This is a genomic window from Caenimonas sp. SL110, from assembly GCF_001044395.1.
Classification (GTDB): Bacteria; Pseudomonadota; Gammaproteobacteria; order Burkholderiales; family Burkholderiaceae_C; genus Ramlibacter.
This window is the reverse complement of record NZ_JANU01000003.1, coordinates 57,672-115,342: the sequence shown is the minus strand read 5'-3', so window position 1 is coordinate 115,342 and position 57,671 is coordinate 57,672. Positions and strand designations below refer to the sequence as shown.

General features: G+C 64.2%; 43 protein-coding genes (2 of these 43 cut by a window edge). 26 read left to right on the top strand and 17 right to left on the bottom strand.

Annotation, left to right across the window (positions count from 1 at the left end; translation table 11 throughout):
- Positions 1-674: the 3' portion of a type III pantothenate kinase gene (locus tag AQ12_RS02225; protein WP_048438215.1), read on the top strand. Its footprint begins 100 nt before the window's first position; the window shows 674 of its 774 coding nt (coding positions 101-774); the start codon falls outside the window, past its left edge; the stop codon is at positions 672-674.
- 28 nt (positions 675-702) lie between these two features.
- Here AQ12_RS02225 and AQ12_RS02220 read toward each other — a convergent pair whose 3' ends face one another.
- Both AQ12_RS02220 and AQ12_RS02215 read right to left on the bottom strand, forming a co-directional pair.
- Positions 703-1,809 (bottom strand): M14 family metallopeptidase, encoded by a 1,107-nt coding sequence (locus AQ12_RS02220; RefSeq protein WP_193387948.1) that lies wholly within the window; start codon positions 1,807-1,809, stop codon positions 703-705.
- Positions 1,806-3,002: a M20 aminoacylase family protein gene (locus tag AQ12_RS02215; protein WP_048438214.1), complete on the bottom strand. Its 1,197-nt coding sequence runs from the start codon at positions 3,000-3,002 to the stop codon at positions 1,806-1,808. Before AQ12_RS02215 ends, AQ12_RS02220 begins: the two co-directional genes overlap by 4 nt.
- A 110-nt stretch (positions 3,003-3,112) precedes the next feature.
- Between AQ12_RS02215 and argE the strand changes: the two genes are divergently transcribed.
- Entirely contained in the window at positions 3,113-4,288 is a 1,176-nt protein-coding gene (argE, locus tag AQ12_RS02210; protein ID WP_048438213.1) for an acetylornithine deacetylase, read from the top strand.
- A 4-nt stretch (positions 4,289-4,292) separates the two neighbouring features.
- Here the strand turns inward: argE and AQ12_RS02205 are convergent, their stop codons facing one another.
- Complete coding sequence (locus AQ12_RS02205) at positions 4,293-5,423, bottom strand: ABC transporter substrate-binding protein (protein WP_048438212.1); 1,131 nt, start codon at positions 5,421-5,423, stop codon at positions 4,293-4,295.
- 63 nt (positions 5,424-5,486) lie between these two features.
- Here AQ12_RS02205 and AQ12_RS02200 point away from each other — a divergent pair, with 63 nt between their 5' ends.
- Genes AQ12_RS02200 through AQ12_RS02185 form a run of 4 tightly spaced genes read left to right on the top strand, consistent with a single transcriptional unit; the run spans position 5,487 to position 10,346 of the window.
- Entirely contained in the window at positions 5,487-7,562 is a 2,076-nt protein-coding gene (locus AQ12_RS02200; RefSeq protein WP_048438211.1) for a molybdopterin-dependent oxidoreductase, read from the top strand.
- Positions 7,563-7,576: 14 nt separating this feature from the next.
- Entirely contained in the window at positions 7,577-8,644 is a 1,068-nt protein-coding gene (locus tag AQ12_RS02195; protein WP_048438267.1) for an aminopeptidase, read from the top strand.
- A 33-nt stretch (positions 8,645-8,677) separates the two neighbouring features.
- Positions 8,678-9,088, top strand: a complete 411-nt coding sequence (locus AQ12_RS02190) for a polyhydroxyalkanoic acid system family protein (RefSeq protein WP_048438210.1) — start codon at positions 8,678-8,680, stop codon at positions 9,086-9,088.
- Positions 9,089-9,092: 4 nt separating this feature from the next.
- Positions 9,093-10,346 (top strand): CaiB/BaiF CoA-transferase family protein, encoded by a 1,254-nt coding sequence (locus AQ12_RS02185; protein WP_048438209.1) that lies wholly within the window; start codon positions 9,093-9,095, stop codon positions 10,344-10,346.
- Between the two features lie 60 nt (positions 10,347-10,406).
- On the opposite strand, the gene AQ12_RS02180 is transcribed toward AQ12_RS02185, so the two are convergent.
- Complete coding sequence (locus AQ12_RS02180) at positions 10,407-10,661, bottom strand: acyl-CoA-binding protein (RefSeq protein ID WP_048438208.1); 255 nt, start codon at positions 10,659-10,661, stop codon at positions 10,407-10,409.
- Positions 10,662-10,767: 106 nt separating this feature from the next.
- Here AQ12_RS02180 and AQ12_RS02175 point away from each other — a divergent pair, with 106 nt between their 5' ends.
- Both AQ12_RS02175 and AQ12_RS21895 read left to right on the top strand, forming a co-directional pair.
- The gene (locus tag AQ12_RS02175; protein WP_048438207.1) at positions 10,768-12,309 is read left to right on the top strand and encodes a wax ester/triacylglycerol synthase family O-acyltransferase; all 1,542 of its coding nucleotides are present in this window, start codon (positions 10,768-10,770) and stop codon (positions 12,307-12,309) included.
- Between the two features lie 74 nt (positions 12,310-12,383).
- Positions 12,384-13,151: a cyclopropane-fatty-acyl-phospholipid synthase family protein gene (locus AQ12_RS21895; protein ID WP_053076522.1), complete on the top strand. Its 768-nt coding sequence runs from the start codon at positions 12,384-12,386 to the stop codon at positions 13,149-13,151.
- Here the strand turns inward: AQ12_RS21895 and AQ12_RS02165 are convergent, their stop codons facing one another.
- Positions 13,152-13,619 (bottom strand): hemerythrin domain-containing protein, encoded by a 468-nt coding sequence (locus tag AQ12_RS02165; RefSeq protein WP_048438206.1) that lies wholly within the window; start codon positions 13,617-13,619, stop codon positions 13,152-13,154. It abuts the gene before it with no gap.
- Positions 13,620-13,717: 98 nt separating this feature from the next.
- On the opposite strand from AQ12_RS02165, the gene AQ12_RS02160 reads away from it, so the two are divergent.
- On the top strand, positions 13,718-15,862 hold the full coding sequence (locus AQ12_RS02160; protein WP_082151366.1) for a PQQ-dependent dehydrogenase, methanol/ethanol family: 2,145 nt from the start codon (positions 13,718-13,720) through the stop codon (positions 15,860-15,862).
- Here AQ12_RS02160 and AQ12_RS02155 read toward each other — a convergent pair.
- The 4 genes from AQ12_RS02155 to AQ12_RS02140 all read right to left on the bottom strand — a co-directional run bounded on the left by AQ12_RS02155 (position 15,859) and on the right by AQ12_RS02140 (position 19,228).
- On the bottom strand, positions 15,859-16,632 hold the full coding sequence (locus tag AQ12_RS02155; protein WP_048438205.1) for a hypothetical protein: 774 nt from the start codon (positions 16,630-16,632) through the stop codon (positions 15,859-15,861). The two genes, AQ12_RS02160 and AQ12_RS02155, sit on opposite strands and share 4 nt — an antisense overlap.
- A 36-nt stretch (positions 16,633-16,668) precedes the next feature.
- On the bottom strand, positions 16,669-17,331 hold the full coding sequence (locus AQ12_RS02150; RefSeq protein WP_048438204.1) for a TetR/AcrR family transcriptional regulator: 663 nt from the start codon (positions 17,329-17,331) through the stop codon (positions 16,669-16,671).
- A 5-nt stretch (positions 17,332-17,336) separates the two neighbouring features.
- Positions 17,337-18,590 (bottom strand): patatin-like phospholipase family protein, encoded by a 1,254-nt coding sequence (locus AQ12_RS02145; RefSeq protein WP_048438203.1) that lies wholly within the window; start codon positions 18,588-18,590, stop codon positions 17,337-17,339.
- Positions 18,591-18,694: 104 nt separating this feature from the next.
- Positions 18,695-19,228 carry a phasin family protein gene (locus AQ12_RS02140; RefSeq protein ID WP_048438202.1) on the bottom strand — a complete coding sequence of 178 codons (534 nt, stop codon included), beginning with the start codon at positions 19,226-19,228 and terminating at the stop codon, positions 18,695-18,697.
- Positions 19,229-19,442: 214 nt separating this feature from the next.
- Here AQ12_RS02140 and AQ12_RS02135 point away from each other — a divergent pair, with 214 nt between their 5' ends.
- Positions 19,443-21,428, top strand: coding sequence for an SDR family oxidoreductase (locus tag AQ12_RS02135; protein ID WP_048438201.1), 1,986 nt, complete (start codon positions 19,443-19,445; stop codon positions 21,426-21,428).
- A gap of 151 nt (positions 21,429-21,579) precedes the next feature.
- Entirely contained in the window at positions 21,580-22,950 is a 1,371-nt protein-coding gene (locus AQ12_RS02130) for an ABC transporter ATP-binding protein (protein WP_053076521.1), read from the top strand.
- Positions 22,951-22,965: 15 nt separating this feature from the next.
- Here the strand turns inward: AQ12_RS02130 and AQ12_RS21890 are convergent, their stop codons facing one another.
- The 8 genes from AQ12_RS21890 to AQ12_RS02090 form a co-directional block, all read right to left on the bottom strand.
- Positions 22,966-23,682 carry a PIG-L deacetylase family protein gene (locus AQ12_RS21890; protein ID WP_053076520.1) on the bottom strand — a complete coding sequence of 239 codons (717 nt, stop codon included), beginning with the start codon at positions 23,680-23,682 and terminating at the stop codon, positions 22,966-22,968.
- Positions 23,651-24,898, bottom strand: coding sequence for a glycosyltransferase family 4 protein (locus AQ12_RS21885; RefSeq protein ID WP_082151365.1), 1,248 nt, complete (start codon positions 24,896-24,898; stop codon positions 23,651-23,653). Before AQ12_RS21885 ends, AQ12_RS21890 begins: the two co-directional genes overlap by 32 nt.
- Positions 24,846-25,997, bottom strand: coding sequence for a GNAT family N-acetyltransferase (locus AQ12_RS02115; protein WP_152682640.1), 1,152 nt, complete (start codon positions 25,995-25,997; stop codon positions 24,846-24,848). The genes AQ12_RS21885 and AQ12_RS02115 overlap by 53 nt, the downstream gene beginning before the upstream one ends.
- 49 nt (positions 25,998-26,046) lie before the next feature.
- A complete protein-coding gene (locus tag AQ12_RS02110; RefSeq protein WP_053076518.1) occupies positions 26,047-26,892 on the bottom strand; it encodes an ABC transporter permease in 846 nt (281 codons plus the stop codon).
- Positions 26,889-27,998: a hypothetical protein gene (locus AQ12_RS02105; RefSeq protein WP_048438199.1), complete on the bottom strand. Its 1,110-nt coding sequence runs from the start codon at positions 27,996-27,998 to the stop codon at positions 26,889-26,891. Before AQ12_RS02105 ends, AQ12_RS02110 begins: the two co-directional genes overlap by 4 nt.
- The gene (gene wecB / locus AQ12_RS02100) at positions 27,989-29,095 is read right to left on the bottom strand and encodes a non-hydrolyzing UDP-N-acetylglucosamine 2-epimerase (protein ID WP_048438198.1); all 1,107 of its coding nucleotides are present in this window, start codon (positions 29,093-29,095) and stop codon (positions 27,989-27,991) included. The genes AQ12_RS02105 and wecB overlap by 10 nt, the downstream gene beginning before the upstream one ends.
- Positions 29,092-32,394, bottom strand: a complete 3,303-nt coding sequence (locus AQ12_RS22365; protein ID WP_082151364.1) for a glycosyltransferase — start codon at positions 32,392-32,394, stop codon at positions 29,092-29,094. Before AQ12_RS22365 ends, wecB begins: the two co-directional genes overlap by 4 nt.
- Before the next feature lie 106 nt (positions 32,395-32,500).
- Positions 32,501-33,193, bottom strand: coding sequence for a Crp/Fnr family transcriptional regulator (locus tag AQ12_RS02090; protein ID WP_053076517.1), 693 nt, complete (start codon positions 33,191-33,193; stop codon positions 32,501-32,503).
- A gap of 185 nt (positions 33,194-33,378) precedes the next feature.
- Between AQ12_RS02090 and AQ12_RS21880 the strand changes: the two genes are divergently transcribed.
- The 15 genes from AQ12_RS21880 to AQ12_RS02015 form a co-directional block, all read left to right on the top strand.
- A complete protein-coding gene (locus AQ12_RS21880; RefSeq protein WP_161798974.1) occupies positions 33,379-34,911 on the top strand; it encodes a FecR domain-containing protein in 1,533 nt (510 codons plus the stop codon).
- A 17-nt stretch (positions 34,912-34,928) separates the two neighbouring features.
- On the top strand, positions 34,929-36,947 hold the full coding sequence (locus tag AQ12_RS02080; protein WP_161798973.1) for a CHASE2 domain-containing protein: 2,019 nt from the start codon (positions 34,929-34,931) through the stop codon (positions 36,945-36,947).
- A 68-nt stretch (positions 36,948-37,015) separates the two neighbouring features.
- Positions 37,016-38,524, top strand: coding sequence for a tetratricopeptide repeat protein (locus AQ12_RS02075; RefSeq protein ID WP_152682639.1), 1,509 nt, complete (start codon positions 37,016-37,018; stop codon positions 38,522-38,524).
- A 135-nt stretch (positions 38,525-38,659) separates the two neighbouring features.
- Positions 38,660-43,774: a Calx-beta domain-containing protein gene (locus AQ12_RS02070; protein WP_048438195.1), complete on the top strand. Its 5,115-nt coding sequence runs from the start codon at positions 38,660-38,662 to the stop codon at positions 43,772-43,774.
- 88 nt (positions 43,775-43,862) lie between these two features.
- Positions 43,863-45,797 (top strand): acetate--CoA ligase family protein, encoded by a 1,935-nt coding sequence (locus tag AQ12_RS21875; RefSeq protein ID WP_053076515.1) that lies wholly within the window; start codon positions 43,863-43,865, stop codon positions 45,795-45,797.
- Between the two features lie 42 nt (positions 45,798-45,839).
- On the top strand, positions 45,840-48,587 hold the full coding sequence (locus AQ12_RS21870) for a hypothetical protein (RefSeq protein WP_053076514.1): 2,748 nt from the start codon (positions 45,840-45,842) through the stop codon (positions 48,585-48,587).
- 46 nt (positions 48,588-48,633) lie between these two features.
- Complete coding sequence (locus AQ12_RS22915) at positions 48,634-49,362, top strand: hypothetical protein (RefSeq protein WP_048438194.1); 729 nt, start codon at positions 48,634-48,636, stop codon at positions 49,360-49,362.
- A complete protein-coding gene (locus AQ12_RS02050) occupies positions 49,362-50,192 on the top strand; it encodes a Stf0 family sulfotransferase (protein ID WP_161798972.1) in 831 nt (276 codons plus the stop codon). The genes AQ12_RS22915 and AQ12_RS02050 overlap by 1 nt, the downstream gene beginning before the upstream one ends.
- Positions 50,189-50,677: a hypothetical protein gene (locus AQ12_RS02045; protein ID WP_048438192.1), complete on the top strand. Its 489-nt coding sequence runs from the start codon at positions 50,189-50,191 to the stop codon at positions 50,675-50,677. Before AQ12_RS02050 ends, AQ12_RS02045 begins: the two co-directional genes overlap by 4 nt.
- 6 nt (positions 50,678-50,683) lie before the next feature.
- The gene (cysQ, locus tag AQ12_RS02040) at positions 50,684-51,475 is read left to right on the top strand and encodes a 3'(2'),5'-bisphosphate nucleotidase CysQ (RefSeq protein ID WP_048438191.1); all 792 of its coding nucleotides are present in this window, start codon (positions 50,684-50,686) and stop codon (positions 51,473-51,475) included.
- A 39-nt stretch (positions 51,476-51,514) separates the two neighbouring features.
- Complete coding sequence (locus AQ12_RS02035; protein WP_152682638.1) at positions 51,515-53,101, top strand: M10 family metallopeptidase; 1,587 nt, start codon at positions 51,515-51,517, stop codon at positions 53,099-53,101.
- A gap of 66 nt (positions 53,102-53,167) precedes the next feature.
- Complete coding sequence (locus AQ12_RS02030; protein WP_048438190.1) at positions 53,168-53,806, top strand: hypothetical protein; 639 nt, start codon at positions 53,168-53,170, stop codon at positions 53,804-53,806.
- Positions 53,803-55,608, top strand: a complete 1,806-nt coding sequence (locus AQ12_RS02025) for a type I secretion system permease/ATPase (protein WP_202967485.1) — start codon at positions 53,803-53,805, stop codon at positions 55,606-55,608. Before AQ12_RS02030 ends, AQ12_RS02025 begins: the two co-directional genes overlap by 4 nt.
- Positions 55,609-55,626: 18 nt before the next feature.
- Positions 55,627-57,375 carry a type I secretion system permease/ATPase gene (locus tag AQ12_RS02020; RefSeq protein WP_048438189.1) on the top strand — a complete coding sequence of 583 codons (1,749 nt, stop codon included), beginning with the start codon at positions 55,627-55,629 and terminating at the stop codon, positions 57,373-57,375.
- Positions 57,376-57,429: 54 nt separating this feature from the next.
- On the top strand, positions 57,430-57,671 hold the start of the coding sequence (locus AQ12_RS02015; protein WP_048438188.1) for an HlyD family type I secretion periplasmic adaptor subunit. Its footprint extends 1,147 nt past the window's final position; the window shows 242 of its 1,389 coding nt (coding positions 1-242); the start codon lies at positions 57,430-57,432; its stop codon lies beyond the right edge, outside the window.

Genomic DNA, 57,671 nt, shown 5'->3' with positions numbered 1-57,671 from the left:
TCCTGGAAAACATCGACCAGCTGTCCGAGGGTGCGTGGGCCTCGTTGCCAGTGCCAACCCGCATGATCGGCTGCTGCGTTGCGGCCGATGCGATCCGGCGCCGGGTCGAGGAGCAGATGGAGGAGCTTTGGGACGTGCCGACCCAATGGGTGGTTGCCAGCCCGTTCGAGGCGGGCCTGTCCAACGGCTATGACCATCCCACGCGTCTGGGCGCCGACCGCTGGGTGGCGATGATCGGCGCACGTCACCGCATGTTGGCGCACGGGCCCGCGCGACCCATGGTGGTCGTGATGGTCGGCACCGCAGTCACGGTGGAAGCTGTCGATACCCAGGGCAGGTTTCTGGGCGGATTGATCCTGCCGGGCCACGGGATCATGCTGCGCGCGCTGGAGTCGGGCACGGCGGGGCTGCACGTGCCGACGGGCGAGGTCCGCGAGTTTCCCACCAACACCAGCGACGCCCTCACCAGCGGCGGCACGTTTGCGATTGCAGGTGCGATCGAGCGCATGGTGCAGCACTTGCGGGCGCACTGCGGCGAGGAGCCGGCGCGTTACATGACGGGCGGCGCCGGCTGGAAGATGTCACCGCATATCTCCATGAACTTCGAGCTGGTCGAGGGATTGATATTCGACGGGCTGCTGGAGATTGCGCACCGCCGCGCTGCCGGGGGGTAGCCGGCATGACAGCCGGGAGTGTCCGGAATCAGGCCGAAGCCAATCCATCGACCGCCTGCACCATCGCTTCGCGCGCCTGCGTGAGCACCTGTTCTTTCCAGGTATCGGTGTCCGTGTAGAACGCATCGAGCACATCCTGCTTGATCTTCTTGCGCAGTGCGTCGGGTGCTTGCGGATGCAGCCGCAGCCAGTGGTCCGCGCGCAGCCGCTGCAAGGTTTCCAGCACCGGCACGGTTCCATATTCCATCGCGATGCTCGTGAACTCGGCCCGTGGGCATTCTTCGCGGGCGGCGTTCCACATCAGGCCTGTGAGAAAGGCAGAAGTCGACGAGCCGTCATAGATCGAGGTGACAGGCGTCTGGCCGCCGCCGCCCCACCAACGCCTGGCACGCGCGACTGCGGCCTCGTCATCGGGACCGGCAAAGATGCGCTCGCCGTGCCCGCTGGGACCCAGCCCTGTGTGGATGTCGATCCAGCCGATACGTGAGGCGCGCTTGCCGTTGGCGCGCAGCACATCGCGCAGCGCTGTGTTGCTCCATGACGGCGCGGTGCCACCAAAGAACATGCCGTCCGGAAATTCATGCTGTCCCTGCGAGACCGCAGCCTGGTAGGCAGGCACGCCGACCTTGTCGATATAGGCCTGCAGCGCCGATTCGTTTTGGGCGCTCGGCGGCCATTCGGGGGGCAGCAGCAGTGGATGGATCTCCCGGTACGCCTTGTTGACCGGCAGCGGCTGGCTGAAGTCCTGGAAGTTGCGGTTCAGGTCGATGTTCTCGTGCGTCACACGGCTGACGTGCGAGAACCCATACGGATTGAGCGCGTGCACGTAAAGCACCGCGACACCTTTGCTCCTGGCGTGCTCGCGCCACTGCGCATCGGCCAGCGCGGCCACCTGCACACCGCTGCCGCAATAGCCCTCGGCGCCATGACAGGCGCTGGACAGCACCAGCAGGTTTGATGTATCGGCCTCACCATCTCGCGCAATGTCCATCGCGAGTTCTTCGCCATCGCGGCCCTTTTCAGGATGGATCCTGCTCTCGACACGCAGGCCCGCGGCGGCGGCTGCTTCGAGAAACCGCGTGCGAGCTTGCGCGTAGGAAGATGAGAATGCGTCGCGTGCCTTCGCGCCCATCATGTGCGCTCTCGCGCGAGCCACTCTTGCGCCAGGCGAACCCAGTAGGTCGCGCCCAGCGGGATCAGTTCGTCATTGAAGTCGTAGCTGGGGTTGTGCAGCATGCAGGGGCCCGCACCATGACCCATCTCGCGATGCGCGCCGTCGCCATTGGCGATGAAGCAGTAGGCACCCGGCTTGGCTTGCAGCATGTACGCGAAGTCTTCGGCGCCCATCGTGGGCTCCTGCTCCACCACGTTGTGCGCACCGACGATGGATGCCAGCACTTCGCGCGAGAACTGCGCTTCGGCCGCCGAGTTGATGGTCGGCGGGTAGTTGCGATGGAACTCGAACTCGCACTGCGCATCGTGCGCGGCGCACAGGTGTTCGGCGATCTGCTTCATGCGCCGCTCGATCAGGTCCAGCACCTCGATGGTGAATGTGCGCACGGTGCCTTGCAGCTCGCAGCTGTCGGGAACGACATTGGTCGCTTCGCCGGCGTGGATCATCGTGACCGACACGACACCCGCGTCGATCGGCTTCTTGTTGCGGCTGATGATGGTCTGGAACGCCTGCACCATCTCGCAGGCAATTGGCACCGGGTCGATGCCGTTGTGCGGCAATGCGGCGTGGCTGCCCTTGCCGCGAATCGTGATCTTGAATTCATTGCTCGATGCCATGACCGGGCCTGCGCTCACTGCAAACTTGCCGACCTCATAGCCCGGCCAGTTGTGCATGCCGAACACGGCTTCCATCGGAAACTTCTCGAAGAGGCCGTCCTTGATCATCTCGCGAGCGCCACCGCCGCCTTCTTCAGCCGGCTGGAAGATCAGGTACACGGTACCGTCGAAGTCGCGGTTCTTGGCGAAGTGCTGCGCAGCCGCCAGCAGCATGGCAACGTGCCCATCGTGGCCGCACGCATGCATCTTGCCGGCGTGCTTGCTGGCGTGGGTGAAGGTGTTGAATTCCTGCATCGGCAGGGCGTCCATGTCGGCGCGAAGGCCCACGGCGCGCGAACTGGTGCCGTTCTTCACGATGCCGACAACGCCGGTCGTGCCCATGCCGCGATGCACGGGAATGCCCCACTCTGTGAGTTTGGCGGCCACCACGTCGGCGGTGCGATTTTCCTGGAAGCAGAGTTCGGGATGCGCGTGGATGTCACGTCGGATGGCGGTGATGGCCGCAGCCTGCGTGACGACAGAGTCGAGGATGTTCATGGCAGGTGAAACTTGGGAAGCATCGGGTCCGCCAGTCTAGTCGCGCGCGCGTCCTCGCGCCACTGCATGGCAGCGCATTCAGGCGGCAATGAATCCGCGAGAATGGCGTGATGGACCTCACACAGAACACCGTGTCCCCGCGCGCCCTCGAACTCGCGCAAACCTTCGTGCGCATGAACACGGTCAGCGCCAATTCCAACCTTGAACTGATCCATTTCATCCGCGATGAGCTGGCGCGGGTGGGCGTCAAGAGCCGGCTGACATACGACGCCGGGCGCACAAAAGCGAACCTGTTCGCTACCCTGGGCGAGGGCAAGCCTGCCGGAGTGATACTTTCTGGTCACACGGACACGGTGCCATGGGACGGGCAGGAGTGGTCCACAGGGCCGACCGATGCAGTCGTTCGTGACGGCAAGCTCTTTGGTCGCGGCTCGGCGGACATGAAGAGCTTCATTGCCGTTGCGCTGGCCAATGCCGAGAGATTCCTGAACAGCCCCTCGCCCTTCGCGGTCCACTTCGCATTCAGCTACGACGAAGAAGTCGGCTGCTTTGGCGTGCGCGACCTGATCGCCGACATGCGCGATGCCGGCGTGTCGCCGCTGGCCTGCATCATCGGCGAGCCGACCAGCATGGTGCCTGCAATTGCGCACAAGGGCGTCTATCGCTACCACTGCTGCGTGCGCGGCAAGGAGGCGCACTCATCGCTCACACCGCAGTCGGTCAATGCGATCGAGATGGCCGCGCGGCTGGTTGGCAAACTGCGCGACATGGCCGAAGGCTTCGAGCGCAGCGAGCCGCGCTACGAAGGCTTCGACGTGCCGTTTTCCACCGCGAGCGTCGGCCAGTTCCATGGCGGCATCGCCGACAACGTCGTGCCGCGCGATGCGTTCTTTCGCTACGAATTTCGCAACCTGCCGACCGCCGATGCCCACGCGATGCAGCAGGAGATGCTGGCCCATGCGCGCGCGCTGGAACCTGCGATGAAGCGTGTGGCGCCCGACGCCGGATTCAGCTTCGAGCCGATCTGCGAAATCCCCAGCTTCATGGGTTCCGCTGATGACGACGTAACCCGGCTGGCGCTGCGGCTGTCGGGCGCAGCGGGCACGACCGAAGTCGCCTTCGGCACCGAGGCGGGCCTGTTCAAGGCGTCTGGCATCAAGACGGTTGTTTGCGGCCCCGGCAGCATCAACCAGGCGCACCAGCCCGATGAGTTTGTCAGCCTCGATCAGCTCGCGAAGTGCGAGCAGTTCATGGCAGGGCTGGCTGCGAGTCGCGAAATCGGTTGAAACCTCACTCGCGCACCTTGCCCTGCGAGTCGATCAGGCTCAGTTCCACCAGCCTGGAGCCCGCGCGGTCTTCTGCGAAGTGCACGCGAAAGCCGCCGATGCTGACGTTGTCCAGGCCTTCGATCGCCTTGCGCAGGCGAGCGCGCGTCGGGTCGCGCGGGATGCGGCGCAGCGCCTCGGTGAAGATGCGCGCGGCGATGTAGCCCTCGACCATGTAGACATTGATTTTCGGGACTTTGGCCGCCGCGGCGTCTGCGAGCAACTCGCGCACGACTGCCGTCTTGGGGTTGTCGCTCTTGGGCACCACACGCACCACCACCACGCCCGCCCCGGCTGCGCCAAGTTCTTCTGCTAGCAAGCTCTCTCCGGTGTTGGAGTACGCATAGATCGGACCGCGAAATCCCTTGGCGCGCGCGTCGCGGATGACGTTCGCCGCGCCATTCGGATCGGCAATCACCAGCAGCGATTCAGGCTTCGCGGCCATGGCCTTGTCCACGCTGTTGGCAAAACTGCCGCTGCCCAATGCAGCCTTGGCCACCAGGTTGGCGCCCAGGCTGGACATGGTCCGCTCGGCAGAGTCCAGCGCAGCCATTGACTCGCCGTCGCCCGCATGAATGATGGCGAGCTTGCGCGCGCCCAGCGTCTCCGCATGGCGCGTGATGGCAGCGGATTCCTCGGCATAGCCTGGGCGGATCGAGAACACATTGGCATACATGGCACCGCGAAACTCATCGGCAGCCGACATCGGCGCGAACATCAGGACCTCGGTGTCCTTGATGAGCGGATAGGCCCTGGTGACTTGCGGAGAGCCGTAATAGCCGAACAGGGCCAGCACCCCTTGTTCCAGCAATTTCTTCGTGTTGGCTTCGGTCAGGGCAGGGTTGCCACGGTCGTCCATCACGACCAGTTCGATCTTGCGGCCGCCGACGCCGCCGGCCGCGTTGACGCGGTCAAAGTAGAGCTTGGCGCCCTGGTGAAAGGGCGCGGCCAATGCCGAGCCGGGACCGATGAGCGCGGTGGACTGGCCGATCACGATGCTGGTTTTGGTGACGCCCTCCTGGGCCACCCCGTGCCCACCAACCAGCGCGAGGGCCGCTACCATCGCAACTTGTGCCAACGAACGAATCAACTGCATGTCTTGTCTCCCGCAGCCGTTTTCAAATGCGATGGCTGTTCGCTTGAACTATAGGGTTACCACATGAGCGGCGCCATCAGCATCTCCCCTAGCGCCGGTACGCCGACCGGCCTGGTGCAGGTACGCGGCGCCTGCCCCCACGATTGCCCCGACACCTGCGCATTGATCACGACGGTGCAGGACGGCGTCGCGCTGAAGGTGCAGGGCAACCCCGACCACGCCCACACGCAAGGCGTGCTGTGCAACAAGGTTTCGCGCTACACCGAGCGCACCTATGACCCGCAGCGCCTGCTGCATCCGCTCAGGCGCGTCGGGCCCAAGGGGTCGGGCCGGTTCGAGCCGGTGAGTTGGGAATCTGCACTCGACGACATCGCATCGCGCCTGAAGGCCATTGCCGCGCGCAACCCGCAAGCGATCGTTCCCTACAGCTATGCCGGGACCATGGGACTCGTTCAGGGCGAGAGCATTTCGGCGCGCTTTTTTCACAAGCTCGGTGCGTCATTGCTGGACCGCACCATCTGCGCCACCGCGGGCGGCGAAGCGCTGCTGTACACGCTGGGCATCAAGGGTGGAACCCGCGTCGAGTTTTTCGCCGAGTCGAAGCTGATCGTGATCTGGGGCAGCAACTCGATCACCAGCAACCTGCATTTCTGGCGGCAGGCACAGATCGCCAAGCGCGCGGGTGCCACGCTGATCTGCATCGATCCGCGCCGCACCGAAACCGCGCAGAAGTGCCACGAGCACATCCAGCTGAAACCGGGAACTGATGCGGCGCTTGCGCTCGCAGTGATGCATGAGCTGATCGCAAACGACTGGCTCGACCACGACTTCATTGCGCAGCACACGCTGGGGTGGGAAGCGCTGCGCGAGCGCGCTCTCACATGGACGCCCGAGCGGGCCGCGCAGACCTGCGGCGTGCCGGTCGAGCAGGTGCGGATGCTCGCGCGCGCGTGGGGCACGACACAGCCTGCCGCGATTCGCTTGAACTACGGCATGCAGCGTGTGCGCGGCGGCGGGAACGCGGTTCGCGCGATCGCGTGCCTGCCCGCGCTCACCGGTGCATGGCGCCATCGCGCGGGCGGCCTGCTGCTATCGAGCTCGGGACAATTCCCGACTGAAAAAGCGGCCTTGCAGCGCCCCGACCTGCTGGCCGGGCGAACCCCCCGCACGATCAACATGATCACCATCGGCGACGACCTGCTGCGTGAGTCGTCCGCGCAGTTCGGGCCGAAGATCGAGGCGCTCGTTGTGTACAACAGCAACCCGGTTGCGGTCGCGCCCGAGTCATCGAAGGTGGTGGCGGGTTTTTCGCGTGAAGACCTGTTCACCGTGGTACTCGAACACTTCCAGACCGACACGGCTGACTACGCCGACTACGTCTTGCCCGCAACGACACAGCTGGAGCATTGGGACATTCACTCGGCCTACGGCCACACCGACGTGCTGCTGAACCGGCCTGCGATAGCGCCGGTGGGTGAATCAAAGACCAACACGCAGATATTTCGCGAACTGGCGCAGCGCATGGGCTACGAGGAGCCGTGCTTTGCAGACGACGACCTCACGATCTGTCGCGCGGCCTTTGGCGATGTGGTGAGCTTCGATGCACTGCTGGAGACCGGCTACGCCAGCTTGCCGGGCCCGGACGCGCCGTTCGCCGAAGGCCGCTTTCCAACGCCATCGGGCAAGTGCGAGTTTTTCAGCGAGCGGCTCGTGAAACTGGGACTGGATGGCTTGCCCGACCATTTGCCGAACTACGAGACAGCGGGAAGCTCGGCCCTGTACCCCCTGGCCATGATCTCGCCGCCGGCGCGCAACTTTCTCAATTCAACCTTCGTCAACGTGAAGAGCCTGCAGGCGGCAGAAGTCGAGCCGCTGCTGGAGATCCATGCGGTTGACGCAGCGGCCCGAGGCATCGACAACGGCGCAGTGGTTCGCGTCTTCAACGACCGCGGCGAATACCGGTGCAGGGCGCAGGTGTCCGATCGCGCCCGGCCCGGCGTCGTCAACGGCCTGGGTGTGTGGTGGCGCAAGCTCGGCCTGAACGGCACCAACGTCAATGAACTCACGAGCCAGAAGCTCACCGACATCGGGCGTGGCCCGGTGTTCTACGACTGCCTCGTTCAAGTGCAGGCGGCGTGAGGAAGAAGATCGTCATGGCCATCGCGGGTTCTGGATTGGTGGCGGCGCTGGCGGCAACGGTTTGCATGACGGGCTGCGCCAACCTGGGCTATTACTGGCAATCGGCCAGCGGCCATCTCAAGGTGATGAGCGCGGCCCGGCCGGTTGATGACTGGATCGCCGACAAGGAAGCGCCCGAGCGCCTGAAAGCGCGCCTCGCACTCAGCCAGCGCATCCGCACGTTCGCGGTGCAGGAACTGAAACTGCCCGACAACCCCAGCTATCGCCGCTACGCGGACCTGCAGCGCAACGCGGTGGTGTGGAACGTGGTGGCCGCGCCGGCCTATTCCATGACACTGCGCCAGTGGTGCTTTCCGGTGACGGGATGTGTGGGCTACAAGGGCTACTTCGACGAGGCGCAGGCGCGTGCCGAAGCAGACAAGGCCAGGGCCGAAGGCCTCGAGGCCGCGGTGTATCCGGTGCCCGCCTATTCGACGCTCGGGTGGATGAACTGGGCGGGCGGCGATCCGCTGCTCAACACCTTCATCAACTACCCCGAGGGTGAACTCGCCCGCATCATCTTTCATGAACTGGCCCACCAGGTGGTGTACGCAAAGAACGACACGATGTTCAACGAGTCGTTCGCCACTGCGGTCGAGCGGCTGGGCGGTGCACGCTGGCTGGAGACGCAGGCGCAAGCGCCTGCGCGGCAGGACTACCTGCAGTACGACGGCCGCCGCACTGAGTTTCGCAAGCTCACGCTCGCAACCCGCAAGCGCCTCGAATCCATCTACGAATCCACGCAGGGCGACGAGCGTGAGCGGCAGAAAAAGGCTGCGATGGACGAGTTCCGCCAGCAGTACGCGAAGCTGCGTGACAGCTGGGGAGGAGACCCCGCGCGCTTTCGCGGCTACGACCACTGGGTGGAGCGCGCGAACAACGCGGCGTTCGGCACACAGGCCGCCTACGATGAACTCGTCCCGGGACTGGAGGCGCTGTTCGCGCGCGAAGGCCGCGACTGGACGCGGTTCTATGATGCGGCGAAGTCGCTGGCGGCCCTGGGCAAGGACCAGCGGCACGCACGATTGAAGACGCCCCAATAGCGATCCACAACAACACACACCAGGAGACTCGAGTTGCCAGATATCCACATCACTCGAAAACACGCGCTGGGCTTGCCGGAAGCTCGCAAGCTCGCCTTCCGCTGGGCGGAACTCGCCGAAGAGCGGTTCGACATGGAATGCACCTATGAAGAGGGCAAGACGTCCGATCTCGTGAGCTTCACGCGCTCGGGTGTGAATGGCGAACTGAAGGTGACCAAGGACCACTTCGCGCTCGATGCGCGCCTGGGCTTTCTGCTGGGCGCGTTTCGCGAGCGGATCGAAAGCGAGATCGTGAAGAACCTCGACCTGCTTCTTGCACAGGAAGAACCGCTGAAAGCGTTCGACGAGGAAGTCGCGCGCCGCACGGCAGGCAAGAAGGAGGCGAAGACTGCGGCGGCCAAGGCGGTGCCCGAGAAAAAATCCGCCCCAAAGAAGAAAGCCTGACCCGGTGAGTTCGCCAACCCCTGCCAGTCCCGGTCCCGGCCCCGGCCCGCTCGACGGCCTGAAGGTCGTCGAACTTGGCCAGCTGATCGCCGGCCCCTTTGCCGCCAAGACGCTGGGTGACTTCGGCGCGGACGTCATCAAGATTGAATCCACCGGCGGCGGCGACCCTTTGCGAAAGTGGCGCTTGCTCAAGGACGGCACGTCGGTGTGGTGGCAGGTGCAGTCGCGCAACAAGCGATCGGTGGTCCTCGATTTGAAGGACAGCCAGGCGCAGGAGATCGTGCGGCAGCTGGTCGTCGAGGCCGATGTGCTGATCGAAAACTTCAGGCCCGGTGCGATGGAAGGCTGGGGCCTGGGGCCGGATGCATTGCTGGCGCTGAACCCGCGCCTCATCATGCTGCGCATCAGTGGCTACGGGCAGACGGGGCCTTATCGGGACCGGCCCGGATTCGGTGTCGTGGCCGAGGCGATGGGCGGCCTGCGCCATCTCACTGCCGAGCCGGGCCGCGTGCCGGTGCGAGTCGGCGTGAGCATCGGCGACACGCTGGCCGCGCTGCATGGCGTGATCGGCATCCTGCTGGCCCTGCACCATCGCCATGCAAGCGGCAAGGGCCAGGTGATCGACATGGCCTTGTACGAGGCAGTGTTCAACTGCATGGAAAGCCTGCTGCCCGAGTACAGCGAGTTTGGAGCGGTGCGCCAGCCCAGCGGCAGTGCGCTGCCTGGCATTGCCCCGACAAACGCTTATCGCTGCGTGGATGGTTACGCGCTGGTGGCAGGCAACGGTGACAGCATTTTCAAGCGCCTGATGGCGGCGATCGGGCGTGCCGATCTTGGAGCCGACCCGGCCCTTGCCGACAACGCGGGCCGCGTGCTGCGGGTCGATGAAATTGATGCTGCGATCGGCCAGTGGACCGCCACGCGCACGGTCGATGACGTGCTCTCGGTGCTGGCCGCAGCATCGGTGCCCAGCGGCAAGATCTACACGATTGCCGATATCGCGGCGGACCCGCATTACCTGGCGCGCGGGATGATCTCGCAGGTGACGATGGACGACGGCAGCACGCTATCGGTGCCGGGCATCGTGCCCAAGCTCTCGCTCACGCCCGGCGGCCACAGGCGCAACGCACCGACGCTGGGTCAGGACACTGACGATGTGCTGCGCGAGATCGGGTTGACAGCGCAGCAGATCGAGGCGTTGAAGGCGCGGGGGATTGTGGCCCAAGACCCGGCTGAGGCTCGACCCGGCAATCCATGAATTTCGACGGCCGTAGCCGCTGCGCGGTGGATGCCGGGTCAAGCCCGGCATGACAGCCAACTAGCTCAGCGACTCGATCAGATCCACGTACTGCTGCATTGCGTCGTCGCTGGACGTGCCCTTCAAGCCGTTCCATGCATCCCACTTGGCGCGACCGACCATGTCGCCAAAGCCCGGCTTCTTCTCGGAGTTGTCGCCGGCCGTTGCCTGCTTGTACAACCCGTAGATTTTCAGCAGCGTCGCGTTGTCTGGACGCTCGCTGAGGTTCTTCGAGTTGGCAACGGCTGCCTGGAATGCGGCATTGAGATCGGCCATGTGATTGTTCCTCCAATGAGTCAGTGCGGGTAACTTCGCGGTATCTTACGGCCAGCCGCGCGCCCAGAATAGGGGGCTAGCACCCAACCCCCCGGAGACTCCCCGAATGGTCACCCGCATCGTCGCCCAGCAAGTGGCCCAGCAAGTGGCGAAGAAAGCCGGCAAGTCCGCGCGCAAGGCCGTGCGCAACGTGCAGCGCAATGCGTCGCGCGCTGCGACCGGCATGCTGGGCATGTCCGGCGAGCGCATGACCAAGGTCGATACCGCGTGGCTGCGCATGGACACACCCAGCAACCTGATGATGATCGTGGGCGTCTGGACCATACAGCCGGGCATCCGCTACCAGGACCTGTGCCAGCGCGTCCAGGAGCGGCTGCTCAAGTACGCACGCTTTCGCCAGCGCGTCGAACAAGACACCGCGGGCGCGACCTGGATCGAAGACGAGGATTTCGACATCGAGCGCCACGTCGTGCGCGAAAAGCTCCCCCGGCACGCCAAAGGCCACGAACAACAGGCGCTGCAGGATCGTGTGGGCGAACTGGCAATGCAGCCGCTCGATCACCAGCATCCGCTCTGGCAGATTCACCTGATCGAGGACTACCAGGGCGGCAGTGCGATGCTGGTTCGCATCCATCACTGCATTGCCGATGGCATCGCGCTGATCTCGGTCACCATGTCGCTGGTCGATGGCGGCGCGCCGCCGCCCGAGCGCAAACGCAAGCATGTGGCCGAGAACGCGGAAGACTGGATCGCCGACACGCTGATCAAGCCATTCACCGACATGACAGTGAAGGCCTTGGGTGCGGCAGGCGAGGGCGCCGTCAAATCGCTGGGCATGCTGCGCGATCCGCAAAAGGGCATGGCCGGATCGCTCGATATCGCCAAGCTCGCGTATCAGGTCCTGTCGGATGCAGCGGCGCTCGCCTTGATGCCCGACGATTCGAAAACGCGCCTGAAGGGCAAGCCGGGCCTGGCTAAACGCGTGGCCTGGTGCGAGCCGCTGCCGCTGGAAGAAGTCAAGGCAGTGGGCAAGGCGCTCAACTGCTCCATCAACGACGTGCTGCTGTCATGCGTGGCCGGCGCCATCGGTGAGTACCTGCGCCATCTGGGCGATGACGTCACCGGCCAGGAAATCCGCGCCATGATTCCGGTGAACCTGCGGCCGCTGGACCAGGCCTACAAGCTGGGCAACCGCTTCGGCCTCGTGCCGCTGGTGCTGCCGATCGGCATGGAAAACCCGATCGAGCGCGTTTACGAAGTGCGAAGGCGCATGAATGCGCTCAAGGGCAGCACGCAGCCGCTGCTGGCGTTCGGGTTGCTGGCAGTAGCTGGCCTGTTGATCAAGCCCGCGCAGGACGCGATGCTCAATCTGTTCGGCAAGAAGACCACCGCCGTCATGACCAACGTGCCCGGTCCGCGCGAGAAGCTCAAGCTGCTGGGCTCCACGCTGGAGCAATCGATGTTCTGGGTGCCGCAGTCCGGCGATATCGGGCTGGGCGTTTCAATTCTGAGTTACGGCGGCGGCGTGCAGTTCGGTGTGATCACCGACACCACGCTGTGTCCGCAGCCGCAAAAGATCATCGATGAGTTCACGCCGGAGTTTGCGAAGCTGTCGATCGTCACGCTGATGCTGCCCTGGGGCGAGTGACGCCACAGTGATGCGGGCGTGACCTCCCAGCGTGGCATCATTGCCCGCTCATTTGAATCCGCACCGCCACGACAATGATCGAACGCTACCGGCACTTTCCGTTTCCACTGAACGTTTACGCACACCTGCTGGTTCGCAGCGGCTGCAACCTGGACTGGTTGCACTACGGCCTGTTCGCCAACGCGAGTGACAGCTTCGCGCAGGCGCAGGCGCATTCCACTGAACTGTTGCTGGAGCGGCTGGTCCCGGCGCCTGCGAGCGTGCTGGAAGTGGGCACCGGCATGGGCGCGACGATGTCCATGCTGCTGGCGCGCGGCTACGACGTGACAGGCGTGAACCCGGACGCGGGACAGATTGCGTATGCCAATGAGCGATTTGGCACTGGCGAAAAAATCATCTGCTCGCGCTGGGAAGATTTCGTGCCCGACCGGCAATGGGACCAGGTCCTGTTCCAGGAATCGGCGCAGTACATCGCACCGGCTGATATTTTTGGTGGCGCAGCCCGCGCGCTCAAGCCCGGTGGCAAGCTGCTCATCCTCGATGAGGTGGGCCTGCGTCGCGCTTATGAAGGCGAGCAGGGCCTGAACCTGCTGTCCGATTACATGGCGGCCAGCGCTGCCAATGGCTTCACGCTGGACGAGCACCTGGACTTGTCCAAGCTCGCAGCGCCCACAGTCGATCACATGCTCAAGTCGGCCGATGAATTGCGCGATGAACTGATTGAACAGGTGGGCGCGACCACCGGGCAGATAGACGGTCTGAACGCCTCGAACCTGGCGTACCGCGAAAAATATCGCGACGGCCGCTACGGTTATGCGCGGCTGGTCTTCAGCAAAACCTGATCAGCTTTCTGCCGAACTGATAGGCATCTGGCCAAGCCGGAAGTTCACGAACTCTTCTTCGTAAGACTTCGCAAGATCCGTCTTCTGCTTTTCGGTCAGCACCTTGCCGGCCAGCTGGAAGATCGCGTGCTCTTCGTCTTCGAGGTGGTGATAGACCTTGTGGTGCAGCTTCTTGAAATGCGCGAGCCAGCCGGATGAACTCATCTCCATCGAATTGAGCTCGTCGACCAGCTTGTCCATCTCATGGTGCTCGGCCATGCCGTGCCGCGATTGCGCCATCGATTCGTCGTGGTCGATGAGCGGGCTGTAGAACCAGCGCTCCTCGGCTGCGGCGTGCGCGGCGAGTTCGTGCTTGAGCTCGCGGTACAGCCGGTTGCGCTCGGGCGAATCGCCCTGCGTTTGCAGGATCTGCGTTGCCAGGGCACGCTGCGTGTCGTGCGAAATGCGCAGGGCTTCAAAAATGTTCATGCGCAGATGTTGCGGGCGAAGGCTCAACAGTGCTGTAGGCGCTGGCCGCATGAACCCATCGGAACGGGTCTATTTGCACGGCGGCACAATCGACCCCCATGAAGTTCAATCTGGTTGGCTGGCGTGCAACGGTATCGTTGATTTCGCTGGTCTTGCTTTCCACGATGTTGACCAGCACGCTCGCGCAAAAAGCGCCGACGCCGGTCAACGCCAGCCGCCTGGCGAGCGCTGCCCAGGACCCCGCCAACTGGATGACCGTGGGCGGCACATACGCCGAAGCCCGCTACAGCGCGCTCGACAGGATCAACGTGTCCACGGTGCCTCGCCTCAAGCTCGCCTGGTGGGGCGACTTCGAGACCAATCGCGGGCAGGAAGCAACACCGCTCGTGGTCGATGGCGTGCTCTACACCAGCACCAGCTGGTCCCATGTGTACGCCTACGACGCTGCCACCGGCAGGCAGCTGTGGCATTACGACCCCAAGGTGCCCGGCGCCAAGGCCGTTCATGCCTGCTGCGATGTGGTCAGCCGGGGCATTGCTGCATGGAACGGCAAGATCTATGTGGCCACGCTGGACGGACGCCTCGAAGCGCTCGATGCGGCAACCGGCCAGCGGGTCTGGTCCACGCGAACCTTCGATGCGAAGTCGGTCAATACCATCACCGGCGCGCCACGCGTGGTCAAGGGCAAGGTGCTCATCGGACAGGGCGGCGCCGATTTTGGTGTGCGCGGTTTCCTGGGTGCGTACGACGCCGAGACCGGCAAGCCCGCGTGGCGCTTCTACATGACGCCCAACCCGCAAAACAAGCCCGATGGCGCCGCATCCGACAAGGTGCTGATGGACAAGGCGTTCCCGACCTGGGGCGATGGCGGCTGGAAGCAGACGGGCGGGGGCGCGACGCCCTGGGACACCATCGTCTACGACCAGGAGTTCGACCAGATCATCGTCGGGACCGGCAATTCAAGCCCGTGGAGTTCGAAGGCGCGCGGTGCGGGCGACAACCTGTTCGTCGCCTCGATACTGGCGCTCGACCCGGACACGGGCGCGTACAAGTGGCACTACCAGCAGACGCCCGCAGATGACTGGGACTTCACCTCCACCCAGCCCATCATCCTGACCGACCTCACGATCAAGGGGGCGACGCGAAAGGTGTTGTTGCACGCGCCCAAGAACGGGTTCTTCTACGTGATCGACCGGCGCGATGGGAAGCTGGTTTCCGCCGAGAAGTTCACCTCGGTCAACTGGGCTTCGCGCATCGACCTCGAAACCGGAAGGCCGGTTGAAAATCCGGCTGCGCGCTACGCCAGGACCGGTGAGCGATTCGTCGCCATGCCCGGTGCCTTCGGCTCGCACAACTGGCACCCGATGGCCTTCAGCCCGAAGACGGGACTCACCTACATCCCGGCGCAGGACGTGCCCATCGACTATGCCGCCGACGACGGCTACGGCTATCAGTCGAATTCGCAGAATCTGGGCATCAGTTCGCTGACCTTTGCAGGCCCGAAAAATGAGGCTGATCGCAAGTCGATGGCCCTGAAGACCCGCGGATTCCTGCTGGCCTGGGACCCCGTCAACCAGAAGGAGGCGTGGCGCGTCCGCCACCCCGGCATCTCGGCTGCCGGCGTGCTGGCGACGGCGGGCAACCTCGTGTTCCAGGGCGGACCCGACGGCCGTTTCAATGCTTACCGGGCCGACACCGGCGAGCGGCTGTGGAGCTGGCAGGGCTTTGACGGCATCATCGCCGGGGCGATGACCTACGAGGTCAAGGGCGAGCAGTACGTGGCGGTGCTGAGCGGTTTTGGGGGGTCGAACGCGCTGTACTTTCCGTTCATCGAGACGCCCAGGGTCGGCTTGAACGGAAGGGTGCTGGTCTTCAAGCTCGACGGGCAGGCAAGCGCACCCGACAACAGCCGTCCGCACCCGCCGCCCAATGTGCCGGACCAGACCTGGTCAGACGCTGTCATCGCAAGGGGGCGCACGCTCTACAGCTACTGCGGTACCTGCCACGGCCAGGGCGCATACGGCCACAACACGATCCCCGACCTGCGCCGCTCCCCGATGTTGACGGCGCGCGGGGCGTGGGAAGCCGTGGTCCTGGGCGGCGCGCTCGAAGCCCGTGGCATGCCCAACTGGGCCGGCACCCTCACGTCGCAGGACAGCGAGGCGATCCGTGCATTTGTCGGTGACCGGGCGCGACTGCTTCGGGATGAGACGTCGCCGGGAACACCCGCAGTCAAGCCCTAATCGTCCAGCTCCGCCCGGGCCAGCGCCACATCGAGGTGCTCGGTCGCATCCGCCGGCTTGCTCGCGGCGGCTTGCTCATAGAGCCGTGTGGCGTCCTTGAGCTTCTTGTCGCCTTCCAGCATGACCAGGCCGTTGGCGTATTCGATCATGCCGATGGGAGACGCGGGATTGAGCTTGAGCGCATCCTGGAAGAGCTTCAGGCCGATGTCTTTCTTGGCGCCGTAGGTCATGCCGCCAATGAGCGTGCCGACCTTGTCGATCACCTCGGCGTGGAACGCGCCCAGCGCAATGTGCGCATCGGCATGCTTGGGCTGCAGCTTGATGCAGCGCTCCAGCGCTTCCTTGACCTTGCCGCCCAGGCCCTGCGCGAGCGCCTTGGCCACACTGATGCCCTGGCTGTAGCGGCCCAGTGCGTAGGCCTGCCAATACCAGGCGTTAGCGTTCTTGGCGTCCTGCACCGCGAGAGCCTCGGCACGCTGCGCGACTTCCATGAAGAGGTCGAGCTTGATCTTTTCTTTCTTCTCCAGGTAGTTGGCGTAGACGGCCGTGGCCTTGTTGGCCACCGTGATGCCGTCTGCGCCTGCCTTCAAGCCTGCTTCGGCGGCGCGCTGGTAGTCACCGTTGTGAAAGAGCACCCATGCATCGAGCACGGCCGCATCGAGGGGCAAGGGTTCGGCGTCGCCTGCGTGCAGGCGAGACCAGTGCTTTTTCACACCGGTCGCGTCGAAATCGTATTCACCCAGTTGGGGGAAGGCTGTCCACTTCGCCATGTCGTCTAGTCTCCCGTCTTCTTTTTGTGTCAGGTGTCAGGACGCCGGGTTGCTATAGGCCGATACCAGCCCAAGCAGATGCATGCGCTGCCCCTGTTCGAGATAGGGTACCAGCAGATTGAGGACGTGATGGGCCCCGCGCAGCAATGCGAGCTGCGCGCTTTCGGGCTCCAGCGCACGGCGCGGGTCGCGCACATATTCGTAGCTCAGCCAATAGGTCAGCACGACCACCATGCTCGTGGCGGTCGGCTCCATTTCGCGCGTGTCCATCGACAGCGCGCCGGAGCGGTTCATGCCGTCCAGCAGTGCGCGGATCGCGCGTGTCTTGTTCTTGAGCACCCACTGGAAATGCGTTTCGAGCCGGCGGTTCTTGGACAGCAGGTCGTTCAGGTCGCGGTACAGAAAACGGTATTGCCAGATCAGCTCGAACAGCGTGTGCATGAAGAACCAGGCGTCTTCCACGTCGCGCACGCCATCGCTTGCATTGAGCAATTCGCCCAGCGATTTCTCGTAGCGGTCGAACAGCGAGTTGATGAGTTCGTCTTTGGCCGGGTAGTGGTAGTAGAGGTTGCCGGGGCTGATGTTGAGTTCGGCCGAAATCAGCGTGGTCGAAACATTCGGCTCGCCAAAGCGATTGAACAGCTCGAGCGTCACCTCCAGGATGCGCTCTGCGGTACGGCGGGGCGCTTTCTTGGCCATGGGTTTCAGGCGGCGGTGGCCGTTGGGGTGGCGGGCTGGGCAATGGCGTAACCGAGGTCGTCCATCGCTTCCTGCAACGAGACAATCGCGCGGCCGATGCGAGTCGGCGGCGCGCGGCGCGCAACGAGGTGGCGCCTCGGGTCGTCCAGCACCTCGGCGTCGAGTTCAATGCCGTGCCGCGCGAATTTGGCAGAGAGCGTCGTGCGGCGCGAACGCAGCAACGCGCGTGTCTGCTGGTAGGCATGCTCGGCAAGCTGTCGGCGCTGGCTGTAGCTGAAGGTGTTGGCCAGGTACAGCTCGGGGTCGCGGTGGTCTGCTTCGACCAGCACGATGTCGGTGTGGGGGTAGGCGCGTTCGTAGTGCTTCATGCCCAGCTCCATTCGTGAATGGATCATCGAGCGGAAGGTCTGCGACAGCACGGCGGGCAGGCCGCCATCGGCGATGCGCGGAATGGCGCGCTGCTCTTGCGTGAGGCCGCGCTGCATCACGCGTGCGTTGGCGGCCTTGGTCGAATTGAACGGCACCAGCGGGTTCACGCACAGCATGAGGTCCACGCCGTCATCGAGCGCGACCGAGGCGTGCATCGTCTTCTTGAGTGCGCCATCGACGAAGTACTGGTCGTCGATCTCAACCGGCGGGAACAGGCCGGGCAACGCGCTGCTGGCCTGCACGGCCTTGGAGATGGTGATGTGGTCCCAGCCCGGCCGGCCGAACGGTGCGGCGTCGCCGGTGTCCAGATTGGTGGCGACCAGCGTCAGCCGGGTCTTGAGCTTGCGAAAGTCGTTGGTGCGGCCATTGCGCGAGAACAATTCGGCCAGGCGCGTATCGACCAGGTCGTTGGAGAAGATGCCGGTGGGCAGGCTCTTGCCCAGGCGTTCCAGCGAGTGCGTGAGTGTGCGGCGGCCAACGGTTGCACGCCACAGCGCCGATGCGGCCAGGCCCGGAAACATGATCGCGCGGCGGGCGAATTCGCTGTATGCGGGCACGAGCAGCCAGGAGGGGTCGAACACGTCGGAGGCACCGTCATCGTTTTCGATGAATGAGGCGCACAGTGCGCGCGGCGTGATGCCGTTGGCGAGACCCGCTGCGATGAAGCCGCCAGCCGACACACCCACGTAGTGATCGAGCTTCGTGAAGTCCACGCCCTTGAGCGATTCGTCGAGCGCGCACAAGGCGCCGATTTCATAAATGGCGCCCAGCGGACCACCGCCGGCCAGGGCCAGCGCGATCCTGGGTTTGTTCGATTTTTGGCGTGTCATCAATGATCAGTGTAGGGGGCTTGCACCGCCGGACTTGTTGCGATGCAGCAATCACCAAAGCAAAGGGCGCCGAAGCGCCCTTTGTCAGATGGGGTTGAGAGCGATCACGCCGACTTGCGGGCCGATGCGGTCTTGCTCGCACGCTTGGCTGCCGGTTTGGCGGCCGTCTTGCGAGTCGCTGCCGACTTGACCGCCGCACTGCCGCGCGCGCTCATCTTCGCGACGCTGGCATTGAGCTCGTCGATGCGCGCGATCAGCACATCGATGTCTTTTGCAGATGGCACGCCGAGCTTGTTCAGTGCCTTGGAGACGCGGTCTTCAAAGATGGTTTCCAGCTTGTCCCACTGGCCCGATGCCTTGGACGAAATATCGGTCGCCATGTTGGCCATGCGGTTGGTGGCCTCGGAGATTTTTTCTTCTGCGGCGGCCTGCGTCTTGCGCTGGATGGAAGTGCCTTCCTTGACCAGTGCCTCGAACACCTTGCCGCCTTCTTCCTGGGCCTTGGCAAAGGCGCCCAGGCCTGCGAGCCAGATCTGCTGCGCCGATTCCTTGACGGTGCCGGACAGGTGCGCGGCGTCCTTGAAAGAGACGGAAGAAGTGGAAGACGACGAATCGGGCTTCTTTGTCTTGGTGACCATGGGCAGTGACTCCTGACGAATGAATGGATGCCACGACTTTAAGCCCGCACGCGACCGGGGAATTAGGGCCGCGTTCCTAAACGGGCTGGCGGTCAACCCTGAGAGCTCTTCCGTCGCGCGGGTTTGTGCGCAATGATGCGGCGGCTTCTTTGCGCAAGAATGACCGCAAAGCGAATCCCCACGCAAACCCAATTCAATCCCTGGAGGTCAACCCATGCAGTATTTCGTCACCGGCGCAACGGGCTTTATCGGCAAGCGCCTCGTCAAGAAACTGCTGGAGCGCAAGGGCTCGGTCGTTCACTTCCTGATCCGAAAGGAAAGCGAAGGCAAGGTCGCGGGCCTGCGCGAGTACTGGGGCGTGGGCGCGACGCGCGCGCATCCGGTGTTTGGCGACCTCACCGGCAAGAAGCTGGGCGTGTCGTCCGAAGACATCAAGAAGCTCAAGGGCCAGATCGACCACTTCCATCACCTGGCTGCCGTGTATGACCTCAGCGCCGATGAAGAAAGCCAGATCGCCGTCAACATCGAAGGCACGCGCAACACGGTCGAGTTTGCCAAGGCGATCGATGCCGGGCACTTTCACCATGTGTCGTCGATTGCTGCGGCCGGCCTGTACGAAGGCGTGTTTCGCGAAGACATGTTCGAGGAGGCCGAGAACTACGAGCATCCGTACTTCCTGACCAAGCACGAGAGCGAAAAGATCGTGCGCAAGGAATGCAAGGTGCCCTGGACGGTGTACCGCCCCGCGATGGTGGTGGGCGACAGCCAGACCGGCGAGATGGACAAGATCGACGGCCCGTATTACTTCTTCAAGCTGATCCAGCGCATGCGCCAGATCCTGCCGCCGTGGATGCCTGCGGTGGGCCTGGAAGGCGGGCGCGTGAACATCGTGCCGGTGGACTTCGTGGTCAATGCGCTGGACTTTTTGAGCCACAAGACAGGCATTGGCAAGCGCTGCTTCCATCTGGTGGACCCGGTGGGCTATCGCGTGGGCGATGTGCTGGATATTTTCAGCCGCGCTGCCCATGCGCCGCGCATGAACCTGTTCATCAATGCGGCCTTGCTCGGCTTCATTCCCAAGGGCATCAAGAAGGGACTGATGGCGGTGGCGCCGGTGCGCCGCATCCGCAGTGCGATCCTCAAGGACCTGGCACTGCCAGAAGACATCCTCACGTTCGTGAACTACCCGACGCGTTTCGACAGCCGCGATACGGCTGCTGCGCTCAAGGGTTCGGGCATCACCGTGCCCAACCTGAAGGACTATGCGTGGCGCCTGTGGGACTACTGGGAGCGCAACCTCGATCCCGACCTGCACATCGACCGTTCGCTGCGCGGCACCGTGGGCGGCAAGGTCGTGCTGGTCACCGGTGGCTCGTCGGGCATCGGCCTGGCGGCTGCACACAAGTTCGCGGAAGCCGGTGCCACCACGATCATCTGCGGGCGCGACCAGGACAAGCTCGACGAAGCGTGCAAGGAAGCCAAGGCCAAGGGCTATGAGTTCATCGCGTATTCCGCCGACATCGCGGACATGGCCGATTGCGACCGCTTCATCGCGCAGCTGATTGCCGATCATGGTGGCGTCGATTTCCTGATCAACAACGCGGGCCGTTCGATCCGCCGCGCCATCGAGTCGAGCTACGACCGCTTCCACGATTTCGAGCGGACCATGCAGCTGAACTACTTCGGATGCCTGCGGGTGACGATGGGCCTGTTGCCCGGCATGTCCGAGCGCAAGAAGGGTCACGTCGTCAACATCAGCTCGATCGGTGTGCTGACCAATGCACCGCGCTTTTCTGCTTACGTGGCGTCCAAGGCGGCGCTCGATGCGTGGACCCGTTGTGCATCGAGCGAGTTCGCCGATCGCGGCATCAGCTTCACCACCATCAACATGCCGCTGGTTCGCACGCCGATGATCGCGCCGACCAACATCTACAAGAACGTGCCGACGCTCGCGCCCGAAGAGGCCGCCGACATGATTGCCGAGGCGTGCATCGGCAAGCCGGTGCGCATTGCAACGCGCCTGGGTATCACCGGGCAGGTGATGCATGCGCTGATGCCGCGCATTGCCCAGATCGCGATGAACACCAGCTTTCGCATGTTCCCGGATTCGTCAGCGGCCAAGGGCGACAAGAACGCGAAGTCGACGCTGTCACCTGAAGCGATGGCGATGCAGCAGATGATGCGGGGTATTCACTTCTAAGGTTGTCATGCCGGACTCGATCCGGCATCCACCGCGCAGCGGCGACAGCCGTCCAAGACATGGATTGCGGATCAAGTCCGCAATGACAGCCTGTTGAGCCGCACTTACATCCCTGTGGGAAAATTCCTCCTTTCCGCAGTTAGGCAAAGTCATGGATGAGGTGGTGCAGGAGCAGGGGGCGCAGGCTGCGCAGGCGAAGCGATCGCAAGATGGCTGGGAGGACCGGCCGGTGGTCATTCGCGCAACTGGACTTGGCAAGGCCTACACCTCGTTCTCCAGTCCGTTGCAGCGCCTGCAGTCCGTGCTGTTCGGGCGCGACCTCGCGCAGGAAAAATTCTGGGCGCTGCAGGACTTCAGCCTGGAGGTTCACCAGGGCGAAGTGCTCGGTGTCGTCGGCCAGAACGGCGCGGGCAAATCGACGCTGCTGCAGCTGCTGTGCGGCACGCTCAATCCCACCACCGGCACGCTTGAATCGCACGGCCGCATCGCGGCGCTGCTCGAACTCGGCGCGGGCTTCAACCCGGAATTCACCGGACGCGACAACCTGCTGCTCAATGGCCCGCTGCTGGGGCTCACCCGCGAACAGTTGCACGAGCGCATGCCCGAGATCATCGAGTTCTCTGGCATAGGTGCGTTCATCGACCAGCCCGTCAAGACCTATTCGAGCGGCATGTTCGTGCGGCTGGCGTTCTCGCTGGCAACCAGTGTCGACCCCGACATCCTGGTCGTCGATGAGGCGCTGTCGGTGGGCGACGGCGAGTTCGCCCGCAAGTCGTTCGACCGCATCCTGCAGATGAAGGACCGGGGCACGACCATCCTGTTCTGCTCGCACGCGCTGTACCAGGTCGAAGCGTTCTGCACGCGAGTGGTCTGGCTGCATCACGGCAAGGCGCAGGCGATCGGCTCGCCCAGCCGCGTGGTCGGTGAGTATTCGCGCTATCTCGCCGAGCAAAGCTCGCCCGGCCAGCCGCCTGCCCCTCCCGGCATCGTGGAAGGCGGTCTGCCCGTGCACCACGGAACGCATGTGGATGGCGAGCAGGCGATGGAAGAAATCGACCGGCCTACCGCAACACCCGGACATGGCGCGATCTCGCGTGTCGAGTGCTCGATGGATGGCGTGATTTCGGATCGCCTGGCCTGCGAATCGGGCCAGGGGTGCCTGCGCGTGGCCATCGAGTTCGAATCGGACCCGGCGCTTGCGCCGCCCGCCGCCGGCATCAGCATCGAGATCGGGACGGTGATGTTCCTGTCGAGCGTGAGCTCCAAGAGCGACGGCATCGTGCTGGAGCGCGATGCCAATGGACGCGGCCGCGTCACGATGTCATTTGACAAGTTGCCGCTGCGTAAGGGCGAGTACCTCATCAATGCCTATCTGGGCACTGCAGACGGGCTGCACTTTTATTCGGCGGCTCAGGGTGTCGCGGTGCTCACCGTGACCGATTCAAGGCCCGAGCCCGGCGCGGTGGATTTGCCACGCACCTGGGAGACCGCGCGCGGTCACCAGCGGCGCGTCATCACCTGAACGCGCCTGCGAAGGTCAGGCTGCCTTCGCGCAGTCTGCGGCGCTGCGCACGGTGAATACTTCGGCGAACCTGGCTTCACGCGACGGCACATAGATCGCGCGGTATTGCGCCAGCCCGAAGCTCGCATCGACATAGTTGCCATGCGGCAGCACGGTGCGATGACACAGCAGCGCCTGTCGCTTGACCAGCGCGGTCGCCGTGATGTCCACGACATGCGTGGCCGGCACCGGCGTCCAGATTTCATAGAACAGCACCTTGTCCACGCCCTTGGCGCGGGCCAGCACGTCGCAGCTGGCGCGTGCGATGCGTGAATGGTCCGAGTGCGAATCGAGCAGCCAGGGCATGAACACCCAGTTGGGCTTGACCTGCTCCAGCAAGGCGGCAAGTCGTTTGCGATAGGCGGGTGTGTCGGTGAATGCGCCGTCCGGCTCATCGAAGCAGGTGATGGGGCGGTTCACGCCGAGCAGCTTGAGCGCTTCGGCCATCTCGGCCTTGCGCGTGTCGCTCGCACCTTCTGGCAGGTCGCCGGCTCCGTCGCCGTTGGTCACCAGCAGCACGCTGATTTCGGCAAAGGGAGCGAGTTGCGCGAGCGTGCCGCCGCAGCCCAGCGTCTCGTCGTCCGGATGCGGCGCGATCACGAGCACGCGCTGCGCGCCGGACAGATCGAGCGCAGGTGGCAGGGCGTTTCCGGCAGGCACTTCAGGCGCGCGGCGCTTGATAAATTTCAACATAGCGTTGTGTGATTTCCTCTGCGGCGGGCCAGCTGCCAGAACGGCCGGCGGCGCGCCGGGCCCAATCGTGCCTCAACGAAGGATCGCGTGCGAGCGCGGCAATTGATTTTGCGAGCGCAGCTGTGTCATTGGGTACCAGCCATGCGCCGTCGCCGACAACCTCTGCCACACCGCCGACCGGGCTGCAGATCGAAGTCAGTCCGGCGCACAGGGCTTCAAGGTTGGCCAGGCCAAATGATTCGGTGCTGCTGGCGCTCACGTAGATGTCGGCTGCATGCAGGTAGGGGGTGACCTCATCGACGAACGCGAACTCGACTCGCTCATCCATGCCGCAGCGCGCAGCCACGGCCTTGAGTTCAGCCGGATCGCCGCCACCCAGCAGCACGACGCGCAATGCAGGCACCTCGCGCACCACCTCGGCGCAGGCTTCGATCACGCGATCGAAACATTTGAGCGGCACCAGCCTGCCCACGCCCAGCACGACAAACTCATCTGCTTGCCAACCCAGCTGCGCGCGCGCTTGACTGCGACTGTCATCGCTCGTCAACCCGACAGCGGGCTTCGCGTGAGGAACCGCGTGCCAATGGGCAGGCGGCGCTCCCACGCACAGGTCGCGCGCCAGCTCGACAAGGCAGGCTTTGGTGGGCGCGATCACCCAGTGGGCATGCGACAGCACGGTGGTCTCGATGCGGCGCATCAGGCGTTGCATCCACGGGCCCTGCGTCAGGCCGTCCTGGTGCGTGGCCATGCTGTAGCTGCCGAAGCCATGCTCGGTCACGCCCCAGCGCACCTGCTTGCCCGATCCGATCAGGCCGAACCACACGCCCAGCGCGAGCCACGGATCGTGCGCGTGAACATGCGTGTAGTGCTCATCGCGCGCGATGCGCGCTGCTGTGACGCCCACTTGCAGCCGCTCGACCCAGGCGCGCACGATCGCCATCCAGTCGGCCCGCATGCGCAGGCCCGGCCATCTTGAAAAGCGCCGGATCATGTCCTCGCGGTACTGGAGTTGCCCCGGCGTGATGTCGTCCTGGCACAGGTAGCGAACCGCGATTCCGCGTGCTTGCATGGCTTCGACCACCGGCATCAGGCTGCGCCCCAGGCCGTAGCGTCGATCGGGCCCCGTCTCGCGGGTCACCATCATCACGCGCACAGGCGGCTCCTCATCGGAAATCGGTGTCGCCACCGGTGAGCCACCAGCGGCCCTGAAGCTCATCGACGGTGGCGGCCGGCGTCCAGATGTTGGCAGGCACCATCAGCTCCATGGGCGCAACCCGTGGTTGCGTCGGATCGAGCAGGGGTGCGTGGCTCTTGGTCACCCACATGAACGCGCGTTGACGGCCCTTGCGCGCCGTCCAGCGGCGAATGGCGCGAACCAGATGCGGCCAGTCCTGCGGATCACCGACGAGGTCGAGCACTTCGACGCCGCCTTCGTCGCGGTCGCGGATGGCGACGACGCCTGCGGCCTTGCGCGTGATGCGATTGCGCACCAGCAAGAGCTCATAGTGGTTGACCGGATGCGTGCCGTAGCGTTCGGTCAGGTAAGCCCAATGCCGCTGGCCGATCAGGCTCGCTGCGAACTGCGCTTTCATTGAAGACCAGAGCCCGTCGACGGCGGCGCGATGCGATGCGTTGACCGGCACCAGCTGGGTGAACCAGCTTTCAGGCGTGTCATCCGGCTCCCATGCCAGCTCCATCATCTGGTCGATCTGCTCGTAAAGGCCCAGCCGCTGCGCGACCTTGAGGGCCTTGTCCGTCGGAAACCCATAGCCGAGCAAAGCAGGCAGGTCGTGGCCGCCGTTGCGTTCCATGTAGGTCGATGCGGCGAGCTGGAATGGGCCGGTGCGCGTGATGACCGCGCGCTCGTCGGGCCTGGTCATCACATCGCCGATCTGCATGACGGGTTCGGGTGCGCCGCCAAAGCGCAGCACCTCGCGCGTCATGCCGCCATAGAACGCCACGAGTTCGCCGTTGCGCCACGCGCCCATGCCGGGCAGCGGGTTGTGCCGGTATTTCCAGCGCCACAGGTCGGTCGCCATCCGGTAGCCGAAAGCGGCTTCAAACAGCGCCATCCACTGCTCGAAATGCCGGTGCTCGACCCAGCCGGGTGTCCAGCGCGGCACGCGTTCGCGCAGCCAGCCGCTGTCTTGCCGCTTCCAGCCGAACCGCTGTGCAAGTGCCTCGAAAGTGGCGGCGCCGAGCCGGTCGAGTTGCTCGATATCGGAGAGGTCGGCCACATCGCCTGGTGCGCCGTCGCGGCTGCGCGCTTGCAGGGCTTCGAAGAGCCTGACTTCTTGTGGGACGTGCTGCGTCATGTGGTGCGGTGCATTGGCTTGCGGGCCTTGTTGCTGCTGCGCGCCGGCCTCAAAGCTCGTCGGCAAATGCGGGGCGCAGCCGTTCGAACAGGCGGTAGGAAAGCCAGGCGAACACCAGCCCCGCGAGCGTGTAGATCCCCAGCGTCTGCCAATCGGGCGCGCGGCCTTCAATCAGCACACGGCGCAGGTTTTCGATGGGCATGGTGAGCGGGTTCATCCACAGCGCTGCTGCGAGATACGCGGGCAGCGCCTTGGCCGGGAACAGAACGGGCGACAGGAACAGCAGCATGCTCACTGCCGGACCGACGGCATGCGCGATGTCGCGGATGAACACGCCGAACGCCGCAAGCAGCCATGCCAGCCCCAGCAGAACCGGCACGCAGGCTGCGAACACCAGCGGCGTCGTGAGGATCCAGGGCGTGATGGGTGCCCCGGTCCAGACCAGCGCCATCAACAGTACTGCGAGCGCAAGCACCGCATGGAACATGGCCGTGCCGACGCCCACCCACGCCAGCACTTCAAGCGGGAAGACGACGCGCTTGACGAGGTTGGGCTGCTCCAGGACGAGGCGGGGCGCACGCCCGATCAGTTCACCGAACAGGTTGAAGATCACCAGGCCCGCGAAGACCTGCAGCGCGAATTCGGCCGTGCTGTCGCCGCCGCCGGGCCACTTCGCCTTGAAGACAGAGCGAAAAACAAAGGTGTATGCGCCCAGGATGAGCAGCGGATACAGCATGGTCCAGCCCAGGCCGATGATGGAGCCCTGGTAGCGCGAGCGGATGTCGCGGCGGATGAGCTGCATCACGAGGTATCGGTGCAGAACAGGCACCAGCGGGTAAGCGCGGCGCAAGAGTGCCTTTGGACCGCTCGAAAGACTTTGGACAGTGGTGTTCATGAGGCAGGTGCGAGTACCGCAGCCAGGGGTTCGAAGCGTGTATCCCACGCATGGGCCCCGCGAAATGCGGACACTGATTCTGCCGTATCGCGGCTGGCAAGAAGTGCGTCGATTTGTGCGCGGGCCTCGCCGGGGCTGGATGTGAGAAGCACGCGCGGCGCATCGGCGTGCTGGCGCATTTCGCCAAACGGCGTCGAGATCACGGGCAGCCCGAGCGCGCGGTATTCGTAATACTTCACCGGATCGACCGATTCGGTGAGCTCGTTTTGCAGGAATGGAATGAGCCCCGCGCCGAAACCCGCCATCGTCCGCAGGGCCTGCGCATGGGGCAGTGCAGGGTGCAAGTGCACGTTGGACGGCAGCTTCACCGTGGGTTGCCGGTACATGGGTCCGTGGATTTCGACGGCGCGGTCAGGCCACGCAGTTGCCAGCGCGGCCACCCACTCCCAATCGAACCATGCGCCCAGCGTGCCGACGTAGCCGAAGCTGCTGCCGGGTGAATGGGGGGCGCTGGCGTCGGGCATGCGTTCGGCTGCAAGGCCGTTGGGCACGAGGTGGACGTTGCCATTTGCCTTGCGCAGACGCTCGGCCAGATAGGTCGATGAGGTGCTGCAGGCAAAGCAGCGTTCGACAATCGCCCGCTCGATCTGCGCATTGGTCGTTCGCGCGGCCCCGCGATGGAATGCGGGGAAGTCGTCCATCGCATCGTAGAAGCAGCGTGCACCCGGCATGGCTTGCATCGCGGAGAGCGCGAGATGGGATGGCTTGCCCACCACGATGAGGGTCTGCGGGTCACGCTGGGAGAATTCGCGCAGTTTCGAAATGATGTTCGGCCAGAAAACCGTCTGGTTGAGCACGCGACCCAGGCCGAGCGGCTCCACCGGCAATGCCCTTGGCGTGATCACTTCCAGCCAATCGGGCAGCTTGTCCGCAATGGGCAAGGTGCTGGCAGGCCTGCGCAAGTCCTGCAGCATCGGCAGCCGAACCGGGTAGGGCTCCACCCACAAAACGCGAGCGCCCAGTCGTCGGTGCGCCCATCCCGCGAATTCATGGGGCCGCTGCTGAAAGCTGGCCCACGGAACCGCCGAGAAATAGATCAGCTGCACGAGGCGTGGAATCGCTGCAACACGTCCACGATGCGTTCGGATGCATGGCCGTCGCCATAGGGCGACACACCCTTGGCCATAGCGCGCCAGGCCGCATCGTCATCGAGCAGCTTTTGCGCAGCCGCGATGATCTTTGCGCTGTCCGTGCCGATCAGCTGCACGACGCCGAACGCGACGGCTTCGGGGCGCTCGGTCTCTTCGCGCAGCACGAGCACGGGCTTGCCCAGCGCAGGCGCCTCTTCCTGCACGCCGCCCGAGTCGGTGAGGATCAGGTGCGCGCCCTTCATCGCGGCGACGAACGGCTGGTAGTCCAGCGGTGTGGTGAGCGTGATGCGCGGATTGCCGCCCAGCATTTCTTGGACGGTCTGTTGCACATTCGGGTTCGGGTGCACTGGGTAGAGCACTTCGACGTCGGGGTTGTTGGCCACCAGCGTGCGGATCGCGTTGCAGATTTCGACCAGCGGCGCGCCAAAGCTTTCGCGGCGGTGGGCGGTGACGAGAATCAGTCGCCGGCCGGGCGTGGGTTCGAGTGCTGGGGTGCGCGCCGCCATCGTCTGCAAGGCGTCGATCACGGTGTTGCCAGTGACGTGAACCGCATCGGCGGATATGCCTTCACGCAGCAGGTTGTCGCGCGAGCTGGTGGTCGGCGCGAAATGCCAGCGGGCCATGTGACCGGCGAGCACGCGATTCATTTCTTCCGGGAATGGCCGGCGCATGTCACCGGTGCGCAGGCCGGCTTCCACATGGCCGAACGGGATGTTGAGGTAGAAGCTCGCGAGCGCCGACACCATCACCGTGGTCGTGTCGCCCTGGGCCAGCACGGCGTCGGGCTTTTCTGTCTTGAGCACGCTGTCCATCGCCAGCAGCATGCGCGCGGTCAGTGCGGTGAGGTCCTGGTTGGGCTGCATCATGTCCAGGTCGATGTCGGGCGTGATGCCGAACACCTGCAGCACCTGGTCGAGCATGTGGCGGTGCTGCGCTGTCGCGAGCACGCGCACTTGCGCCCATTCCTGCGCCTGCAGCGCCAGGATCACCGGGGCCATCTTCACCGCTTCGGGCCGCGTGCCCACCACGCAGACGATCTTGCACTTCTTCATGTTGTTGGCTTCGGTTCGCGGTAGACGTGAGGCACCCAGGGACCCCATTTGCGCTCGTAGATTTCCTTGTTCTTTTCAAACAGCGCCTGCCGTGTCGAGCTCTTGAGCTTGTCGAAGCTGGCCGACAGGTGGTGATGCACGAACACGTCCTCGGCAATCGCCAGCCGCCAGCCGGCAGCACGCGCGCGGTTGCAGTAGTCGTCGTCTTCAAAAAAGCCCAGGCCGAAGGCTTCATCGAGCCCGCCGACTTCTTCGTAGACCTTGCGCCTGAGCGCGACGCAGAAGAACGCCAGCACGCGGTTGTCGATTCGCTCGCCTGCGTGATGAACCGCGCGAGCCGCAGCCCAGGCCGGCATGTCGGCCTTGTCGGTATAGCCCACGTCGATCTTGGCTTCATTACCGATGTTGTCGGTGACCGGGCCGACCATGCCGAGCCCCGGGTCGCTGACGAAGTGGCGACGCAGGCCGTGAATCCAGCCGGGCGACACCTCGGTGTCGTTGTTGAGCATGATCAGGTAGTCGCCCGTTGCGACCTTGAGTCCGACGTTGTTGCCGGCCGCAAAGCCCAGGTTCTTGCTGTTGAGGACCGGCTTGACCCACGAACGGCCTTTGGCGTATTGGGTCAGCCAGGCGGGCGTGTCATCACTGGAGGCGTTGTCGACCAGGATCAGCTCCAGGTTGGGCCAGAGGCTGTGCTTTTCCACCGACTCGACGCAGGCCTTGGTGAGTTCGAGGTTGTTGTAGCAAAGCACGATCAGGCTCACCCTGGGCAGGCAGTCGGCCACCGCCTTCGAGAACTGCTCTGCGCGCGCTTCCCACGAATGGCCGGACGCCCAGCTTCGCCGTGCCGTAACCGCCTGCGGGTCCTTGTTTTCTTCGAATGCCAGCTCGATGGCCCTTGCAAAACCAACAGCGTCGTCGGCGATCTGCACCTGGTCGGCGATGGCTTCGAGCTCCGGCATGCGGGTGGCCACGACTGGCTTGCCAGCGCTCAGGTACTCGTAGACCTTGACCGGATTGGTGCAGCTGGTGAGTTCGTTGATGAGGAAGGGGATCAGGCACACGTCGAACGCGTGGACCCAGCCTGGCAACTCGTTGTAAGGCACTTCGCCGACGAACTCGATGTTGTCGACCTTCTGGGCCTGCGAGATGTCGCAGCCGAAGGTCGAGCCCACCAGGATGAAGCGCCACTGGGGACGGCTTTGCGCCAGGTCGATCACCAGCTGGATATCGAACCACTCGGAAATCGCGCCGAAGTAGCCGACGACAGGGCGCTCGTCCCTTGCGATCTTCAGCTCGGACGGGACGTTGGCGAAGTGGGCGACTTCGGTGCCGTTTCGCACGAGCGCATGCGGCTTGCCCGGCGCGCGCGCCTGCATCATGTCGGCCAGGCGGCTGGATGTCGTGACCAGCAGGTCGCAGGTTTTCAGCAGCAGGTGCTCTTCACCGAGTGAAGCGCCGATGTTGTTGGAAAAGCCTGCGTGGTAGTCCATGCAGTCATAGACCACCAGGTTCGCAGGCAGGCGGGCCGCGACCGGTCTCCAGAACGGAAGATCGATCAGCGACACCAGCGGGCCGAGATCGGCGGTCTGTTGCAGCCACACGAATGTGTCCGCCAGTTGCTGTGCCTGCTCGACGGACAGCGCGCCTTCATAGATGTTGGGCACCGGATGCGGCAGCGCGAGCTGCAGCAGGAAGATGTTGGGCGCGGGCGATTCGATCAGGCGGCAGTCGGCGGGCCCTGAGCCGTCCACGAACGTGGTGCTCACGTAGAGCACGCGATGCCCCTGGCGGCCGAGTTCGCGCGCCATGTGCTGCGGCCGCTGGATGCGGAAATGCCAGTCGATGACCGGGAACAGGATCACCGTGAATGCGCCTGGCGTGCCGCCAGCCAGCGCGGCGCGCCAGTCGCAGGCCTGGCCCGTGCCCGGAACTTCTGCCGCAGGTGCGAGGTGCATGGGCGGCAAGGGCCGGCCCAACGCCTGTCGGACCACTTTCTGCACGGGCGTGGGGAGCTGTCGCCAGACGCCCTTGACCGATCGCTTGGCCTTGCGCATCAGGGGGCGCCAGACGGTGAACTGTTCCTCGCGAAGCATTGCGGCGGTCGAGTTGTACTCATTCATCGCGCGATGCAGCGCTTCGCCCACGCGCATCGCCGATGCGGTTGCCTCCAGCCGCGCGGCTTCGGCTTGTGCCAGCGTATCCGCCGCGGCTTGCGCGCTGCGCCTGGCTTCGGCTTCCCATCCTTGCGCAAGAGCCGCGGAACTGGCCGCTGCCTGGGCCGCCTGCTGGCGCTCGGCTTCGATGGTCTGTTCCAGCGCCGCAATCGCCGCAAGCCGGACCTGTTCCTGTTGCAACAGCTGCGAGCGCCACGCCTGTTCGGCAGTGGCAAAAACCTGACCGAGCTGCGCGAGCTCGACGTGACGGGCCTGCAGGTCCTGGTTGAGCCTGAGGACCTCGCCTTGCCAGGTCGCGGTTTCGGCGGTCAGCCTCTTGATATCCCGGTTGAGCGCGTCTTGCACACGAAAGCCGCGCCGGGTCTTGTCCCAGATCGCAGCCCAGTCTTCCTGTCGAATCTCAGGCAGCCACTTGCGCAGGATGCGCTGCGCATATTCTTCTTGAAGGGCTGTGTTGCCGTAGAGCCCGGAGTCGCCGGAACCCAGCCGATAGGTGGCGCTCACCTGGTCGACATGTTCAAAGCGGGTGCCGCGCGACAGCTGTATCCAGAAATCCCAGTCTTCGAAGATCGGCAGTGCCTCGTCGAAGCCGGCCACGCGCAGGGCCGCCGCACGCTGGAACAGCACGGCGTGGATCGGCAGGTAGTTCTCCAGGATGAGCCGGGCCGCATCGAACTCGAAGTTGTAGCGCATGACCTCGCGCGGCTCGCCCGACTCGTCCATTTCCACGCAGCTCACTCCGGAGTACGCGGCGACCGCCTGCGGCTCACGCAGCAGGCGCAATGCCAGCGCCTCAATGTGGGTGGGGCTGAACCAGTCGTCGTCGTCCAGAAAGCAGATCCACTGGCCGCGCGCCGCCGCGATGCCGGCGTTGGCTGCCTGGGACCGTGACAGACGCCCACCCTTGGATACGGTCTGCACGGGAAAGGGTCCGCACTTGTCGCCAACGGGGGCGTGTCCCTCGCCTTTCGCGTTCACCAGGACGACTTCGATCGCCGGCCAGGTCTGCACGGCAATGCATGCCAGGGCCCGGGTGAGCGTCGGCCGGTCCATGCTGCGGATGACGATGCTGGCGAGCGGGGCCTCGCCGGACGGCAGATAGGGTGGGATTTGGGATGACATGGGGAATTTGGATGGGGCACTCGGGCCGCCGGTCGCCCGTTGCCGCCTGTGGGCGAGGCACCTGTCGGGCGGGGCGATTCTATCGCACGGGTCCGCTGGCCGGGCCCTAGTCGGGCTGCCTGCGCCCTGCGGCGACGTCTTCGAGAAAGCTCGCGTCTTCCACGTTGATATTGTTGCCGTTGCGCTCAACAATGCCGCGGCTTTGCAGGAACTGGAAGACACGCGTCACGGTCTCGCGGCTGGCGTTGATCATGATCGCGATCTCCTGGTGGGTGGGCGCGTTGGGCACCTGCACCTTCCCCTCGGCCGTCTTCACGAAGAGCAGTTCGAGTTGGGCGCAGACACGTTGCAGCGGATTGGCCAGGCCCAGGATTCGCCGCTGGCCGGAAACCTGCCGCAGCCGCAGCGACAGGCCGGTGCACAGGATTTCGGCAACCTTCGGATGCGCAAACAGGATGGGGCGAATCAGGTCGCGGGGTACGAAGATGACGCGTGAGCGGGACACGGCGGTCACGTAGACCGGTTGCGGCTGGCTGTCGATGACCGACAGGTCCCCGAAGTAGTCGCCTGCGCCAACGAAGTAAAGCCCGACCTCCCGGCCGTCAGCGGTGAAATCGACGCCCTGCAGGCGCCCATCGAGCAGGAAGCAGAATGAAAGTCCGTCCCCGCCTTTTTGAAGAACCACCTCCCGCTTGGCAAACGTGCGCTCGGTCGCGTGCTGGGCCAGATGCCCCAGAGTCACCTGCGGCAGGCCCGCCAGAAGCGGCAGCCGGGTTAGCTCATTGACGGGCACGGGCATGGGGTTATAGGAAGCGGCAGGGTGTCTGGACCGTTGGGCTGTACAAAATCCCAATGATACGGGTCCGTACGAGACTGCCCCGAAGCCGCAAGTTCTTGAAATGTGACCGTACGCACATCGCCGGACGGTCGGGCTTGATAAATTACACATCCATCGGGTTGTCCCGAGTCCAAGTCGTCTGCGCAATGAAACGCCCATCAACCTTTAATCACCCTGGCCTGGCCTGCCTGCCTGCGGCGGTGCTGTGCGCATTGGCTGCCTGGACGGCCCAGGTCCGCGCCGATGTACCGGCGCGGTCCCGTGCGGTGGGCGAAGTGACGATGAGCGTGGGACCGGTGATGAAGACATCGGCGCTTGGCATTCCCGAGGCGGTGCAAAAGGGCGCGACGATCTTGCCGGGCGACCGGCTGGATACGGCAGAAGGCGGCCATATCCATGTGCGGTTCATCGACGGCGCCCTGGTCAGCGTGCGCCCCGGCAGCCGGCTCTGGATCGAAGACTACCGTTACGACCCCAAACAGGTTGCCCAGTCCGCCGTTCGCTTCAAGCTCGAATACGGCGTTGCGCGCGCGATTTCCGGTGCCGCAGCCGAAGGTGCCCGGGAGCGTTTCCGGCTGAACACCCCGCTGGTCGCCATCGGCGTGCGGGGCACTGACTTTGTCGTGCGTTCTGGCGAGGGCGGCACCAGCGCCCAGGTCAATCAGGGCGCGATCGTCATGGCACCGCTCGATGAGGCTTGCAGCGCCCAGGGGCTGGGGCCGTGCGGATCGTCGGCCGAGCGTCTGCTGTCTGCGGATATGGGCAGGCTCTTTCTTGAGTTCCGCGCGCAACTGGCCCAGCCCGAGCTGAAAGCGATCAATGGACCCACCATGATCGCCGCAGCGCCCCGTCCGGCGGAGTCCGGGTTGCAGCCGCACGGTTCTTCGGGAGGTCCGGCGACGCCGCAATCGCTCGCTCCGGGTCATGGCGAGCCCGAATCCCTGGCGACCACCGCGATGGTCGAAGGCGTGGTCAAGGAATTGATCGCAGGCAATGCCGTGGCACAGGTACCTCCGGCACCTACGCCTTCGCCTGCACCTTCCACGCCTGCGCCACCAGCGGTTGAACCGCCCGCGCCTTCGCCGCCTGCGCCCTCGCCGGCTCCGGTGCCGCCGGCACCACCACCGCCTGCGCCAGCGCCTACTTCCCCGCCGGCGCCTTTGCCGCCAGCGCCGCCGCCACCACCTTCATCACTGGCGTGGGGCCGGTGGGCGGCCAATCCGGCCGGCCCGACGGACTTCAGCGAGCAGGTGGGCGTGGCCTCTGTCGGCCGGAAATCGACCGTGGGCAACTCGCAATTCAGCCTGTATCGCACGCAAGGTGCGTTGCCTGCGCTCGACCGCAACCTCGGCGCCTACCAGTTCAAACTGGATCAGGGCTATGCGCAATATTCGCTGTCGGGCATTGTTTCTGCTGCTTCGGTCGATGGGGGCAACCTCTCGGTCGATTTCGTCAACCGGAAGTTCGCCACGGACCTGCGTGTCTCCAGCGCGTTGACGGGCGGCGTCACCATTTCAGGGGCCGGATCGGTCACTGCTGACGGGCTCTTCCTGGATCGCTCGACGGCCAATCAGCTCATCTCCGGGGCGACCTCGCTGGACGGCAAGTCGGTGGGCTACAAATTTGACAAGACGATCGGTAGCGGCGTCCTGTCAGGCATCACCCTCTGGTCGCGCTGATGGCAAGCGTCGGCATCATGGCGTTCACTCCCTGGCGCCTGCGCGTGGCGGCGGTGTTGGTCGCCCTGCTGGCCTGGGCGGGACTCGTCGTGCTGGCGCCGGCAGCTTTTCACCAGGCCGACGAGCGGGCAACCGACCTGGTGTGGCAGTTGCAGGCCGACCCGGCTGCCGAACGCCGAGTGATCGTGGTCGATGTGGACGATGCGAGCGTGGCCCGCATCGGTCCCTGGCCGTGGCCGCGCCAGACGCAGGCCCAGCTGGTCGACAAGCTGCGCGAATATGGCGTTGCGCTCCAGATGCACGATCTGGTTTACGCGGATTCAAGGCCGGGCACCGCCGACCTCGCCAGGGCGCTGGCCAACGGGCAGGCGAGCGCACCGGCTGTGGTGGCCCAGGTCTTTGCACTGAACGATGAGAGCCGCCAGACGTCGGGTCAACTGGCAGGGGCGTTGCCCGGCCAGGCCTGCATGCCACCCGCCGCGCCGGCACGCGGGTATGTGGCAAACGCCGACCTGCCGGGTATCCCGGCGGGCCATATCACCCCCCGGATCGATCCAGACGGTACTGTGCGCAAGGTGCCGGCCATCGTCTGTTACGACCAGCGCAATTACCCGACACTCGCAATCGCCGGCCTGCTGGCGCTCGATACAGCAGGAACTGCAACGCCGCTGCGTGCTGAACCGGGGCAGGGGCCCTGGGACCCGGCATGGATGGTGACGCTGGGCGCCATGCCCGGGCTGCGAATTCCACTGGACACCCATGGCGACATCCGCGTGCCTTATCTCAAGGCGCGCTCGGCCATCACGTCGATACCGGCGGCCGATGTGCTCCAGGGCCGGGTCGAGCGGCCTGAGTTGCTCAAGGGCGCATGGGTGCTCATCGGAGCTTCTGCTTTCGGTCTCGGCGATACGGTGCCGACGGCCCAGGGTGGCGCAGTCAGCGGAGTCGAAGTGCATGCCCAGTTGCTGACGGCGATGCTCGACCAGAACATTCCGTTCACGCCTCGCGCTGCCCTGACGGTGCAGCTCGGGTGGGCCCTGGCTGCAGCGCTGGCCCTGCTCGCACTCAGCTGGACACGCCCGGTGGTGATGCGCAGGGCCGATGGCCGCAGGGCCTCGTCGCGCGTGCTGTGGATTCCGCTTGCGTCACTCGCGCTGGCGCTGGGGGGCTTTGCGCTTCATGCGGGAGCCCTGGTGTTTCAGGGGTGGTGGCTGGGTTGGTCCCACGCTGCCCTCGCGATCGCGTTCATCGGCTTGAGCCTGGGTTTGGCCGAACACGCGCGCAGCCTCGCAGAACAGGGAAGGCTGTTTCGCAACCTGTCGAGCTACCTGCCCGCATCGGTGGCCGAAAAAATCGCGATGGTGGAGCCCACGGGCGAGATCGAGGCGGAGCGTCGCGAAGTCACAGTGGTGGTGGCGGACGTGCGCAATTTCTCGGCTTATTGCGAAGCGCGAAGCCCGGAGGACGCAGCCCGTGTCCTGCACCGTTTCTACACGACGGCCAGCGCCATCGTTGCATCCTATGGCGGCGCCGTCGAAGAAATGGTCGGCGACAGCCTGATCGCGGTATTCAACGGATCCCGTCCGTGCGCCGACCACACGATGCAGGCCATCGATGCTGCGCGCGAACTCTGGCTGCGCTGCAGCGAAGAACTGCCCAATGTGCCGCCGCAGGGGCTGGAGCCGCTGGCATTGGGAGTTGGCGTTGAAAGCGGCATCGCGCTGCTGGGCAGTTTCGGCCCGGCGCAAAGGCGCGTGCACTCAGTTCTGGGGCAGGTCGTCACGGTAGCGATCCGCCTGCAGGACCTGACCGAAGAACTCGCCTGTCCGGTGCTCATCGGGGCGCACGCAGCCGAACGAATCGGCGTGCCATTTGAGCGAACCGAACTCGTGCTCAAACCGCTGGGCAGCTTCCTGCTTCCCGGGTTGCGGCACAGCAGCAAAGTATTTACACTGCGCAGCTTGATGCAGCCCGGGGGCGACGCCGAACGGCAATCCCTGCGTTACCTCAAGCAGCAAAGCCAACCACTGGCTTGATCGCCGGCGCAGTTCGGGCTGTCGACAACTCAAAAACGCGCGAACCGAACGCGCCGACCTGTTAGCTCGTGGCTGTCACATCTCTTTCGAGCCTGCGCCTGGGGCTCTGGACCCTTTCTTTATGTTCGTCCCTGGCCTACGGGCAGCAGGGGGCGAGCGGCGTAGGAACGCGCAGTGAGACAGCTTCGGCAGGCTCGCAGGTTGCGGGCTGTCCCGCCCAACCCACCTATCCACTTCCAGCCGAGCCGGCGCGGTTGCGCGAGCTCGCCGATCAACTGGACGCCCTGGCCATCAACCGCGCATGCCTGCCCGATGCGTCGTTTCATGCATGGCGAGGTGCTGTGCTGGTCGCCCTGGGGCGCGCCGCGGAAGCGGTCGAGCCGCTGGAGCGCGCGCTTCTCATAGCCCCCGACCTGCCGGGCGCTACGCTGGATCTTGCCCAGGCGCTGGCGCTACAGGGCGATCAGGCGTCGGCCACCGCCTTGCTGGCACCGTTGCGTGAACGTTCTGACCTGCCGCCGGCCATCCGCAATGCGATCGACAGGCGAACGGCGGCAATCGCCCAGCAGGCCGGCCCGGCCAACCCCGCTGTCGACGGCAACGGCTGGCAATCCCGCTGGCAAATTGCGACGATGGGTGGCTCCGACACCAACCTGAACAACGCGCCGTCCGGCTCCGAAGTCACCCTGACCCTGCCGCAAGGCAATGTCACTCTACCGCTGGACCCCGCCGGCAGGCCGCGCAAAGGTTCGGCGTTGCTGACGACGGCCCTGTGGCAAGGGCTGAAGGCGCGGGGCGATGCGGTCTGGGTGCTGCAAGGCGACCTGCGCGCCCGGCAGACCGGCGACAGCGAGACGAGTTACCAGCAGGGCGATTTCTCCGCCTCGTGGCTCGAATCGCCTGCCGCACCGCGCCAGTGGGTGGCACGCACCAGCGCCAGTTATTTGCGCTTCGGCGGACAGACCTTGCTGCAGGCCTACCGCGCATCGCTGCAGCACCAGTGGGAGAGTTTTCCGCTTCCACTGGTGCCGGCAACCCTCCAGGACATCTGGTCCTGCCGTCCGTCGGTCGCGTTCGAGTGGGAGCATCGCCGGTACCCGTCCAGCGCGTCGCTAGACGGGCAACTCGCCGGGCTGGCGGCAGGCCTGCTGTGCCGCGCCGACCCCGATCGCACCGACCAGGCGCGTTCGGCCGGAATTGGATTCCTGCCGGACGGCAATTTCAATCTGCAACTGCGATCCGGGTCGGACCATCCGTCCGAGTCGGGCCGCGCCGGCGGCACTTACCGAAAGAGCGAGGTCCGTGCCCAATGGGAAGGACCCGTGCTGTCAAAGGGCCGCCTGGGGGTGCAGCTGTCTGCCACGATCCAGACCGACAGTGAACCGTACAGCCCGTTGCTGGGCAATGTACCGCGCAAAGTCCGTCGTACCGGCCTGCAGATCGACGGCAGCTGGCCGGTCGTATCAGGGTTATCCCTGATCGGTGCTTTCGAGGCCGGTCGCCAGCGCAGCAACCTCACAATTTTCGAAAGCAACCAGCGCAGCCTGTACCTCGGAGTGCGCTGGGAGTTGATGTGAGAAAACAACGGGGGTATCTTCCGGCTGGGCCTGTGACGACAATCACACCGGACCCTGTAGGTGGTTGTCTATACTTGCGCCCTGAATCGGGTACATGGGTCCCTGGTCACCTTCAATCCTTTGTGGAGAAAATGAATGGCAATTACAGCAGCTGAGCGCCACGAGATCGCAGAAATCATTGTTCTGATGTTCGACGCCGCGCCCGGCGCGACATATCTGGCGCAACTGATTTCGGCGTATCAATCGGTTGGCAACAACCTTGACACCCTGACGGACCTGGTTGCGGATCATCCCAACTACGCCGCAGTGCACACCAGCATCGACACTGACGCAGAGTGGACATACGACCTGCTCGCAACGGTGGAGCTCCAGGACGATCCTGAAGCGACCGATCGAATCATCAATGCCCTCAACGACGGCATCAGCAAGGGCGACATCACCTTTGCCCTGTACCAGTTCCTGAACATGGTCCTCGCAGACCCGGAGGCAGAAGCTACGTACGGCCCCCAGTACATCAAAGCAGCCGAAATCCTTGACAACAAGGCCGACGTCGCGATCTATTTCTCGGTCACCAAGGGCATCGCTTCGACCAACCTGGCCGAGTTGCAAGGCGCCCTGGACGGTGTGGACGAGACCGATGCAAGCGTTGACGCTGCTCAAGACGCAATCGACGTCCAGTACGACCCACAGTCGTTCAACCTCACGATCGATGCACCGACCGTCACCGAAGGCGACGCCGGCACCAAGATCCTGACGTTCACGCTCACGCTGCTGGACCTGCAGGGCGACGCCACTGTTGGTTCCACCACGGTGAACTACTCCACCGCCAATGGAACCGCTTCTTCCGGCGACGACTACCAGGCCGCAGCCGGCCAGGTCACGTTCGCGCCGGGCCAGACGCAAGCCACTGTGTCCGTCACCATCCTGGGCGACGAGACGGTTGAGACCAATGAAACCATCCTGCTGAACGTCACCGGCGCAACGCTGGTTGCGCCTGCACAGGGCACCGGCACGATCGTCAACAACGACGTCCTGCAGATGTTCAGCGCATCCATCACGTCGCCAAGCGTCACCGAAGGTGATGCCGGCACGACGCTGATGAGCTTCGTGATTACCCTTGGCTCGACGCCTACCCGCCCTGTTTCGTTCACCTACGCTACTGTCAACGCCGCTGGCGCTGGCGTTGCTACCGCAGGCGACGACTACATTGCCACCTCCGGCACCGTGTCCTTCGTGGCCGGCCAGACTTCGGCGACTGTTTCCGTCGTCATCAACGGCGACATGACGCCTGAGCTCGCTGAAACGCTCGCCCTGACCCTGACCGGCGCCCAGCTCAATGCAGCTGTCACCGGCACCGGCACGGTCCTGAACGACGACACCGACTTCGACCTGACGCCTGAACTCGACGATCTGACGACCAGCCCGTTCGACGACGTCATCAACGGCACCGAACTCACGTTCACGCTGGGCGATGAAATCGACGGCGGAGACGGCTTCGACACCCTCAAGCTCGTGTTTGACGGTCCTGATGGTGTGCTCACCCCCGCAGTCATCCTGGCTCCGTTCATCGAAGTCTCGGACGTCGAAAGCGTCGAGATCACCTCCGACCTGAGCGTTGGTGAAGATGGTGGCAACACCTTTGACATGAGCGACTGGGTTGGCGTTGAAGAAATCAACATCCGCACCGCCGGCAATGCTGACGTCAATGTGGAATCCAACGCATCCGGCTCCGTCGTCATCACCACGATGGGTGGCAACGTCACGCTGTCCGACAACACGGTCGATGAAGTCATTGTTGACGCGGACGACAGCGGCGACGTTTACATCCAGGCTTACTCGGCAACGTCGATCGAAGCCATGGGCGAAGACGTCCACGTTGACGCTTCCGACGCAGACATCACCGCCATCGGTAATGGCTACGTCCAGGTTCACGCAGATGACGGCAACTTCACGGTTGAAGCTGGCGGCAGTGCAGAGGTGGACGTTGGCGACGCAGCCACGCTGAGCGTTGAGTCTGGCGGCTGGGTTGACGTCGTTGCCGACACCATCGGCTCCGGCGACGTGACCGCAGACGAGTGGGTTTCCATCGAAGCTGACACGATCGGCGAGATCACTGCAACGGGCAACCTCGATGGCCAGTCGGCTACCGTGACCGTTGTCGATGCAGTCGAATGGGCTTCCGACAACGAATTGATGATGGACGACGATGTCAACATCGATATCGGCGAAGACGGCGACGTCGATGTTTCCGCTGGCACGATCGACTCGGTCGATGTAACCGGTGGCGACGAAGTCACGATCATTGCTGGCGAGATCGGCAGCGTTTCGCTGACCGCTGTTGACAACTACGAATCCGTGACCATCAGCCAGTACTCGGACACGAGCCTTGACCTCACGGTGAGCGATTCGTACATCGACACCCTGACGATCGACCAGGCAACGACCGAACTGAACCTGGTGTCCACCGGCAGTGACAGCGTCAGTGACGACGGCAGCTACATCGTTGTTGACGGCGACACCACCGTGGAAACGGTCAACCTGACCGGTGCCGCTGACCTGTATCTCGACATCGAAGACGTGGAAGGTGTTCTGACCACCATCAACGGCGGCGACTTCACGGGTGACCTCACGCTGTACGCCCTGGGCGCGATCGATGTCACGTCCGGCACCGGCGACGACTACGTCATCGTTGGCGGCGGTAGCGACGAAGACGTCTCCGTTGACGCAGGCGAAGGCGACAACTACGTTGACGTCAACCAGAACGGCGTTGTGGTCATCACCACTGGTGAAGGCGACGACGACGTGACGGTCAACCTCGACGCACTGGCCAACGAAGGCAGCTTCGTTGCCATCGGCGGCGGCGACAACACGCTGCGCCTGCGCTCGTTCGACCCGATCACTGACGAAGACCTCGACGCATTCGACGAGACCCCGCTGCCCCTGTCCGGCACGGTCCAGTCCCTGTGGTTCGCAGCCCAGGTTGATCTGTCTGACGACAGCGAAAGCACGCTGGATGTTGGCGGCCTTGACGGCCCAGTCAGCTTCATCGGCTTCGGCGACGTGGATGTCAACGGCGACGTTGCTTCCCTGACCATCGACGGCACGGGCCCGGAACTGTCCATCTACTCGTCCGACGACTTCGGCGGCGACATGGGCGGCACGCTGGTGTTCGAAGCAGTTGGCGTGACTGACCTGGACATCGAAGTCGAAGAAGACGCTGATATCCAGATCATGGGCGACGACCTCGTGAACCTCGACGTTTACACCGGTGAAGACCTCAGCCTCGTCATCGACGGCGACACCAACAGCGACGACGTGATCGACCAGCTGGAAGCTCTCGAAACCGTGACGCTGGAAGGCAGCGACGTTGATGTTGAGATCCAGAATGCTCGCAGCGGCTTCTCGCTGGTTGTGGCGACCACCTCCGATGACAGCGACGTCTACATCAGCATCTCCGACGCTGAAGTTGGCAATGTCACCGTGGACTTCGGTTCCGACGGCGCTTCCGCAGAACTGGATATCAACGGCACGTTCGAGTCCACCGTCGTGGTCGGCACCATCGACATCAACGACAACGCAATCGCGTTCTCGGACGATTACGAAGCCGACGGCGGCTCGACCATCGACATCGAAGTCAGCGACAACGACTTCTCGATGATGACGATCGGTGCAATCACCGCAACGGCTGACGGCGACGTCGACATGAGCGTTTCGTACAACAACCACACGACCATCGACTTCGGCGACATTTCGCTGGATTCGCGTTCGGAGTCGGCTTCCTTGACCATCTACGAAAACAAGGACAACGAAGCTGGTGCAGACGCCATCATCAACATGGGCAATGTGACCGTCGCTGCTGCTTCGGATGCCTCGCTCGTGATCCAGTACAACTCTGACTCGGCCATCACGATGCTCGACGTCTCGGTTACTTCGATGTTCAGCGACGCCTCCGTGGTTGTCGATGGAAACAGCGAAGCAACGGTTGACATCGGCGACGTGACGATCGAGTCCGGCTACGGCGCTCGTGCGTTCATGCTGATCTCCGATAACGACGCGGCTGATGTCACTGTCGGCAACGTGACGATCGACGGCGGCGGCTCCTGGAGCGACGGTGCCTTCCTGATGGTTGCCCTGCAGGACAACGCATCGGTTGAAGTCGGCGACGTCGAGATCACCAGCGGCTATGACGCCTGGTTCTCGGTCTACGACAACAGCGACACCGACGTCCAGGTTGGCGATGTCACCGTGGTCGCCAGCGACAACGTCTGGTTCGACATCAGCGACAACACGTACTCGGACATCACCATCGGTGCGGTTGACCTGTCCACGGTCAGCTTCAGCGACAACTCGTACGGTGGCGACGTCAACGTCAGCATCAGCGAAGGTTCGAACTCCGACTCGATGATCTCGATCGCCAGCTTCAACATCGACGCTCAGGATGACGTGGAATTCACGATCTCTGGCGTGAACAACGATGACGGCGAGATCGACATCGAAGGCGACATCGTGATCCACGCTGATGACGACGTTGACTTCTACATGGAAGAAGTTGAGTCGGTTGGTGACATCACGATCACCGCTGGCGAAGACATCGACTTCGACCTGATCAGTGTTGGCCAGGGTGGCGAAGTTGTCTCCTTGAGCTCGACGTTCGAAGATGTGGATGCGCTGGTCTCCGACGTGGACCTCGAAAGCCTGACGATTGCAGCTGCCGGCTACGCCGACGTTGAAATCAACTGGGTCAGCGACTCGACGTTCACGCTGAACATCGCTGAAGTTGACGGTCAAGCGACGGTTGACGCGAGCGAGGCTGACTTCGATAGCTCGGGCGCGCTCAACACGATCATGCTCGGCGCTGGCGATGTCATGTACTACAACGACCTGGTGAACTCCGGCAGCGACAGCGATGGCGTCACGGACGAATCGCGCGAGCTGTTCGTGTTCGGTACGGGTGCTGAAGAAGGCGTCGGCGACGTGGTCATCGAGAACTTCCGTCCGGGCGCATTCGCAGCCAACGTCGGCCCGAACGGCGACGGCTACGATGTGGTCTGGTCTGACCGCCTGAACTTCAGCGAACTCGACGGCGTTACTTCCCTGGAAGACATGACGTTCGATGTGGTTGGCGCTGACGTCGTGATCGACTTCGTCGATCCTGACTACGGTTCCATCACGCTGGTTGGCGTGGCTGCGGAATACGGCAATGCAACGGACCTGGTGCAAGCCAGCATCCAGTTCACCGCAGTTGCCTGAGCAACTTAGGCGATCTCAAAAAGGGGGCTTCGGCCCCCTTTTTTTATTTGTAGAAGCCGATACCCGGACTTCATGCCCAGGGATCTCAGTGAACAGCCCTATCGCTCCTCTAACGACTTCATCATCGCCAACGACATCCGGGTCCGCAGCCATCGCGCTGCTCGGCTCCCCCATCTCAGTACCGGGCTACCTCGACGGCCTTCGCCACAAGGCCCTGTACCTCAACCTCACCATCGCCATTGGCGCTCCCCTGGCCAGCTGGTTACCGCAGCTCGAATCCGCGCTCACACAGGCGTTCTCCGAGCCGCCTGGCGCCGCTCCAGGCAGGCCGAGCGCCGACGGAAAATCCGATGAGGCCTACCTTGTCGCCAGCATCATCTACTGGGTGTTCCAGGCCCACCATGCGTGCCGCCTTCCCGTCTATGAGCAAGGCGCCTTCAAGCCCAACACACGAGTAGCTCATGCCTATCAGCTCCTGATTGCCTGCGCCGACCGGGCGCCTGGCGCAGCCGAGATTGCACTGACCTGGGTGCTGGAAGTATTCAACCAGGCCGCTGCCGGACAAGAGCCGGCGGCAATCGCTCACTTACCGAATATCCTGCGACGCATCACCCGCCTGGTCGGCCTGCCCGGCAACTCCCCGCCGTACCTGCGCGCCGCGTGGGACCTGCAGGTGCCGCTCTCGGTTGTCGAATTGCCGATCTACCAGATGGGGCAGGGCCATCGCTCACGCTGGATCGACAGCACCCTGACGGACCAGACCTCCCAGATGGCCGCCAGGCTGGCGCGCAACAAGATGCACACCGCCTCCATCCTTCGCCGGGCTGGCATGCCCGGGCCGGTTCATGTGCTGGCTGCGGACGAAGCGCAGGCGCTCCAGGCCGCGCGCAAGCTGGGCTACCCGGTGGTGGTCAAGCCAGCGGACCTCGATCGGGGCACTGCTGTCGCGGCGGGCCTGCAGACCGAACAAGAGGTCAAGGCCGCTTTCGCCGAAGCCTACAAGTCGAGCAGGAATGTGCTGGTCGAGAAGCACTTCCAGGGCCGCGATTACCGCGTGACCGTGTTCAACGGACGCATGATCTGGGCCGTCGAACGAATCCCCGGCGGCGTCACGGGCGACGGCCAGCAAACGGTCGGGCAACTGGTGCGTCAACTCAACGCCGATCCGCGGCGCGGCAGGAGTTCGCACGCGCTCATGAAGATCCTGGACATGGACGAGGAAGCAGACCTGCTGCTGCAAGGCCAGCAGCTGACGGTGGACGCCGTGCCCGAGGCCGGTCGCTTCGTGCGTCTGCGACGCGCTTCGAACGTCGCTGTCGGCGGCACGCCGCATCCAGTGTTCGACCAGGTGCATCCCGACAACCGCGATCTGGCCATTCGCGCCACTGCCGCGCTGCGGCTGGATTTCGGTGGGGTGGACTTTGTTATTCCCGATCTCGCCAAGTCGTGGCTGGAGACAGGCGCGCTCATTTGCGAGGTCAACAGCCAGCCCAGCATCGGTATTACCGGAACGCACCTGTATCCGCAGATCATCGGGCAGCTCGTTCAGGGTAACGGCCGCATCCCGATTGCCGTCATTGTCGGCGCGCAAGACCCGCAGGGCCTTGCCACGGCGCTTTCCGCGCGGCTGGCGCTGGAGGGCATCGTCACCGGTTGGGCCACGCGTGATCGCGCAATGGTCGGGCAGGAGCAGGTCTCCACCGGTGCCCTTTCGTCGTTCCACCACGGCCTGGCCCTGATGTCGGACCAGAGGGTCGGCGCTTTGCTGCTGTTCCTGAGTTCTGCTGCCCAATTGAACACCGGCCTTCCTTTTGCCCGCTTCGACGTGCTGGTGATGGCCGATGCGCAGCAACCCGACCCCGCGAGCGCACCTGCTGACCCGCAAGCGCAACAACTGGCACGACTGAAGGCTTCGCTGACACTTGCGTGTGACGGCGAGGTCTTGCAAAACGTGCCGGCCGCAGGGCTGGTGGATGCCGTCTTCGGTGCGATGATCGCGGCCGACGAAAGACACCGCACCTAGAATCGGTCACTCGCCCAGCACACCGTAGCGAACACAAATTACATGACTCCTCCCAAGCCACGCGGCAAGCCGCCCACCCCCTCCGGCGGCAAGTCTCCGCTGAAAGTTTCCGTCACGGGAGGCGCCAGGAACAACCAGGTCAAGGTGACAGGGGGTCCCGGCACCGTTTCCGCGTCCGGCTCGCGCAAGGTCAGCTTGAGCGTGGTGCTCGACCAGGCGGGCAAGCTCGCGGCGGAAGGCCGCATCAAGGATTCCATCTCCCTGCTCGACGAGGCAGCGCGCAACTACAAGCCGCCGCAGGGCAGGGACCAGCCGACAACCGATAGCCTGCTGGTGCAGGCGGCCGCGCGGTTGCGGGGACACTATCCCGCCGCTGCTGCGAAGCTCGCCCGCGAAGCCGTCAATCGTGATCCTGAACTGACCACTGCGTGGATCATGCTGTCGGGCCTGTGCGACCGGCTCGGTGAACTGACAGAGGCCAAGCAAGCTTGCCTGAAGGTGGTGAATTCGCCAAAGGCAACACCGGACCAGGTGCTGTCGGCGTGCAACCTGCTCGTGCGCTACAAGGAAGACAAGATCGCGATCGAGTTTTCGAAGAAGGCATTCGAAGAGCTGGGGCGTCCGCTGGGCTGGGCCTCGGCGCTGCTCTACATCGCGCAGAAGGTGGCCGACTGGGAACTCGTGGACCAGCTCAGCGCCCAGTTGCGCCAGGCCCACAAGGATGGCAAGAGCACCGAGGCCAGAGAGAGCCCGCGCACCAACTTGCTGTGGTGCGACGACGAGGCGATGAACATCGAGGTGCTCAAGGCCTGGTCGCTTGCGGCGATACCGGGCGAGCTCGGCACACCGCCCGTGGCCAGGCCCCTGGACGGCCGGCGGCTGCGGGTGGGTTATCTGTCGAGCGACTTTCGCGACCATCCCACCTCGCGCCTGATCAACGGGCTGCTTCGCCACCACGACCATGAAAAGTTCGAGCTGTTCATGTATGACAGCGGCTGGGACGACAAGTCGCCCATGCGGGCCGAAGTGGTGTCGCACTTCGATCACATTCATTCGGTGGCCGGGCTGAGCGATGCCGATGGGGCCAAGCTGATTCGCTCGCATGGCATCGATGTGCTGGTCGAACTCAACGGGCCCACCCGGGCCAACCGCATGGGCGTGCTCAAGTACTGGCCCGCACCGGTACAGATCGATTACCTGGGATGGCCGGGCAGCGTGGGCGGTCGTGTGGTCGATTACGTGATCGGCGACTCGTACTGCGTGCCGGAGGGTGCGCAAGAGCTTTATGTCGAAAAGGTGATCCGCCTGCACAAGACCTACCAGGTCAATGACTATGCAGCGCGCGAAATGCCGCAGGGGCCCTCGCGCGAGAAACTCGGCCTGCCCCTGGGCGTGCCGGTGATCGGTATGTTCAACGCCATCAACAAGGTCCACAACGAGGTGTGGGACGTGTGGATGAGGATCATGAAAGAGGTGCCCGAAGCGGTGCTCTGGATCCTCGATCCCGGACCGGTTGCGCGCAAGAACATCGGGGCGATCACCAGAAAGCACGGCGTCAACCCCAAGCGCATCATCGCGGCGCCGCCGGCCAAGCAGGATGCGCACCTCGCACGCCTGCAGGCATGCGACATCATGGTTGACCCCTGGCCCTACGGCGGCCACACGTCCACCAGCGACGCGCTTTTTGCCGGCGTGCCGGTTGTCGCGGTGGCGGGCACCAACTTTGCCAGCCGGGTCAGTGGCGGGCTGTTGCGCGCAGCGGGCATGGAAGCGCTGGTGCAATCCACGATCGAGGGCTATGTCCGGGTCGCGGTGAAGCTGCTTCGCGACCCGGTTGAACTCGCACGGGTCAAGGCGTTCATCAAGGAAAAGATCGGGCAGACCGATGTCTTCGATGCAAAGCACAAGACGCGGCAAATGGAAACCGCTTATCGCGACGCCTACCAGCGCAAGGTGGAAGGCAAGCCTGCCAAGCACATCACGTTCCAGCCGCCGGTCAAAGGCGCAGCGAAGGCTGCCGCTGCACGTGCAGCGGCAGGGACGGCACCGGCGGCACCGGTCGCAGCGCTTGCTGCACCCGCCGTGCCCGCCGCGCCCGTCGCACCCGCCGCGCCGGCGGCATCGCCCAAGCCAGCTTCGACCCAGGGCGATGCCGGTCGCATCCCGCTGGTCCTGGTCTGCGGGCCGTGGAGCAGCGGCACGTCGGCAGTAGCCGGGATGCTTGCCAACGCAGGCCTGCCGGCGCCCGGTCCCTACGTCGCAGTCAACGATCCCAGGACACCGGCGACCTATGAAATGAAGGCGTTCCAGGCGACGCTGAAGGGCCTGGCATCCGAAGAAACGATGAAGCTCACGGCTTCGCCCGAAGAAATCGTGCAGGCGCTGCGCAAGTTCCGTGACGGCCCGCTTCGCGATGCGCTGGCAGCGGCAGGCCCGCAGGCTGCCCATCGCCCGGTGATGCTCAAGCACGCGCTCACCTCCTTGATGCTGCCGCAGATCAGCGAAGTGTTCGATATGCGGCTCATCGCGGTGGTGCGACCGGTCGAGGCGATCGAAGCCACGCGCATCAGGCGGCAGTGGAGGGCGAACCTCGGCGCAGCCGGTGCACGTATCGTCTATCGCGAAGTCTTCGGCCACATCGTGCGCGCGGCAACGCCGTTCATGGTGCTGCGCTACAGCGAGGTGCTCGCGCAACCGGGCGCCAGCCTCGATGCGATGGCTGCGTTTTGCGGCATGACGATCGATGAAGCCAGCCGGGCGAAGGCCATTGCCTTTGTCTCGCGCCCCTGAAAAAAACCCGGTCGAACCCATGCTTGAATACAGCTCCTTTTGCTACATGCAAAACCAGAAGACGGGATGCACTTTCGTCGAATCGTTTTTGCGCGAGTTCTCGTCCGAGCCGCTGCTGGCCTACAACAAGCATGCGGTGGCCGAGCGTCGCGATCCGGCCAAGTTCTATTTCATCAATGTGCGTGAGCCGCTGGAGCTCTACCGGTCGCTCTATGCCTACGGGCTCGACGGCAAGGGCACGGTCTTTCTTCGCCTGCGGCGAATGGGCCACGAGGCGCTTTACGCCAACGGCAAGGCCGGCTTTTCGCAGTGGCTGCGCTTTGTGCTGGCCCCTGCCAACGCGCCGCTGCTCTCCGATGCGTACCTGCCCGCGTTCGCCGCCCACACCGGGCTGATGACGTGGCGCTTCTATCGGCTGGCCGCGCTCGGCTTCGAAAACGCTGCGCCCACGCTATCGAGCCGCCAGGCCGTCAACCAGTACGTCAAGGAGCACTTCTTCATGAATGCAGTGCTCAAGCAGGAATCATTGCGTGAAGACCTGAGCCACGTCGTGCAGAACCAGCTGTCCAGGCAGGTCAAGAGCGTGCCCGAGGCGCTCGCATGGATTGGCGAGACGCCGCGCATCAATGTCTCCGAGTCCATCACCCAGGCCCAGGAAGTGCCCGTGGAGGCCGATGTCAAGGCGATGCTTTTCAGCAAGGAGCGCGCGCTCTATCGCAACTTCTACGCGGACGCAGAGGGCTTTGCCCAGTGGCGCGCGAGCAAGGCCGACTGATGGCCACTCGCAACCCGGGGCAAAACCGCAACGTGGGAAACGTCAGGAAGATCGATTTCCTGATGTCGCCCGAGCGTGACTTCCCGCGGCGCTCGCAGCCGGCCACCTACCGTTACGCGCTGTGCTCGACACCGCGCTGCGGCTCGAACATGGTGGGCGACATGCTGTTCGATACCGGACTGGCAGGCAATCCGCAGGAGTACCTCAACACCCGGTACATGGCCGGCTACAACCGCTCGATGGGCAGGGATGGCGGCCCGTTCGACCTGACGGCCTACCAGGGCGACATGGAGTCCCGCCGCACCTCACCCAACGGCGTGTTCGGCATCAAGATCCACTTCGAGCACATGGAGTCGCTGTGGAAGCAGCAGTTCGCTGAAATGGCGAAGTACCTGAGCATCTACAACCAGTTCGTGCTGCTCACACGGCGCGACAAGATCGCGCAGGCCGTGTCGCTGCACAAGGCGCGCGAAACGCAGATCTGGGCCTCGATCGACTACAAGTTCCTGGAGCCGGACGATCCGCGCCTGAAGATCAAGCCGGCGTTCAGCGCCCACAAGATCGCACGCTGCCTGTCCGATCTCATCGTGCAGGAAGAAAGCTGGCGCGCGTTGCTGGACAATTTCAAATTGCCATACGTGGTGTTGGCCTATGAGGACCTCGTCGCCGACTTTGCAGGTGAAAGCCGCAAGCTGCTGCGGGTGCTCGGACTCGACCCCGACAAGGCCAAGCAGGCGCCCGGCATCAGGAAGCAGGGCGTGGACAACGACCCCATGATTGCGCAGTTCCGTGAGCTGATAGGAGCCGGACCTTTGCCGGCCGCGACATGAGCGACGAACCCGACCACGGCTCCAAGATCAAGCGCATGAGCACGCGCTATGTGCCTGAGCAGGACCGGCTTCGCATCGCCGCCGAGATGGACGACGGTGAGGTCCATGTCCTGTGGCTTACCCAGCGCCTGCTGCGCCTTTCACTCGTGCCACTGGCCGGCTTCTTCGAAAAGACAAAGCCGCCCTCAGCCGAACAGGTCGCGCGCCGCAGCTATGTGGAACTGATCCACAAGGTCAGCGGCAAGTCCGGCCCGCCGGTGGCAACCATAGAGCCGTCGGCCGAGTGGCTGATTGAAGGCGTGGACATCAAGTTTCGCTCCCCGGCGATCGTGTTCCTGTTCAGGGGTGCGGACGGACGAAAGTCCTTCATGGAAATGGATTCGCTCAAGCTGCGCAAGTGGCTGGGCATCCTGCATCGAAAGAGCCAGAAAAACGGGTGGCTGGAACCCCTGTGGCCCAAGGGCGTCCTCGACGCGATGGAATAACCGGTCATGCAACTCACCCGACAACAACTCGACACGCTCTGCGCGCTCGCCACCGAGGCAGGCCGCGAAATCATGGACGTTTATGGCAACGACACCATCGTCGCCATCACGAAAGAAGACACCTCGCCGCTCACGCAGGCCGACCTGCGCTCCGACGCAGTGATCCGCCGCGGGCTCCAGGCCGCGTTTGCGGGCGTATTCATCCAGTCCGAAGAGGCGGTCGCAGCCGACCCCGGCGGCACGCGCACGTTCTTCCTGGTGGACCCGCTCGATGGCACCAAGGAGTTCATCAAACGCAATGGCGAGTTCACGGTGAACATCGCGCTGATCCACGAAGGCGAAGCTGTCGCAGGCGTGGTGTTCGCGCCTGCGCTCGGCGAGATGTACTGCGCTGCCCGCGGCCTTGGCGCGTGGAAAGGCGAGGGCGCGAACGCCGTGCCGCTGGCCACGCAGGTCTGCAGTTCCACCAGCACCCTGCGCGTGATCGGCAGCCGGTCGCACGGCGGCGACGCGCTGGCCGCATGGCTGGCAAAGCTTTCGCAGCCGCATGAATTCGTCGCGGCGGGCAGCTCGCTCAAGTTCTGCCGCATCGCCGAAGGCAAAGCTGACATCTACCCGCGCCACGGACCCACGAGCCAGTGGGACACCGCTGCCGCGCAGGCCGTTTTGCAGGAGGCCGGCGGATGCGTACTCGATGCGGACGGCAAGCCGCTTGCGTACGGGCTGGACTTACCGGTGCTGAACAGGTACTTTGTGGCATTGGGTGATCCGACACTCCAATACCCGCCTATCGCCTGAACGTACGCCTGATGTGCGCCTGACAAGAGGGGAGACCAAGTGGCAACACAAACGACAGATGTTCCGGGGGCCGGATACGGCAGTTCGTATGTGGACTCGCTGGTGTGGGGATGCGCCTGGACAGGCGGGCCGGTCACCTATTACTTCGGCGCGGGTGACGTTGCAGCAGATGACAGTGCCATCGGCCAGTTCACCGGCCAGTCGTGGATGGACTCCGAGAAGGCTGCATTCAGCAATGCGCTGGCCATCTATTCATCGGTGTGCAATCTCGAATTCACCGAGGCCGCGAGCGCAGCGCAGGCCAACATCGTCTGGTGGCTGGCTCCCTCGGCCGACATCGGAAGCAACATGCTGGGCATGCACGAGGTGCCCGACGCGAGTTATCCGCAAACCTACGGCTACTTCAATGGCGACCATTCGACCTGGGGCAACCTCGCGCAGGGCAGCTTCGGATTCGTGACCATCATTCACGAACTGGGCCACGGCATGGGCCTGGCGCACCCGCACGATGGCGGCAGCGAAGCCGATGCCACCAGGTTCGCAGGCGTGCGCGGGGCCTACAGCACGGGCACCTATGGCATGAACCAGGGCATCTGGACGACCATGAGCTACAACGATGGCTGGAGCCAGGCGCCCCACTCGTCCAAGGCGTTCGGCTACCAGGGAACGGTGATGGCGCTGGACATCGCCGCGCTGCAGGCGCTGTACGGCGCGAACATGACAACCCGCACCGGCGACGATGAGTACCTGCTGCCCACGGCCAATGCGCAGGGCACGTTTTTTTCCTGCATCTGGGATGCGGGCGGCTCCGACACGATCAGCAATGCCGGCGGCACGCTGGCCTGCACCATCGACCTGCGCGCGGCGACGCTGGAAGGCGCCAATGCCGGTGGCTATGTGTCGCGTGACGCGGGCATTGCCGGCGGCTACACGATCGCGAGCGGAGCCGTGATCGAGAACGCCACCGGAGGCAGCGGCAACGACACGCTGATGGGCAACGCGGTGGGCAACTGGCTCGATGGCGGGTTTGGAAGCGACACCATGACTGGCGGCGCAGGCGATGACACCTACGTCATCGACAGCGTGAACGACCGCGTGGTCGAGGTCACGGCGCAGGGCATTGACACGGTTCGCACCACGGTGGCCTACACGCTGGGCGCGAGCGTCGAAAACCTGGTGCTCGTGGGAACGGCCTCTATCGCGGGAACCGGCAATTCGGCGGCCAATGTGCTGACAGGCAATGAAGGCAGGAACACCCTGGGCGGCGCCGGTGGCAACGACACGTTGGCCGGTGGGGCGGGCGTGGACAAGCTGACTGGTGGCACGGGGGCCGATGTGTTCGTGTTCAATTTCGGCGATACAGGCACAGGCTCGACCGGGCGCGACGTCATCACCGACTTCAGGGGCTCGCAAAAGGACCGCATCGACCTCAATGGCTGGGACGCCAATGAGCAGGCCGATGGCATGCAGGATTTCCGGTACGTCGGCTCGGCTTTCACCGGGCGCGCGGGTGACCTGAAGTTTGCCAAGGGCGTGCTCGCCGGCGACACCGATGGCGACGGGCTCGCGGACTTCGAGATCCAGATGACCGGGGTGTCGGGGTTCAGCAGCAACTGGCTGGCTTGAGGGCCCCTGTGTGTGCTGGGAGTCACCCATTGAAACTTCATATAGGACTCTTGTACAATCTCCTATATGAAAATTTCGCCGCGCAGGGATTCCCTGCGCATTGCGCTGAACGCCACGCCGGAGCAGGCCCGCAAACTCGTTGAATTGCAGGTTGCCTTCGCGCAGCTGTGCAATGCGCTCGCGCCCACGGTCCAGCAAAACCGCAACTGGAATCGCGTGACGTTGCACCACCTGGCGTACCGGTCGCTGCGCCAGCAGTTTCCTTTGGTGGGCTCCCAGATGGTCTGCAATGCGATCTATGCGGTGTCGCGCACGGCGCGGCAGGTGTTCCAGAATCCGGGCAGCCCGTTTCACCTCAGCCGGCTGGGCGACAAGCCGTTGCCGCTGATGCATTTCGCGGACAGCAATCCGGTCTATTTCGACCGCCACACACTCAGCCTCAAGGCAGGCATCCTGTCGCTTTACACGCTGGACGGGCGCATGCGCATGAAGCTCGCGATGCGGCCCGCAGATGAAGCGCAGTTTCATGAGCGCAAGCTGCTTGAAGTGGTGCTGTCGCGCCGCAAGGACGAAAAATTCGAGCTATCCCTGACCTTCCTGGTTGAGGATTCGCAGCAGGATGAAACAGCGGCCGCGCGCGTTGCGCACGCGAGCCAGGACAAGGGGCAGATCCCCGATTACGTGAAGGTAGAGGCACTGCAATGACTCCGGCGAAACCACCATCCCCAGCAGCTGCGGCCGCGCTCGCGGCAGCAGGCCCGCAAAAGTCCGAGATGTCGCAGGCCCTGGAAGACCTGAGGCCGTATTTCAGGAAGGCCCTGCTCTTTAGCCTGATCGCCGCGCTTTTGGTGCTCGCGCCAACCGGCTACATGCTGGAGGTCTACGACCGCGTGGTCACCAGTCGCAACTACCTCACGCTGGGCATGCTGCTGCTGCTGGTGCTGTTTGCGTATGCGGTGATGGAGCTGCTCGAATGGTCGCGTGCCCAGTTGCTGCAGGCCGCAGGCGGCGAGTTCGACGCGAAGATGGGTGACCGCATTTTCTCGGCGATGTTCACCGCGAACCTGCGCAAGATGCCGGGCGGCACCTCGCAGACCATGAGCGACTTTCGCACCGTGCGCGAGTTCTTCATCTCGCCGGTCATCAACGCACTGATGGAGTCGCCCATCGCGCTGGTCTTCATCGTCATCGTGTTCGCGATCAGCCCGGTGCTCGGATGGGTCTCGGTGGTCGGTGCCATCGTCCAGACCGGGGTGGGCTGGATGAACGAACGCTCGACCCGGCCGCCGCTCATCGCTGCCAACCGCATGGCATTCGGCGCGCAGCAGTACGCCGACGGCGTGCTTCGCAATGCGCAGGTGATCGAGTCGATGGGCATGCAAAAGGACATCCATCGCCGCTGGATCGAGAAGCAGCGCGAATTCCTGGGCCTGCAGGCCATCGCATCCGAACGCGCCGGTGGTTTCCAGGCCGTGACCAAGTTCATCCAGACCACCTTGGGCTCTGCGCTCATGGGCGTCGCCGCGTGGCTCTTGCTGCACAACGCGCTCAACGGGGGCAGCGGCATGATGATCGTTGCCTCCATCCTCGGCGGCCGCATCCTGTCGCCGCTGGTCGTGATCATTGCGCAGTGGCGTGGCGTGGTCAGCGCGCGTGATTCATGGGGACGCCTCGATGCATTGCTGGCGGCGATTCCGGCCAAGGGCGAGACGATGGCGCTGCCGGCACCCAAGGGTCTGCTGACCGTCGAGCATGTGGTCGCCACAGCGCCGGGAACGTCGACCACGATTCTTCGCGGCGTTGCATTCGGCGTGTCGCCTGGTGAGGTGCTCGCGGTGATCGGGCCTTCTGCATCGGGCAAGACCACGCTGGCGCGGCTGCTGGTGGGCCTGTGGCCTGCAGCAAGCGGCAAGGTTCGGCTCGATGGCGTCGATGTGTTTGCCTGGGACAAGGCAGAGCTTGGCCCGCACGTGGGCTACCTGCCGCAGGACGTCGAGCTGTTCGAAGGCACGGTTGCCGAAAACATCGCACGCTTCGGCGAGGCCGAGCCCGCCAAGGTGCAGGCGGCCGCACGCGCAGTGGGACTGCACGAACTCATCATGGGCCTGCCGCAGGGCTACGACAGCCCGGTGGGGCGCGAGGGAGCCATCCTCTCGGGCGGCCAGCGCCAGCGCATCGGCCTGGCCCGCGCGCTGTACGGAGACCCGGTGTTCGTCGTGCTCGATGAGCCCAATTCAAGCCTGGACGAAGAGGGTGATGCCGCGCTGGCTGCGGCCATCAAGGAAATGAAGGCACGCGGCACCACGTTCGTCGTGAACACACACCGCACCAGCGTGCTGGCGGTGGTGGACAAGCTGCTCGTGCTCAAGGACGGCCAGGTCCAGGGCTTCGGTCCGCGTGACGAGATATTGGCTGCGATGGCGAAGGCCGCCAAGGAAGCGCAGCAAGCCGCACAGCAACGCAAGGCCGGCGGCCAGGGCGCACCGCGCCTGGCTGCGGCACCCTGATCCGACGAGAACAAAAAAATGAACAAACCCAAGTTCTTCGAGCGCAGCGAACTCACGGCAGCCCTGTGGGCGTTCCGGCGCGAATTCGTGATCGTCGGCATCTTCAGCTTCGTGGCCAACCTGCTGATGCTGGCCCCCACGATCTACATGCTGCAGATCTTTGACCGCGTGATGGTGAGCCAGAGCGAGCTGACGCTGGTGGCGGTCTCGCTCATCACGCTGTTCCTGTTCGGCATCATGGCCGTGTCGGAGTGGTCGCGCTCGCGCGTGCTGGTTCGCGCCGGTGTGCGCTTTGACGAGCACCTGTCCACGCGTGTCTTCAATGCGAGCTTCGAGTCGTACCTGAGCCAGTCCACGGCCAGCCCGTCGCGTGCCTTTGGCGACCTGATCCAGATCCGCCAGTTCCTGACGGGGCAGGGCATCTTCGCGTTCTTCGATGCGCCCTGGTCGCCGATCTACATCGTGGTGATCTTCTTCCTGCAGCCGTACCTGGGCATGCTCGCCATCTTCTTTGCGATCGTGCAGGGCCTGCTCGCGTGGTTCGGCCATCGCCAGACGGTGGTGCCTGCCGAAGCGGCGCAGCGCGCCGGCCAGGACGTCAACGCCTACATCCAGAGCAAGCTGCGCAATTCGGAAGTGATCGAGTCGATGGGCATGATTGGCAACCTGCGCACGCGGTGGCGCAAGTGGCAAAACGAATTTCTCCATCGCAGCGCCTCGTCGCAGACCATCATCAACAAGGTCACCGCGTGGAGCAAGATGCTGCGCTACAGCCAGCAGTCGATCTCGCTGGGCGCCGGCGCCATCATGGTGATCCATGGCGAGCTGTCGCCCGGCGGCATGATTGCGGCCAACCTGCTGATGTCGCGCGCGCTGGCGCCCATCGACCAGCTCGTGAGCGCCTGGCGCCAGCTGGCCCTTACCCGTGCTGCGTTCGAGCGGCTGGAGAGCCTGCTCAACGAATACCCCGATCGCGACGAGAACCTGCGCCGCGTGGCGCCACAGGGCCAGGTGACACTGCGCGATGTGGTGGCCACAGCGGCAGGGCGCCAGGAACCCATCCTGAAGGGCATCGGCTTTGAAGTGCCAGCCGGCACCATCACTGCCGTGCTCGGGCCTTCGGGTTCGGGCAAGTCCACGCTGGCACGCGTCATGGTCGGCATCTGGCCCGCAGTCTCGGGTGAAGTGCTGCTCGACGGCTTGCCGATCAACGGATGGAACCGCATCGAGCTTGGGCCCCACCTGGGCTACCTGCCGCAAGACATCGAGCTGTTCGAGGGCTCGATTGCCGAGAACATCGCCCGCTTCGGCCAGGCCAATCCTGAAAAGGTGATCGAGGCTGCGCGCTGCGCCGGGCTGCACGAGATGATCCTGCGCTTTCCCAAGGGCTACGACACGCCCATCGGCGAGGCGGGCGGCTTGCTTTCGGGCGGCCAGCGCCAGCGCATCGGCCTGGCCCGTGCGGTCTACGGCAACCCTGCGCTGATCGTGCTGGACGAGCCCAACGCCAACCTGGACGACGCAGGCGAAGCCGCACTCGTGCGCACACTCCGGCAGCTCAAGGAACAGGGCAAGACCGTGTTCCTCATCACCCACCGCACCGGCGCGGTGGGCGTTGCCGACCGCATCATCCTGCTGAAAGACGGCGTGATCGTCTCCGATGGGCCGCGTGATGCGGTGCTGGCTTCGCTGCGCCCGCCTGCGTCCCAGTCCCCTGCGCCCCAACAACCCCCCGCGCCCGACCTGGGCACGCCCCTGCCGGCCTGATGCCCCGCATCGCACCAACCGCGCCCCAACCCCCAATTTCACCAGAGTCCTGACATGGCCAAACCCGATTTGCTGACCCGCCTGAACCCACAGAACGCTGATTCCGACGCGTTGGTGGTGCAAGACAAAAACGAGATATCCCCGCTTTCGCCCGCCCCGTCGGGTGACGCCATGCGCGCCGCAAGGGTCGGCCTCTGGGCGCTCGGCGTGGGATTCGGCGGCTTCCTGTTGTGGGCCGCGTTTGCGCCGCTCGACGAAGGCGTGCCCAGCCAGGGGATGATCGCCATCGACACCAA

Excerpts from the sequence above, each read along its gene's own strand:
- AQ12_RS02200 (WP_048438211.1), top strand. The coding sequence starts at position 5,487 with ATGAGCGGCGCCATCAGCATCTCCCCTAGCGCCGGTACGCCGACCGGC.
- AQ12_RS02160 (WP_082151366.1), top strand. The coding sequence starts at position 13,718 with ATGAAGTTCAATCTGGTTGGCTGGCGTGCAACGGTATCGTTGATTTCG.
- AQ12_RS02215 (WP_048438214.1), bottom strand. The coding sequence starts at position 3,002 with ATGAACATCCTCGACTCTGTCGTCACGCAGGCTGCGGCCATCACCGCC.
- AQ12_RS02220 (WP_193387948.1), bottom strand. The coding sequence starts at position 1,809 with ATGATGGGCGCGAAGGCACGCGACGCATTCTCATCTTCCTACGCGCAA.
- AQ12_RS02050 (WP_161798972.1), top strand. The coding sequence starts at position 49,362 with ATGGCCACTCGCAACCCGGGGCAAAACCGCAACGTGGGAAACGTCAGG.
- AQ12_RS02205 (WP_048438212.1), bottom strand. The coding sequence starts at position 5,423 with ATGCAGTTGATTCGTTCGTTGGCACAAGTTGCGATGGTAGCGGCCCTC.
- AQ12_RS02030 (WP_048438190.1), top strand. The coding sequence starts at position 53,168 with ATGAAAATTTCGCCGCGCAGGGATTCCCTGCGCATTGCGCTGAACGCC.
- AQ12_RS02150 (WP_048438204.1), bottom strand. The coding sequence starts at position 17,331 with ATGGCCAAGAAAGCGCCCCGCCGTACCGCAGAGCGCATCCTGGAGGTG.
- AQ12_RS02155 (WP_048438205.1), bottom strand. The coding sequence starts at position 16,632 with ATGGCGAAGTGGACAGCCTTCCCCCAACTGGGTGAATACGATTTCGAC.
- AQ12_RS02145 (WP_048438203.1), bottom strand. The coding sequence starts at position 18,590 with ATGACACGCCAAAAATCGAACAAACCCAGGATCGCGCTGGCCCTGGCC.
- wecB (WP_048438198.1), bottom strand. The coding sequence starts at position 29,095 with ATGAAGAAGTGCAAGATCGTCTGCGTGGTGGGCACGCGGCCCGAAGCG.
- AQ12_RS02020 (WP_048438189.1), top strand. The coding sequence starts at position 55,627 with ATGAACAAACCCAAGTTCTTCGAGCGCAGCGAACTCACGGCAGCCCTG.
- AQ12_RS02045 (WP_048438192.1), top strand. The coding sequence starts at position 50,189 with ATGAGCGACGAACCCGACCACGGCTCCAAGATCAAGCGCATGAGCACG.
- argE (WP_048438213.1), top strand. The coding sequence starts at position 3,113 with ATGGACCTCACACAGAACACCGTGTCCCCGCGCGCCCTCGAACTCGCG.
- AQ12_RS22915 (WP_048438194.1), top strand. The coding sequence starts at position 48,634 with ATGCAAAACCAGAAGACGGGATGCACTTTCGTCGAATCGTTTTTGCGC.
- AQ12_RS02090 (WP_053076517.1), bottom strand. The coding sequence starts at position 33,193 with ATGCCCGTGCCCGTCAATGAGCTAACCCGGCTGCCGCTTCTGGCGGGC.
- AQ12_RS02135 (WP_048438201.1), top strand. The coding sequence starts at position 19,443 with ATGCAGTATTTCGTCACCGGCGCAACGGGCTTTATCGGCAAGCGCCTC.
- AQ12_RS02140 (WP_048438202.1), bottom strand. The coding sequence starts at position 19,228 with ATGGTCACCAAGACAAAGAAGCCCGATTCGTCGTCTTCCACTTCTTCC.
- AQ12_RS21870 (WP_053076514.1), top strand. The coding sequence starts at position 45,840 with ATGACTCCTCCCAAGCCACGCGGCAAGCCGCCCACCCCCTCCGGCGGC.
- AQ12_RS02115 (WP_152682640.1), bottom strand. The coding sequence starts at position 25,997 with ATGACGCAGCACGTCCCACAAGAAGTCAGGCTCTTCGAAGCCCTGCAA.
- AQ12_RS22365 (WP_082151364.1), bottom strand. The coding sequence starts at position 32,394 with ATGTCATCCCAAATCCCACCCTATCTGCCGTCCGGCGAGGCCCCGCTC.
- AQ12_RS21895 (WP_053076522.1), top strand. The coding sequence starts at position 12,384 with ATGATCGAACGCTACCGGCACTTTCCGTTTCCACTGAACGTTTACGCA.
- AQ12_RS21880 (WP_161798974.1), top strand. The coding sequence starts at position 33,379 with ATGAAACGCCCATCAACCTTTAATCACCCTGGCCTGGCCTGCCTGCCT.
- AQ12_RS02180 (WP_048438208.1), bottom strand. The coding sequence starts at position 10,661 with ATGGCCGATCTCAATGCCGCATTCCAGGCAGCCGTTGCCAACTCGAAG.
- AQ12_RS02070 (WP_048438195.1), top strand. The coding sequence starts at position 38,660 with ATGGCAATTACAGCAGCTGAGCGCCACGAGATCGCAGAAATCATTGTT.
- AQ12_RS21885 (WP_082151365.1), bottom strand. The coding sequence starts at position 24,898 with ATGAGCTTCAGGGCCGCTGGTGGCTCACCGGTGGCGACACCGATTTCC.
- AQ12_RS02165 (WP_048438206.1), bottom strand. The coding sequence starts at position 13,619 with ATGAACATTTTTGAAGCCCTGCGCATTTCGCACGACACGCAGCGTGCC.
- AQ12_RS02080 (WP_161798973.1), top strand. The coding sequence starts at position 34,929 with ATGGCGTTCACTCCCTGGCGCCTGCGCGTGGCGGCGGTGTTGGTCGCC.
- AQ12_RS02025 (WP_202967485.1), top strand. The coding sequence starts at position 53,803 with ATGACTCCGGCGAAACCACCATCCCCAGCAGCTGCGGCCGCGCTCGCG.
- AQ12_RS02130 (WP_053076521.1), top strand. The coding sequence starts at position 21,580 with ATGGATGAGGTGGTGCAGGAGCAGGGGGCGCAGGCTGCGCAGGCGAAG.
- AQ12_RS02110 (WP_053076518.1), bottom strand. The coding sequence starts at position 26,892 with ATGAACACCACTGTCCAAAGTCTTTCGAGCGGTCCAAAGGCACTCTTG.
- AQ12_RS02195 (WP_048438267.1), top strand. The coding sequence starts at position 7,577 with ATGGCCATCGCGGGTTCTGGATTGGTGGCGGCGCTGGCGGCAACGGTT.
- cysQ (WP_048438191.1), top strand. The coding sequence starts at position 50,684 with ATGCAACTCACCCGACAACAACTCGACACGCTCTGCGCGCTCGCCACC.
- AQ12_RS21890 (WP_053076520.1), bottom strand. The coding sequence starts at position 23,682 with ATGTTGAAATTTATCAAGCGCCGCGCGCCTGAAGTGCCTGCCGGAAAC.
- AQ12_RS02175 (WP_048438207.1), top strand. The coding sequence starts at position 10,768 with ATGGTCACCCGCATCGTCGCCCAGCAAGTGGCCCAGCAAGTGGCGAAG.